The 43,236-nt window shown below is 65.2% G+C and carries 45 protein-coding genes and 1 tRNA gene; 23 read left to right on the top strand and 23 right to left on the bottom strand.

Annotated features, from left to right (window positions below):
* The 3 genes from OJJ21_RS17715 to OJJ21_RS17705 all read left to right on the top strand — a co-directional run.
* Positions 1 to 192: hypothetical protein (locus tag OJJ21_RS17715; RefSeq protein ID WP_297688270.1), on the top strand; the 192-nt coding region annotated here is incomplete at its 5' end.
* Complete coding sequence (locus tag OJJ21_RS17710; protein ID WP_297688268.1) at positions 189 to 1,604, top strand: hypothetical protein; 1,416 nt, start codon at positions 189 to 191, stop codon at positions 1,602 to 1,604. The genes OJJ21_RS17715 and OJJ21_RS17710, both read left to right, overlap by 4 nt.
* 44 nt (positions 1,605 to 1,648) lie before the next feature.
* Positions 1,649 to 2,944 (top strand): pentapeptide repeat-containing protein, encoded by a 1,296-nt coding sequence (locus OJJ21_RS17705; protein WP_297688265.1) that lies wholly within the window; start codon positions 1,649 to 1,651, stop codon positions 2,942 to 2,944.
* On the opposite strand, the gene OJJ21_RS17700 is transcribed toward OJJ21_RS17705, so the two are convergent.
* The 5 genes from OJJ21_RS17700 to OJJ21_RS17680 form a co-directional block, all read right to left on the bottom strand.
* Positions 2,941 to 4,077 carry a hypothetical protein gene (locus OJJ21_RS17700; protein WP_297688263.1) on the bottom strand — a complete coding sequence of 379 codons (1,137 nt, stop codon included), beginning with the start codon at positions 4,075 to 4,077 and terminating at the stop codon, positions 2,941 to 2,943. The genes OJJ21_RS17705 and OJJ21_RS17700 overlap by 4 nt on opposite strands.
* Positions 4,078 to 4,134: 57 nt before the next feature.
* On the bottom strand, positions 4,135 to 5,790 hold the full coding sequence (gene pgi / locus OJJ21_RS17695) for a glucose-6-phosphate isomerase (protein WP_297688261.1): 1,656 nt from the start codon (positions 5,788 to 5,790) through the stop codon (positions 4,135 to 4,137).
* Between the two features lie 23 nt (positions 5,791 to 5,813).
* A complete protein-coding gene (locus OJJ21_RS17690) occupies positions 5,814 to 7,499 on the bottom strand; it encodes an alpha-D-glucose phosphate-specific phosphoglucomutase (RefSeq protein WP_297688259.1) in 1,686 nt (561 codons plus the stop codon).
* Between the two features lie 15 nt (positions 7,500 to 7,514).
* A complete protein-coding gene (gene glpX / locus OJJ21_RS17685) occupies positions 7,515 to 8,477 on the bottom strand; it encodes a class II fructose-bisphosphatase (RefSeq protein WP_297688257.1) in 963 nt (320 codons plus the stop codon).
* A gap of 154 nt (positions 8,478 to 8,631) precedes the next feature.
* A complete protein-coding gene (locus tag OJJ21_RS17680; RefSeq protein WP_297688255.1) occupies positions 8,632 to 9,522 on the bottom strand; it encodes a DUF1194 domain-containing protein in 891 nt (296 codons plus the stop codon).
* Between the two features lie 133 nt (positions 9,523 to 9,655).
* Between OJJ21_RS17680 and OJJ21_RS17675 the strand changes: the two genes are divergently transcribed.
* From OJJ21_RS17675 to OJJ21_RS17665, 3 genes are all read left to right on the top strand, one after another.
* Complete coding sequence (locus OJJ21_RS17675) at positions 9,656 to 10,918, top strand: UbiH/UbiF/VisC/COQ6 family ubiquinone biosynthesis hydroxylase (RefSeq protein ID WP_297688253.1); 1,263 nt, start codon at positions 9,656 to 9,658, stop codon at positions 10,916 to 10,918.
* Between the two features lie 97 nt (positions 10,919 to 11,015).
* Positions 11,016 to 12,185: a PepSY domain-containing protein gene (locus OJJ21_RS17670; RefSeq protein ID WP_297688251.1), complete on the top strand. Its 1,170-nt coding sequence runs from the start codon at positions 11,016 to 11,018 to the stop codon at positions 12,183 to 12,185.
* Positions 12,185 to 12,328, top strand: coding sequence for a hypothetical protein (locus tag OJJ21_RS17665; protein WP_297688249.1), 144 nt, complete (start codon positions 12,185 to 12,187; stop codon positions 12,326 to 12,328). The genes OJJ21_RS17670 and OJJ21_RS17665 overlap by 1 nt, the downstream gene beginning before the upstream one ends.
* A 28-nt stretch (positions 12,329 to 12,356) precedes the next feature.
* Here OJJ21_RS17665 and OJJ21_RS17660 read toward each other — a convergent pair whose 3' ends face one another.
* Genes OJJ21_RS17660 through OJJ21_RS17645 form a run of 4 tightly spaced genes read right to left on the bottom strand, consistent with a single transcriptional unit; the run spans position 12,357 to position 14,707 of the window.
* On the bottom strand, positions 12,357 to 12,752 hold the full coding sequence (locus OJJ21_RS17660; RefSeq protein WP_297688247.1) for a DUF971 domain-containing protein: 396 nt from the start codon (positions 12,750 to 12,752) through the stop codon (positions 12,357 to 12,359).
* Between the two features lie 28 nt (positions 12,753 to 12,780).
* Positions 12,781 to 13,011, bottom strand: a complete 231-nt coding sequence (locus OJJ21_RS17655; protein ID WP_297688245.1) for a Trm112 family protein — start codon at positions 13,009 to 13,011, stop codon at positions 12,781 to 12,783.
* Between the two features lie 13 nt (positions 13,012 to 13,024).
* Positions 13,025 to 13,708, bottom strand: coding sequence for an LON peptidase substrate-binding domain-containing protein (locus tag OJJ21_RS17650; RefSeq protein WP_297688243.1), 684 nt, complete (start codon positions 13,706 to 13,708; stop codon positions 13,025 to 13,027).
* 18 nt (positions 13,709 to 13,726) lie between these two features.
* Entirely contained in the window at positions 13,727 to 14,707 is a 981-nt protein-coding gene (locus tag OJJ21_RS17645; RefSeq protein ID WP_297688241.1) for a co-chaperone YbbN, read from the bottom strand.
* A 206-nt stretch (positions 14,708 to 14,913) separates the two neighbouring features.
* Here OJJ21_RS17645 and amt point away from each other — a divergent pair, with 206 nt between their 5' ends.
* Positions 14,914 to 17,052 (top strand): ammonium transporter, encoded by a 2,139-nt coding sequence (gene amt, locus OJJ21_RS17640; protein ID WP_297688240.1) that lies wholly within the window; start codon positions 14,914 to 14,916, stop codon positions 17,050 to 17,052.
* A gap of 12 nt (positions 17,053 to 17,064) precedes the next feature.
* Here the strand turns inward: amt and OJJ21_RS17635 are convergent, their stop codons facing one another.
* Complete coding sequence (locus OJJ21_RS17635) at positions 17,065 to 17,454, bottom strand: nuclear transport factor 2 family protein (RefSeq protein ID WP_297688238.1); 390 nt, start codon at positions 17,452 to 17,454, stop codon at positions 17,065 to 17,067.
* A gap of 127 nt (positions 17,455 to 17,581) precedes the next feature.
* Here OJJ21_RS17635 and OJJ21_RS17630 point away from each other — a divergent pair, with 127 nt between their 5' ends.
* Positions 17,582 to 18,064, top strand: coding sequence for an Lrp/AsnC family transcriptional regulator (locus OJJ21_RS17630; RefSeq protein WP_297688237.1), 483 nt, complete (start codon positions 17,582 to 17,584; stop codon positions 18,062 to 18,064).
* An 11-nt stretch (positions 18,065 to 18,075) separates the two neighbouring features.
* Here OJJ21_RS17630 and OJJ21_RS17625 read toward each other — a convergent pair whose 3' ends face one another.
* Positions 18,076 to 19,017, bottom strand: a complete 942-nt coding sequence (locus tag OJJ21_RS17625) for a LysR family transcriptional regulator (protein WP_297688235.1) — start codon at positions 19,015 to 19,017, stop codon at positions 18,076 to 18,078.
* A gap of 83 nt (positions 19,018 to 19,100) precedes the next feature.
* Between OJJ21_RS17625 and OJJ21_RS17620 the strand changes: the two genes are divergently transcribed.
* Positions 19,101 to 19,556 carry a nuclear transport factor 2 family protein gene (locus OJJ21_RS17620; RefSeq protein WP_297688233.1) on the top strand — a complete coding sequence of 152 codons (456 nt, stop codon included), beginning with the start codon at positions 19,101 to 19,103 and terminating at the stop codon, positions 19,554 to 19,556.
* Here OJJ21_RS17620 and OJJ21_RS17615 read toward each other — a convergent pair.
* The 5 genes from OJJ21_RS17615 to OJJ21_RS17595 all read right to left on the bottom strand — a co-directional run bounded on the left by OJJ21_RS17615 (position 19,523) and on the right by OJJ21_RS17595 (position 23,522).
* Complete coding sequence (locus OJJ21_RS17615) at positions 19,523 to 20,014, bottom strand: hypothetical protein (RefSeq protein ID WP_297688231.1); 492 nt, start codon at positions 20,012 to 20,014, stop codon at positions 19,523 to 19,525. The two genes, OJJ21_RS17620 and OJJ21_RS17615, sit on opposite strands and share 34 nt — an antisense overlap.
* 79 nt (positions 20,015 to 20,093) lie before the next feature.
* Positions 20,094 to 20,603, bottom strand: a complete 510-nt coding sequence (locus OJJ21_RS17610) for a hypothetical protein (RefSeq protein WP_297688229.1) — start codon at positions 20,601 to 20,603, stop codon at positions 20,094 to 20,096.
* Positions 20,600 to 21,616, bottom strand: coding sequence for an NAD(P)-dependent alcohol dehydrogenase (locus OJJ21_RS17605; protein WP_297688227.1), 1,017 nt, complete (start codon positions 21,614 to 21,616; stop codon positions 20,600 to 20,602). Before OJJ21_RS17605 ends, OJJ21_RS17610 begins: the two co-directional genes overlap by 4 nt.
* Positions 21,617 to 21,627: 11 nt before the next feature.
* Positions 21,628 to 22,431 (bottom strand): fumarylacetoacetate hydrolase family protein, encoded by an 804-nt coding sequence (locus OJJ21_RS17600; protein WP_297688225.1) that lies wholly within the window; start codon positions 22,429 to 22,431, stop codon positions 21,628 to 21,630.
* Between the two features lie 2 nt (positions 22,432 to 22,433).
* The gene (locus tag OJJ21_RS17595) at positions 22,434 to 23,522 is read right to left on the bottom strand and encodes a malate/lactate/ureidoglycolate dehydrogenase (protein WP_297688223.1); all 1,089 of its coding nucleotides are present in this window, start codon (positions 23,520 to 23,522) and stop codon (positions 22,434 to 22,436) included.
* A 115-nt stretch (positions 23,523 to 23,637) separates the two neighbouring features.
* On the opposite strand from OJJ21_RS17595, the gene OJJ21_RS17590 reads away from it, so the two are divergent.
* Both OJJ21_RS17590 and OJJ21_RS17585 read left to right on the top strand, forming a co-directional pair.
* Positions 23,638 to 24,051 carry a hypothetical protein gene (locus OJJ21_RS17590; RefSeq protein WP_297688221.1) on the top strand — a complete coding sequence of 138 codons (414 nt, stop codon included), beginning with the start codon at positions 23,638 to 23,640 and terminating at the stop codon, positions 24,049 to 24,051.
* A 111-nt stretch (positions 24,052 to 24,162) separates the two neighbouring features.
* Positions 24,163 to 24,468: an NIPSNAP family protein gene (locus tag OJJ21_RS17585; protein ID WP_297688219.1), complete on the top strand. Its 306-nt coding sequence runs from the start codon at positions 24,163 to 24,165 to the stop codon at positions 24,466 to 24,468.
* 125 nt (positions 24,469 to 24,593) lie between these two features.
* Here OJJ21_RS17585 and polA read toward each other — a convergent pair whose 3' ends face one another.
* Positions 24,594 to 27,452 carry a DNA polymerase I gene (gene polA / locus OJJ21_RS17580; protein ID WP_297688217.1) on the bottom strand — a complete coding sequence of 953 codons (2,859 nt, stop codon included), beginning with the start codon at positions 27,450 to 27,452 and terminating at the stop codon, positions 24,594 to 24,596.
* 167 nt (positions 27,453 to 27,619) lie between these two features.
* Positions 27,620 to 27,817, bottom strand: a complete 198-nt coding sequence (locus OJJ21_RS17575; RefSeq protein ID WP_297688215.1) for a zinc-finger domain-containing protein — start codon at positions 27,815 to 27,817, stop codon at positions 27,620 to 27,622.
* A 119-nt stretch (positions 27,818 to 27,936) separates the two neighbouring features.
* Between OJJ21_RS17575 and OJJ21_RS17570 the strand changes: the two genes are divergently transcribed.
* Together OJJ21_RS17570 and OJJ21_RS17565 are read left to right on the top strand one after the other, a co-directional pair.
* Complete coding sequence (locus OJJ21_RS17570) at positions 27,937 to 28,914, top strand: ABC transporter ATP-binding protein (RefSeq protein ID WP_297688214.1); 978 nt, start codon at positions 27,937 to 27,939, stop codon at positions 28,912 to 28,914.
* Between the two features lie 154 nt (positions 28,915 to 29,068).
* Positions 29,069 to 29,956, top strand: coding sequence for a hypothetical protein (locus tag OJJ21_RS17565; protein WP_297688212.1), 888 nt, complete (start codon positions 29,069 to 29,071; stop codon positions 29,954 to 29,956).
* Between the two features lie 23 nt (positions 29,957 to 29,979).
* Here OJJ21_RS17565 and OJJ21_RS17560 read toward each other — a convergent pair whose 3' ends face one another.
* From OJJ21_RS17560 to OJJ21_RS17550, 3 genes are all read right to left on the bottom strand, one after another.
* Complete coding sequence (locus OJJ21_RS17560; RefSeq protein WP_297688211.1) at positions 29,980 to 30,381, bottom strand: response regulator; 402 nt, start codon at positions 30,379 to 30,381, stop codon at positions 29,980 to 29,982.
* A gap of 71 nt (positions 30,382 to 30,452) precedes the next feature.
* Positions 30,453 to 31,631, bottom strand: a complete 1,179-nt coding sequence (locus tag OJJ21_RS17555; RefSeq protein ID WP_297688209.1) for a histidine kinase dimerization/phosphoacceptor domain -containing protein — start codon at positions 31,629 to 31,631, stop codon at positions 30,453 to 30,455.
* Between the two features lie 204 nt (positions 31,632 to 31,835).
* On the bottom strand, positions 31,836 to 32,255 hold the full coding sequence (locus OJJ21_RS17550) for a helix-turn-helix domain-containing protein (RefSeq protein ID WP_297688207.1): 420 nt from the start codon (positions 32,253 to 32,255) through the stop codon (positions 31,836 to 31,838).
* A 159-nt stretch (positions 32,256 to 32,414) separates the two neighbouring features.
* Between OJJ21_RS17550 and OJJ21_RS17545 the strand changes: the two genes are divergently transcribed.
* From OJJ21_RS17545 to OJJ21_RS17500, 10 genes are all read left to right on the top strand, one after another.
* A complete protein-coding gene (locus OJJ21_RS17545; RefSeq protein WP_297688205.1) occupies positions 32,415 to 33,029 on the top strand; it encodes an NAD(P)-dependent oxidoreductase in 615 nt (204 codons plus the stop codon).
* Positions 33,030 to 33,340: 311 nt separating this feature from the next.
* The gene (locus OJJ21_RS17540) at positions 33,341 to 33,940 is read left to right on the top strand and encodes a peptidoglycan-binding domain-containing protein (protein ID WP_297688203.1); all 600 of its coding nucleotides are present in this window, start codon (positions 33,341 to 33,343) and stop codon (positions 33,938 to 33,940) included.
* Positions 33,937 to 34,572 (top strand): hypothetical protein, encoded by a 636-nt coding sequence (locus tag OJJ21_RS17535; RefSeq protein WP_297688201.1) that lies wholly within the window; start codon positions 33,937 to 33,939, stop codon positions 34,570 to 34,572. The genes OJJ21_RS17540 and OJJ21_RS17535 overlap by 4 nt, the downstream gene beginning before the upstream one ends.
* Positions 34,566 to 35,303 (top strand): AAA family ATPase, encoded by a 738-nt coding sequence (locus OJJ21_RS17530; protein WP_297688199.1) that lies wholly within the window; start codon positions 34,566 to 34,568, stop codon positions 35,301 to 35,303. Before OJJ21_RS17535 ends, OJJ21_RS17530 begins: the two co-directional genes overlap by 7 nt.
* A complete protein-coding gene (locus OJJ21_RS17525) occupies positions 35,300 to 35,896 on the top strand; it encodes a hypothetical protein (protein ID WP_297688197.1) in 597 nt (198 codons plus the stop codon). The genes OJJ21_RS17530 and OJJ21_RS17525 overlap by 4 nt, the downstream gene beginning before the upstream one ends.
* A gap of 277 nt (positions 35,897 to 36,173) precedes the next feature.
* Positions 36,174 to 36,250: transfer RNA gene (locus OJJ21_RS17520), tRNA-Arg, on the top strand.
* A gap of 59 nt (positions 36,251 to 36,309) precedes the next feature.
* Positions 36,310 to 36,837 carry an HXXEE domain-containing protein gene (locus OJJ21_RS17515; protein WP_297688195.1) on the top strand — a complete coding sequence of 176 codons (528 nt, stop codon included), beginning with the start codon at positions 36,310 to 36,312 and terminating at the stop codon, positions 36,835 to 36,837.
* A 73-nt stretch (positions 36,838 to 36,910) separates the two neighbouring features.
* The gene (locus OJJ21_RS17510; protein WP_297688193.1) at positions 36,911 to 37,996 is read left to right on the top strand and encodes a glycosyltransferase; all 1,086 of its coding nucleotides are present in this window, start codon (positions 36,911 to 36,913) and stop codon (positions 37,994 to 37,996) included.
* Positions 37,993 to 39,081 carry a glycosyltransferase gene (locus tag OJJ21_RS17505; RefSeq protein ID WP_297688191.1) on the top strand — a complete coding sequence of 363 codons (1,089 nt, stop codon included), beginning with the start codon at positions 37,993 to 37,995 and terminating at the stop codon, positions 39,079 to 39,081. The genes OJJ21_RS17510 and OJJ21_RS17505 overlap by 4 nt, the downstream gene beginning before the upstream one ends.
* Before the next feature lie 67 nt (positions 39,082 to 39,148).
* The gene (locus OJJ21_RS17500) at positions 39,149 to 39,811 is read left to right on the top strand and encodes an acetyltransferase (RefSeq protein WP_297688189.1); all 663 of its coding nucleotides are present in this window, start codon (positions 39,149 to 39,151) and stop codon (positions 39,809 to 39,811) included.
* Here the strand turns inward: OJJ21_RS17500 and OJJ21_RS17495 are convergent.
* A complete protein-coding gene (locus OJJ21_RS17495; RefSeq protein WP_297688187.1) occupies positions 39,808 to 40,932 on the bottom strand; it encodes an aminotransferase class I/II-fold pyridoxal phosphate-dependent enzyme in 1,125 nt (374 codons plus the stop codon). The genes OJJ21_RS17500 and OJJ21_RS17495 overlap by 4 nt on opposite strands.
* A 60-nt stretch (positions 40,933 to 40,992) precedes the next feature.
* On the bottom strand, positions 40,993 to 43,029 hold the full coding sequence (locus OJJ21_RS17490) for a glycosyltransferase (RefSeq protein WP_297688185.1): 2,037 nt from the start codon (positions 43,027 to 43,029) through the stop codon (positions 40,993 to 40,995).
* Positions 43,030 to 43,236: the final 207 nt, after the last annotated feature.

Below are 43,236 nucleotides of genomic sequence, written 5' to 3'. Positions count from 1 at the left end.
CGGGCGGCGGTAACGGAAATTTATCGAGTTCTTCCCATCATCCCGGAGAAGGAAGCCGCCAACCGGCCCAATCTGGCGGCGATGCAGGAGAACACGCGCATGCAGGTGCGCGCTCTCGAGGGGTGGAATTCGGGCTCGCTCGATATCGAGATGGTCCGGCGCGTAGAGAACGTGAAGCGGAAACGGATATGACCGATCTTGCATCCGAGCTGCGCGATATCGAGCGCAAGCTGTTCGAGATTCCCGACGAGAAGGTGGCGCAGCTCACTCTTCTGATCGAGCGTTCGCGCGCGGTCGTGCTCTCGGCGGCGCTGGCCGATGCCGCGCTCGGCACCCTGCGCCCGCGCCTGGCCAAGACCCGGCCGCCGCGGCATCTGACGCTGCAGCGTATCTTCTGCCATCCCTTCGAGGATCTGCTGATCCTGCCCGAGGATGGCGACAAGCAGTTCGGCCGTATCTCGCGCGCCTCACTGGCCCCCTGTTGGGAACTCGTTGTGCAGTCGCTCGACCAGGCCGGCGTCAAGGAGCTGGAAGCCAGCCTGCGTGCCTCGACGGCACCGGCGATCGGCGCAAATGCCGATCCGCGCATTCCAAAACTGGGCGCCACCCTGTGGGGCATCGCCGCCCGGCGCCTGCGCGAGGATATCAGCCAGGCCGATTCCGATCCTGCGCATCGCGCCAGTCTGGTCGCCAGATTGGGCAGCGAGACTGCCTATCTCGACCTGGTCGACATGATGTGCGTGCTGGAGATTTCCGGGGCGCTGGAAAAGCTGCGCGAAGAGATGTCGCCCAAGCCGGTCGGCCGGCTGCTCGACATGCAGGTCGAGGCGATCAGGGAAGGCTATGCGGCGCTCTGCGCCAGCGGTGCCGGCCTGCCGGGCTACATGATCGCCTTCGTGGTGGCGCGCCTGAGCGATCCGTTCCAGGCGCTGCCGATTTTCGACGGCATGGGCGATATGCCGACCGGCATCGCCGACCTCAGGCCGGGGCAGTATGCCCGCCGCATGATTGCCGGCGACAGCAAACGCTTCTTCAAGTCGATCGGCCGCGCCGATGCCGGCAAGATGGAAGCCGGCAACATTGCCGGCATGGTGGATGATTTCGTGGTGATGATCGGCCGGCTCAAGGCCGATGGCATGGCCGAAGGCCCGCAACCGGAGATGGATGCAGCCGGCGGCAAGCTGCGCGACATGGTGAAGACCGGCGTGCTGGCCGGCGCCGACACCAAGATCCTCGATGCCCTGGCAACGCCGACGACCATCGAGCCGGGGCAGGAAGCCGCGGTCAAGGAAGCCATCTTTGCTGCCAAGCTGCAGGCCGAGGATCGCGTCTATGCAATCCAGAAAGTGGCACGCGTGGCGGGCGAAATCGGTGCCGGCAAGGATGTCGACGGCACGCTGAAGCAACTGGGCGGCCAGATCGAGCAGGGTGGCAGTACACTGATTGCCGACATCAAGGCGGGCAAGCTGAATGCGCTGGGCAAGGACGCGGCCAGGCAGCAACTTTACGGTGCGGTACGCATGCTCGAACTTGTCAGCGGTGGTACCGCCGCCGGCAAGCTGATGAAGGACGGCCTCGCCGCCATTGAAAAGATGCCGGGCTGATATCATCTTTCTTCCAGCGGGCTTGAGGCGCGCTGAGGAAACGAATGACTGCAAGCCAGAACGATCCGGGCAAAAGTAGTCAGGCTACGTCCGGTTCCGCGGAAACCGGAACGGCTCGCAAGAAGCTGAGCCAGGCCGACGTCAATAAAGCCATTAAGCTGCATCAGGACTATCGCAACGGCGTCTTCGGCGGCCGGCGGGCGATCTTTTCCTTCCACGATCTCGAAGGCATGCTGTTCGCCGGCGCCGATCTCAGCGACGCCGATTTCACCGGCGCCGCCCTGCACGGAGCGAGCCTTGGCGGCTGTAACCTCGACCGCGCCGTGCTGTTCGGCGCCGATCTGCGCATGGTCAACCTGGCCGGGGCCAGCCTGGTGCGCGCCGATCTGCGCGGTGCCCTGCTGCAGGGCGCCAACCTGACCCAGGCCAATCTGTTCGACGCCGATCTGCGTGACGGCATGATCGCCGAGCGCGACAACCGCACGCGTGATATTCGCGCCATGCAGTACAAGACCGGCGCCGCCGACATGCAGGGCGCCGCCATGCAGGGCGCCAACCTGTCCAAGGCACGCATGGGCGGCGTGGTGGCGCAACATACCGATTTCACCGATGCCATCATGGTGGGTTGCAACCTGGTGCGGGCCAATCTGTCGCATGCCAATCTCACCAATGCGGATCTGTCCGGTGCCGACCTGTCGGGCGCCAGCCTGAAAGGCGCCACGCTGACCAATGCGGTGCTGACTGAAGCCAAACTGCAGATGGCCGACATGACCGGCGCCAACACCACGGGCATGCTGGGCGACAAGCCGGCGGGCAAGCCGCTGGAGGATCTCGGCATGCCGCCGGAAGAAGCGTTGCGCCAGCACGGGCTCTGGGTCACTACCGGCGGCGTCGATGGCAGGCTGGTCGATTTCAGCGGCTTCGACCTGCGCAAGATCGGCAGCCTCTACAAGGCACAGCTGACCGGACTGGTGGCGGCCAATGCCGTCTTCTTCGGCCTCAATATGGAGGGCGCGGCGATCCAGGGCGCGCGTCTGCCCGGTGCGGATCTGCGTAACTGTCGTCTGAGCGGGGCGGATCTGCGCGGCGCCAACCTGAAGGGCGCCAACCTGGCTCATGCCGATCTGCGCAAGGCCGATCTGCGGCCGCTGGTGGTGGCTGCCGCCCGCAGTTTTCCCAGCCATCTCGACAATGCCAACCTGCGCCATGCCGACCTGCGTGGCGCGCGGCTGCAGCAGGCCGTATTGCGCGAAGCCGACCTGCAGGAAGCCAGTCTCGAGGGTGCCGAAACCGAAGGCGCCGATTTCACCGATGCCAGCGGGCTAAAACCGCCGGCCTAGCGCTCCGTCGGGCGTTTCAGCGCGGCTTTCATGTCATAGGGTGCCGGCTCGGCGCCGAAGCCTGCCAGGTCGGCGCTGCCGCAACCCAGCATCAGCGGGTCGCAATTCTCACGATCGACCGTCACCCGTGTATTGAAGGCCTGGTGGGTATAGCCGTGCTTGTCGCCGATCCGATAGACCGTCAGGCCTGATTTGTCGCCCGGGCTGGTCGTCCGGCTGCGCAGGCCGAGCAGGGTGGCGTGACCCACTTCCAGGCCCGACAGGCTGGCCGCGATCTGCTCGGCGCGGGCCAGGAAGCCCAGCGTCTCGATAGCGCCGGCACTGCCACCCAGCTCGCGCTGGAACTGGCCGATCAGGATCTGGCCGGGCAGGGCCTTGGCGATGATGCGCGCCAGCGCGATGGTGACCTCGCCGACGATATATTCGAAACCGCGTGGCGTGGTGCCTTCCACTTGGTGGTAGGAGAAATGGCTGCCGATGGTGAAGGCGGCCCGTAGCGTCGGTACCAGCTTCTGATTGCCCTTCTGCCGTGCCAGCGCATTGTCGGCCAGGATCAGCAGCAGGGCCAGCCAGCTGCGCAGGTCGGCATCGGGACCTTCGCCGCGGTTCCAAACATAGAAGCCGTCGCCGACGGTGGAGCGTGCCAGCTCGGTGCGCAGGCCGGCCTGGTTCAGCCGCTTGGCGGCCGAATTGATCGAGTATTCCAGCGACGAAAGTTGCGCCACCTGCTCCAGCGGCGTGTGTTTCGAGAAACTGACGATATCGAACAGGATGACTGCCCGGCTTTCGGTGGCGCTGATGGTATAGCGCTTGACTAGGTTCTCGATCAGCAGCGGGCTGACCTCGCCCTTGGCGGTGCCGACGTTGAAGGGCAGGTCCATGGTCAGCGGGCGGGCACGAAGCAGCTTGCAGGTCTCGGTGAAGCTGGCGGCGTCCATCAGGCGGCGGCCGCGGACCAGGCGCGGCAGTTCCTCGGCGCTGCCGAGCACCGTGTATGGTTCGGAAAAGCAGAAGCTGGCCCGGCTGCCCTCATGGGTCCAGCCGGCAACGATGGTCTTCCCCAGACGCCAGGACGAATGCAGGACGAAATCGATTTCCCGCATACCCTGGCGCACGGCATCGGCTTCGCTCATGGCGGCCGCGCGTCTCGTTATAGTAGTGGTTTCGACTGAATCGGTTGTACTGGTCTGCTACGAGCGCTGACTGCGGGCGAAGGCGATCAGGCCGCTCGTTGCGCCGTCATGATGATGCTGTGTGGCGGCATCGGTCAACTCTTCCAGGATCGGCTTGGCGAGCTGCTTGCCCAGTTCGACGCCCCACTGGTCGAAGGAATTCACGCCCCAGACCGCGCCCTGCACGAAAATCTTGTGTTCGTACAGCGCGATCAGCATGCCCAGATGATAGGGGTCAACCTGCGGCAGCAGGATGGTGGTGCTCGGCCAGTTGCCGGGGAACACCTTGTGCGGCGCCAGCCTTGCGATGGTCGCCTCGTCGGCGCCCTCGGCGCGCAGCTGTTCCTCGGCTTCCAGCCGTGTGCGGCCGCACATCAGGGCTTCCGCCTGGGCGAACACATTGGCCAGCAGCATGTCGTGATGACGCCCGATCGGATAGCGGCTGCGCAGCGGCGCAATGAAGTCGCAAGCGATCACTTCCGGACCCTGATGCAGCAACTGGTAGAAGGCATGCTGGCCATTGGTGCCCGGCTCGCCGAACACGATGGGGCCGGTGGCAAAACCTAGCGGCCGGCCCCAGCGGTCGACGCCCTTGCCATTGCTCTCCATATCCGCCTGCTGCAGATAGGGCGCCAGCTTCGACAGGCCCTGGTCGTAGGGCAGCACGGCGAGCGCCGGCGAATTGAGGAAATTGACGTTCCAGATGCCGGCCAGCGCCATCAGCACCGGCAGGTTCTCCTGCAGCGGTGCGGTGGCGAAATGCCGATCCATCGCATGGGCGCCGTCCAGCAGCTCGCGGAACTTGTCCATGCCAATACCGAGCGCGATCGGGAAGCCGATCGCCGACCACAGCGAATAGCGGCCGCCGACCCAGTCCCAGAACTGCAGCACCTGCTCAGGCCGGATGCCGAACTTGCCGGGCACCGTGGTATTGGCCGACAGGCCCATGAAATGCCGCGGCCAGTCGATGATGCCGGGGCCGAGCTTTTCCTGCAGCCAGGCCCGCGCCGTCTCGGCATTGGCCATGGTTTCCTGGGTGGTGAAGGTTTTCGAGGCCACCACGAACAGCGTGGTTTCCGCCTCGCATTTCTCCAGCGTACGCGCGATGTCGGTGCCGTCCACGTTGCTGACGAAGTAAATGTCGATGCCAGGCAGCTTGTCGGCGGCCAGGGCCTCCAGCGCCATGCGCGGGCCGAGATCGGAGCCGCCGATCCCCATGGCGACCAGGCTCCTGAACGGCTTTTCGGTAGTGCCGCGCCAGCTGCCGTCGCGGAGCGCGGCGATGATCTCGCCCATGCGCTGCAATTCGCCATGCACCAGGGCGGCAATGTCGGCGCCGTCCACCGTCAGGCTGGCACCGGCGGGCAGGCGCAGCGCGGTATGCAGAGCCGCGCGATTCTCGGTGGTATTGATCTTCTCGCCGCGCAGCATGCGGTCGCGCCAGTCTTCGACTCCGGCGGTGCGTGCCAGATCGAGCAGCAGCTCCAACGTTTCGCCGTCGATGCGCTGGCGCGACAGATCGACCAGCAGATTGCCGCAGCGGAAGGAGAGTTTGTCGAACCGTTCGGGGTCGTTGGCGAACAGGTCGCGCAGATGCCGGGTCCGCGTGGCAGAGGCATGGGCGGCAAGGGCGCGCCAGGCAGGCGTCTGGTCGATCGGCGGCGGCAGCGACATAAACCCTCCGGTGCAGTACGGCTTCAGGTGATCACATCGGGCGCGGTACGGCCAGTGATCTCGCGAAGGCCGGTCCGGACTTCGGCGAAGTCGATCAGCGGCTGCAGCCTGGACTGCACATCGTCATTCTGCCGTGCCGGATCCGATTCGAACAACTCGAAATACAAACGAACGGTGGCGCCTTCAGTGCCCGTGCCTGAGAGCCGCGCGATCACCCGGGCCTGCTCGCCGCAGATCACACGCAGGCCCTGGCCCCTGCTTTCGCTACCATCCACCGGGTCGCGATAGGCGAAATCGTCGGCCGCTGTAATGGCCAGCGCGCCGATCTTTTCGCCGGGCAGGCCGGGCAGGGCGGCGCGCAGGCGATCCAGCGCCGCTGCCGCCTGTTTGGCATCCACGGCTTCGTAATCGTGCCGGCTGTAATAATGCCGGCCGAAGCGGCGCCAGTGCGCCTGCAGGATCGACAGCACGGTCTCGCCGGGCTTTGCCGCCAGCAGGTTGAGCCAGAACAGCACGGCCCAGAGACCGTCCTTCTCGCGCACATGGTCCGAGCTGGTGCCGTAGCTTTCCTCGCCGCACAGGGTGATGCGGCCGGCATCCAGCAGGGTGCCGAAGAATTTCCAGCCCGTCGGCGTCTCGAAACTTTCCACCTTCAGTGCAGCAGCCACGGCATCGGAGGCGCGGCTGGTCGGCATCGAGCGTGCCACGCCGCTGATGCCCCTGGCATAGCCCGGCACCAGCGTTGCATTGGCAGCCAGCACGGCCAGGCTGTCGCTGGGCGACACTGCGATGCCCTTGCCGAGGATCATGTTGCGGTCGCCATCGCCATCGGAAGCGGCGGCGAAATCCAGTGTGCCGTCCACCACCACGGCCTGATACAGCTCCGGCGCATGAGCCGGATTGGGGTCGGGATGGCCGCCGCCGAAATCCTCCTTCGGTTCGGCGTTGATCACGCTGGTCGCCGGCGCACCCAGCATGTCGACCAGCAGGCGGCGCGCATAGGGTCCGGTCACCGCATGCATGGCGTCGAAGCGGAATCTGAAACCGGGCCGTGCGATCAGGCGGCGGATCGCGTCGAAGTCGAACAGCGCGCCCACCACGGCGGCATAATCCTCGACCGGGTCGATCACCTGCACGGTCATGCCGCCCAGTCTGTATTCGCCGACCTGGTCGATCCATTGATCCAGCATCCGCTCGCTGACCGAGGAGGGCATGGTCACGCCCTTGACGTCCATCGCGTCCAGGATGCGATAGCGGCCGATGGTCTGTGTGCGCTTGAAGATCGCCTCGGTGACCGCCTCGGGTGCCGGGCCGCCATTGGCGATGTTGTACTTGATGCCGAAATCGCCGTCCGGACCGCCGGGATTGTGGCTGGCCGACAACACCAGGCCGCCGCGGGCCCGATGGCGCCGGATCACCGCACTGGCGGCCGGGGTGGACAGGATGCCGCGCTGGCCGACCAGCACGCGGTCGATGCCGTTGGCCGCCGCCAGGCGCAGGATGGTGGCGATGGCCTCGCGATTAAAAAAGCGTCCGTCGCCGCCCAGTACCAGCGTACCGCCCTGGAGTTCCGGGGCAGTGTCGAACACCGCCTGCACGAAGGCCTCCAGATAGCCGGGTTGCTGGAACACCGTCACCTTTTTGCGCAGGCCGGACGTGCCGGGCTTCTGCCCCTCGAAGGGCGCAATCGCGACTTCACGCAGACTCATGCGGAGAACTCTCGGTCAGGCGATGGGGAAGCGGCTGGAGATATCGTAGCGCGCACCGTTTTTCGCCATCAGGATCACGCTGTGGGTATAGGCGGTGTTTTTCTCGATGGCGATGCCGCGGCAGACCGGACCGGAATTGATGCCGGTGGCGACGAAGACAGCGTCATCGCTCTTTACCAGCTCTGTGCCGCTCATCCATTTGCCGCTGTCGAGGCCGAAGGCCTTCACCTTCTGGGCTTCCTCGTCGCCCTGCGGGTCGACGCGGCCGAAGAATTCGCCGCCCATGGCACGCACGAAGATCGCGGTGATGATGCCCTCGGGTGAACCGCCGGTGCCGAACAGGGCGTCGACGGTGCTGCCCTTCTGCACGGCCATGAAGGCGCCGGCGACATCGCCGTTTTCCTGCAGCACGGTGCGCGCACCGGCCGCATGGATTTCCGCGATCATCGCATGGTGCCGCTTGCGGTTCAAAACGAAGATGCGCAGTTCCGCAACCGGCTTGTTCAGCGCGGCGGCCAGCGCCTCCAGTTTCTTCTTCACAGGCCAGGCCGGATCGATCTTGCCCTTCGCCGGCGGCGGCAGCACCAGCTTGTCCATGTAGAAACTTGGACCGAGATCGAACATCGCGCCACGCGGCGCCAGCGCCATCACCGCCATCGAATTGTCGACGCCGTTGGCCATGTTGGTGGTGCCTTCGATCGGGTCGACGGCGATCTCGATCTCGGGTTCACCCTGGCCGATGCGTTCGCCGCGATACAGCAGCGGGGCATGGTCCTTCTCGCCTTCGCCGATCATCACCACGGCATTGATGTTGATCTCGCTCAGCGCCTTGCGCATCGCCTCTACGGCGGCGCCGTCGCCATCTTCCTTCCGGCTGCGGCCGACCCAGCGATGGGCGGCGACGGCGGCGGCCTCGGTGACAAGGCGGAGGGCGAACGGGAAATCGGCGCGGTCGAACGGACCGGGACGCGTGGTCATGGAGGATACTCCGAGGAATAGGGTCTGATCGGGTCGGGCCGGTGATTTTGATCCGGTCGGTTTATTGCTTGGAAATACGGCAAAAACCGGGCGAGGCCAAGGCGTGGCCGGGTGACTTCGGCGGGTTTTCGGCCGGTCCGGTGCGGTTTGCCGGTTACTGGTCAATGCGGCGGCGCCAGAATTCCTGGCTTTGACGTCCGCCGATATCGCAGCCCTTGGAATAGCGGTAGCCGGACTGGGCCTTGTGGAACACCGGCGGGCCGAGTCTTTGCCAGGCCGGCGGCACCGCCGGGGCCGTGGCGATCTCCAGGATCAGTTTGCGCCGCACCGCCTCATGGAAGGTGTCGAAGCCCTCGGCCACCACCACGAAAGAGCCCGGCCCGCCGATCACGCAGCCTTCGAAATAACGGTCGAGGTCCTCCAGTACCGGGAAGCCCCAGGTATTCACCTTGCCGTTCATGATCGGCAGGCCGTTGATTACGATGCCGGCAGCCAGGGCCTTGTCGCGCGCGAGATCGATCGGTCCGCCGTCGTTGTTCGGTCCGTCGCCGGAAATATCCAGTACCTTGCGCACGCCCTTGAAAGGGCCGGTGCCGAAGCGCGGGATGGCATGGTTGATGGCGCCGGAAATGCTGGTGCGGCGCGCCGTGCGGGTCTGCTGATCGATCAGGCGCTGCGACACCGCGCGCGCGCTGGCTTCGTCATGGATCAGGGTCCAGTCGAGAATCTCGTTCTGCACGTAGGAATCCGACCAGTCGAAATAGGCGATGGCGACCTTGCCATGGATACCGCCCTTGATCGCCTTGATCACATCCTTGTCGATCAGGGCGCGGGCATAGCCTTCGCGCTGCAGCCGGGCCTCATCGGCGTCGATACTGCCGGAAATATCGATGGCCAGAAGCAGTTCGAGATCGACCGGCATCTGCTCGGCAGCCTGCGCCGACGACAGCAGGGCCGATGACAGCAGGGCCGATGATGGCAGGGCTGCCATCGGCAGGCCCGCCAGCCAGGCCAGAACCAGAGCGGTCAGCGGCTTGAGCGGCATGGACCAAGGCTAGTACGGGCCGGCGGCCGCGTCCAAGCAAATTGCGGCAAAATGCCCCGCCAGCCCGGCGACTCCGGTCTCGTATGGGCACCGGGGCTGGACAAGCAGGGGGCGGCTGCCGAGGATGCCGGCCATGACATCAGCCGCCCAGCCAGCCCCTGCCGACCAGTTCGACGTTGCCGTGATCGGTGGCGGCCTGAACGGTCTGACCCAGGCCATCGCTTTGGCCCGGCACGGGATTTCGGTGGCGGTGATCGACCGCGAAGACCCCGCCAGGGCCACCGCCGCCGGCTTCGATGGCCGCGTTTCCGCCATCGCGCTCGCCTCGCAACGCATGCTGGACGCCATCGGCCTGTGGCGCCATGTCAGCGCGGCGCAGCCGATGTGGGATATCCGGGTATCGGATGGCGACTCGCTGCTCTTCGTGCATTACGACCATACCGACATCGGCAGCGACCCTTTCGGCTATCTCGTGGAAAACCGTGTGACCCGGCTGGCGCAGCAGGCGGCGCTGGCCGATTGCCCCAATCTGGAACTGATCGCGCCGATGACGGCACGACACATCGACTATGGCGCGGCTGGTTCCGGCGCGCCGGCTGTGCTCGACCTCGACAATGGCCGGCGGATCGGCGCGCGTCTGGTGATCGGTGCCGACGGGCGCCAGTCGGCGGTGCGCCGCGAGGCCGGCATCCGCACCATCGACTGGTCCTATAACCAGACCGGCATCGTCTGCACCGTGCAGCACGAGCTGCCGCATGAGGGCGTGGCGCAGGAGCGTTTCCTGCCGGCCGGGCCGTTTGCCATCCTGCCGATGACCGACGATGAAGCCGGCAGGCATCGTTCCTCGCTGGTCTGGACCGAACCGACCGAGCGGGCCGCCGCCATCATGGCGCTGGACGACGCCGGCTTCGTCGCCGAGATGCGCCAGCGCTTCGGCACCGGCTATGGCGACTGCGCCGTGGTTGGTCCGCGCTGGTCCTATCCGCTGAGCTTCATGCTGGCGACGCGCTATGCCGGCCATCGCATGGCGCTGATCGGCGATGCCGCCCATGGCATCCATCCGATCGCCGGGCAGGGACTCAATCTCGGCCTGCGCGATATCGCGGCGCTGACCGAAGCCGTGGTCGAGGCACGCCGTCTTGGCCTCGATATCGGCCGCAGCGACGTGCTGGATCGCTACGAACGCTGGCGCCGGGTCGATAATGTCGTGCTGGGCGCGGTCACCGACGGCCTGACCCGGCTGTTCTCCAACGATATCGCCCCGCTCCGGATCGCCCGCGACCTCGGTCTGGGCGTGGTCAACCGTATCGGGCCGCTGAAGAAGCTGTTCATGCGGCATGCCATGGGCGATATCGGCCGGCTGCCGCGCCTGCTGAAGGGCGAATCGCTGGTCTGAGCGCGGTTTTCCGCGGTCCGCACAAAATCCGTTCCGGTTTCCGGGTCCTGAGGCGTCTAACCAAGGGGCAGTATACTTGTCGCCGTCCGGAGACCGCATGACCGTCAAAACCTTCAAGACCTGGTACCTCGTGCATAAATGGACCAGCCTGATCTGCACGGCCTTCCTGCTGATGCTGTGCATCACCGGCCTGCCGCTGATCTTCCATCACGAGATCGAGCATCTGCTGGGCGACACGCCCGAAGTCGCCGAGATGCCGGCCGGCACGCCCATTGTGCCGCTCGACCGGCTGGTGGCCGCCGCGCAGCAGCAGCGGCCCGGCGAGCAGGTGATGTTCATGTCCTGGGACGACGAGGAGCCGGAGCTGGCCTGGATCACCACGGGGCCGGACATGAAGGCGAATGAGAACCTGCATTTTCTCGCCTTCGACAACCGCACCGGCGAAGTTCTGAAGCTGATATCGCAGAACGAACTCAGCTTCATGCGCATCATGTTCCAGCTGCATGTCGACCTGTTCGCCGGCCTGCCGGGCAAGCTGTTCCTCGGCTTCATGGGCCTGCTGTTCGTCGTCGCCATCGTCACCGGTATCGCCGTCTACGGCCCGCTGATGCGCAAGCTCGATTTCGGCACCGTGCGCAAGCAGCGCAGTGCCCGCGTCAAATGGCTCGATCTGCATAACATGCTCGGTATCGTCACCGTGGTCTGGGCGCTGGTGGTCGGCGGCACCGGCGTGATCAACACCTGGGCCGACCTGATCATCAAATACTGGCAGTTTGACCAGCTGGCATCGATGACCGCGCCCTATGTCGGCCAGCCGATGCCGGCGACGCTGGGCTCGCTGGAGGCGGCCATGGCGACGGCACGCAAGGCGGCGCCGGACATGGACCCGGCCTTCGTCGCCTTCCCGGGCGGCAATTTCAGCAGCCCGCATCATTATGCTTTCTTCATGCGCGGCGACGCCCCGCTGACGGCGCGGCTGCTCAAACCGGTGCTGGTGGATGCGCAGACCGCCGCCCTGACCGATACCCGCGACATGCCCTGGTACGTCACCGCGCTGCTGGTCTCGCAGCCGCTGCATTTCGGCGATTACGGCGGCATGCCGCTCAAGGTGATCTGGGCGTTGTTCGACATCGTCACCATCGTGGTGCTGGGCAGCGGCCTGTATCTGTGGCTCAAGCGGCGGCGCAACCCGATCGAGCAGCGTATCCGCGAACTCGAACAGGATGCCGGCGCGCCGCTCGGCCTCGCCGCCCGGAGCAGCCTGTGATGAACATGAAACTGTGGGGCATGCCGATCCTGCTCGGCCTGCTCAGCGGCATCGGCCTGATCGCGGCCCTGCTGGATGATGGCCTGTGGGCGGGGCTGGCGTGGCTGGCGCTCGGCTTTCCGACTGTGTTTTTGGCTGGTTAGGGGGGGCGGCCGGCGCGGCTTTAGGTCTCTATTTTGCCCTGGGATCGCGGCTTAAGCCGCGCGCCTCCAGGCGCTTGAGGTAGTCCTGCCACAGGGCATCCTGATCGTGGCCGTGGTCGTAGAACCATTCCCAGCTGTACAGCCCGGTATCGTGCAGGTCGTCGAATTTGAGCCGCAGGGCATAGGTACCCACCGGCTCGATGCCCATGATGCCGACATGGCGGCGGCCCGGCACCAGGGTCTTCTGCCCGGCGCCGTGGCCCTGCACTTCGGCCGAAGGGCTTTCGATCCGCAGGAATTCCGCTGTGAAGGAAAATGCCTTGCCGTCGGCATAAGCCACTTCCAGCCGCTTCTCGGCGGTGATGTAGCGCACATCGGTGCAGGCCGGACGGCCGGCCTGCTGGTAGAGGGAATGCGGGTTCATCCCGCTCGACACCGATGCCATCGGTTGATCAGAGCAGCGTGTCGTCGATCTGGCGCGCTTCATCCACCAGCATGATCGGGATGCCGTCGCGGATCGGAAAGGCCAGGCCGGCTTTTTCGCTCACCAGCTCGTTGCGGGCGCGGTCATAGGTCAGCGGGCCCTTGGTGACCGGGCAGACCAGCAGTTCAAGCAGCTTCGGATCGACAGGAGCGCCAGTCCGGGAGGGCGGGCTCTGTGGTGCGGCGGTCGGTTCGTTCATCGCTTTGTCTCTCTCAGTTCGGTTTGGCGCCGCGCGGCAGGGTGCTGCCGTCCAGCAGTGCCATTTCCAGCAGGCTGATCAGCATGGCGGCGCGGGACTTGAAGTCGGGTGCTTCCAGCAGCGCCTGTTTCTCGCCAGCGCTGAATGGGCAGATCATCGCCAGCGAATGCACCAGCATGTCGTCATTCACCGCGGTGATCGAATCCCAGTCGGCTGGCAGATTGTGGCGCGCGCAATAGCCGCGCAGTGCATAGATCAGCCGGTCGCGGTCGCACAACCCGTCAGGCACCACCGTCATGTCGCCGGCATAGTCCGAATAGTTTGCTTCGACCTGGCGATAAGGCGTTCCGGCCTCGACCTCGCGCCCGACCTGGAAGCGGCACAGGCCCTTCAGCGTCAGCAGGATGCGGCCGTCATCGGTCTCGGTTGCCGAGACGATCTTGCCCACACAGCCGACCGTATAGACGCCGGCGCCGGTCTTGGGCGACTGGCCGTCGCGGCCATAGGGTTCGGTCGGCTGCACCATGCCGATCAGCTTCGATCCGTCCAGTGCCGCGCGCGTCATCGCCAGATAGCGCGGCTCGAAGATATTGAGCGGCAGCAGGCCGCGCGGCAGCAGCAGCACGCCAGTCAGCGGGAAGATCGGGATGGTGCTGCTCAGTTCTTCGATGCTGCCGGGACACTGGGACTCATGCATCGCTGCTGCCTGCCTGGTTCAGGCAAACAGGATCGACGACAGCCGGCGGCGCGCATCGACCACCACCGGATCCATCGGACCCATTGCCTCGAAGATTTTCACCAGCTGCTTGCGCGCGGCCTCCTCGTTCCATTTGCGGTCGCGCTTGACGATATCCAGCAGCTGGTCGATGGCGGCTTCGGCCTGGCCGGCGCCGTGCAGCGCCACGGCATAATCCAGCCGGGCCTGGTGGTCGTTCGGATTGGCCGCCACGGCGGCTTCCAGCGGCTTCAGGTTGCCGGCCGCCTGGCTGCCGGCTTCCAGCAGCTCCAGCGCCGAGCGCGCGGCCACCACATCGGCATGCTCGGCCTTCTCCGGCGGAATGTCGGCCAGAATTTCCTTGGCGCCCTCGATCTCGCCCATGCCGATCAGGGCACGCGCCAGACCGCCCAGCGCCGAGATGTTCTCCGGCTCGGTGCCCAGCGCGGTGGAGAAGGCGGTCGCGGCATCTTCCCAGGCCTGGTTGCCCAGCGCGGCCTTGCCGGCCTCGATGGCTTCCGCGGCGGTGTCCTCGATGGCGCCGGCACCCGGCAGGCCCTCGACGAATTTCTTCAGCTGGCTTTCCGGCAGCGCGCCGACGAAGCCGTCCACCGGCTGGCCCTGCGAGAAGGCGTAGACGGCCGGGATCGACTGGATGCGCAGCTGCTGCGCCAGCGGCTGGTTTTTCGGATCGTCGACGTTGATCTTGACCAGGCGCAGCTTGCCGTTGGCCGCCTTGACCAGTTTCTCCAGCGCCGGGGTCAGCTGCTTGCAGGGGCCGCACCACGGCGCCCAGAAGTCGACCAGCACCGGCTGTTTCATCGAGGCCTGCACCACGTCTTCCATGAAGGTGGTGATGTCGGCGTCCCTGATCAGGTCTGCAGCCGCAGCGGGTGCTGCACCGGGAGCTGTCCCGGCGGCTGCGGTCAGGCCGGTCAGGCTGCCGGGAAGGCTGGCTGGGGATTTGGGCGAAAGGTCCATGGCGGTTATCGTCGCTTGCAAAAAAGGGTTTGCCGTTGGCATCACAGATAAGGGCGTAACGGGCAAAAGCCAACTGCCCGCGCCGCAAATGCCGACAGTCATGCCGAAAATATAGGCATGCCCATGGCCGGGACAAGCCGGTTACATGCAGGAGAATCGGTGATTCACCATGGTACGGCTCTTGCTTCGTTGCAGACAGGCAAAGCATGACCCCCGACCGTATCGACATCACCTGGATCCTGATCGCCACCTGCATGATCTTCACCATGCAGGCGGGGTTCTGCTGTCTGGAAAGCGGCTTCGTGCGCGCCAAGAACAGCATCAACGTAGCGTTGAAAAATCTGGCCGATTTCTGCATCGCCGGCCTGCTGTTCTGGGCCTTCGGTTTCGCCTTCGCCTTCGGCGCCGGCAGCGGCTGGATCGGCGCCAGCCAGTGGCTGTTCGACGGCCGCGGGGCGCTTGCCACCGGCGCCTTTTTCCTGTTCCAGCTGATGTTCTGCGGCACCTCGGCCACCATCGTCTCGGGTGCGGTGGCCGAGCGGGTCAGCTTCGCCAGCTATATCGCCATCACCATCGTGATCTCCGGCCTGATCTATCCGGTCTATGCCCACTGGGCCTGGAATACCGGGCAGTTCGGCGGCGAGGCCGGCTGGCTTGCCGCGCTCGGTTTCGTCGATTTCGCCGGCTCCAGCGTGGTGCATTCGATCGGCGGCTGGGTCTCGCTGGCCGCCGTGCTGATCATCGGCCCGCGCAAGGGCCGTTTCCTGCCCGGCCAGCCCAGCATGCGCGGCCATGATCTGGTGATGTCGACGCTCGGCGTCATGCTGCTGTGGTTCGGCTGGTTCGGTTTCAACGGCGGCTCGACGCTGGCGCTGAACGAAACCGTGCCGTCGATCCTGATCAACACCACGCTGGGCGGCTGCGCCGGCGGCGTCGCCAACCTGATTCTGTCGCAGCTGCTCTACAACAAGATCCGCGTCGAGGATTTCCTCAACGGCACGCTGGCCGGCCTGGTGGCGATCACCGCCAACTGCCACAACACCTCGGGGCTGGGCGCCGTGATCATCGGCGCGGTCGGCGGCGCGGTGGCGCTGCTCGGCGCCGAACTGCTGGAGCGCTGGAAGATCGACGATGCGGTGGGTGCCGTGCCGGTGCATCTGCTCGCCGGCATCTGGGGCACGCTGGCGGTGGCGCTGTTCGGCGATCCGGCCGGCTGGCCCATTCCAGCGGATGGTGTTCCTCACGATCGTTTCACCCAGTTCGGCATCCAGCTGCTCGGCTGCGTGGCGGCCGGCATCTACGGCTTCGGCATTTCCTATATCCTGCTGCGCCTGGTCAATCTGGCGGTGCCGCTGCGCGTCGCCGCTGCAGCCGAAGCCATCGGCCTCAACCAGGCCGAACACGGCGCCGGTTCGGCGATGCTCGATCTGGTTGGCGACATGGAGCGCCAGCGTCGCGAGGGCCGTTTCGACCAGCCGGTGCGCGTCGTGGTCGGCTCTGAAGTAGAACCCATTGCACTCCAGTACAATCGCGTGATCGCGCGGGTGAACCGCGATGCCGATGCGCTGCGCCGCGCCATCGAGGACCTCAAACGCGCCAAGCAGGCCGCCGAAGAGGCCAGCAATGCCAAATCGGCCTTCCTCGCCAATATGAGCCACGAGCTGCGCACGCCGCTCAATGCCGTGATCGGCTTTTCCGAAATTCTCACCAACGAGCTGTTCGGCCAGTTGGGCGATGCGCGCTACAAGGATTACGCCAGCGACATCCTGGCCAGCGGCCGCCATCTGCTCAGCCTGGTCAACGACCTGCTCGACCATACCCGCATCGAGGCCGGCCGCGTCGAACTCAGCGAGGCCGAACTGGATGTGCAGGAGCAGGCCGAGGCGGCGTTGCGCCTGATGCGCGAACGCGCCGCCGCCGCCAAGGTCGCGCTGCTGGCCAGCTTCCCGGATGTGTTGCCCTACCTGATGGCCGACGAGCGCGCCTTCCGCCAGATGCTGCTCAACCTGCTCGGCAACGCGGTGAAATTCACCCCGGCCGGCGGCAGCGTCACGCTGGCGGCACGCCTGGAAGGCGACGGGCGGCTGGCCATCTCGGTCAGCGATACCGGTATCGGCATGAAGCGCGAGGAGGTGCCGCGCGCGCTCGAACCCTTCGTGCAGCTGCACCACCATATGAACAAGGCCTATGGCGGCACCGGGCTCGGCCTGCCGCTGGTGCAGGCGCTGATGCGGTTGCATGGCGGCTCGATCACCATCGACAGCAGCGAAGGCGCCGGTACCACGGTGACCATCCGCTTTCCGCGCCAGCGCGCGCGCCAGCTGCCCATGGTGGCGGCGGACTAGGGCGGCCGCGGACTAGAGGCGCGCCTCGACGTGGAACGACTTGGCGGTGATCAGCCAGCGCTGGTCGATGCAGTGGTAGCAAAGATAATCGAGGTAGAGGATCGCGTTGATCCTGACCCGCACCTTGGCCAGGGCCTGATCGGCGGCGGCGATGTCGAGCAGCAGGATTTCCTGTTGCCGGGGCGCACCCTGCGACCGGGGCGACGGTGTGCCGCTCAGCATGTCCCGATAGGCGGCGGCTGGAATCGCCGTGATGAGCCCGCCTGCCCTGAAGCCATGCAACTGCGCGCTGGTGTGAAAGACGGCGTCGAAATCTGCGACATCGCCGTCATACATGAGATCGAAATACCGCTGCACCGCCTGTGTCAGCGCTGCCATGTCTGTCGTCATCTCTGTCGTCATCGCGGCCTCCCTGCTTGCCGAGGCGGAACGGTGGCATAATCGGCGGGGGCGAATCCTTGCGATTCAATCTGTTTAAATGCTGCTCTTTGGCACATTATGCCTTTCTGGATAGGTGGAAGGGCTGGATATGCCAAAAAATGATCTCGATGCCATCGACTGCCGGATCATTGCCGCGCTGCAGGCAGATGGGCGGCTGAGCAATATCGAGCTGGCCGACCGGGTCGGCCTGTCGCCATCGCCTTGCCTGCGCCGGGTGAAGCGGCTTGAGGCGGAGGGATATATCGAAGCCTACCGGGCCGTGCTGCGGCGTCAGCGCGTCGGGCTCGGCTTCTCGGTCTTTGTCGGCGTCAAGATTGGCGAACATGCCAACGCGCATGCCGATGCTTTCGATACCGCGGTGCTGGCCATGCCGGAAGTGATCGCCTGCCATATCGTGTCGGGGCCGGCCGATTACATGCTGGAGGTCGTCGTTCCCGATCTCGAGCATTATCAGCGCTTCCTGCTCGGCAAGTTGCTCAACCTGCCGATCGTGCGCGAAGTGCAGAGCAATATCGCCATCCAGACACTCAAGGCCGGCGTGCCATTGCCGCTGGATCACCTCGCACCCTGAAGTCTGGCGGACTAAGCCGCCTTGCGCTTCTGCCCGTCGAGGACGTGGCCGACGGCGATGATATGGCGGCGCAGCCACAGCGAACCGGGATCGTTCTGGTGCCGCACCGGCCAGAACAGGTATTCCTCGTCGGCCTCGGGCTGCAGCGGCGGTGCCACCGTCACCAGATTGAGCTGTTTGCTGAGGCTGGCGACCAGCCGGCCCGGCACGAAGGCGACCAGATCGCTCTGCGCCACGGTGTGTAATGCCTGTAGGTAGCTCGGCACTGACAGTGCAATGCGGCGCTGGATGCCCTGGCCTTGCAGCCAGGTGTCGATCAGGTCTTCGCTCTGGCCGCGGCCGATCACCGCCACATGGCGTGCGGCCAGGAACTGCGCCATGCGACCCAGCTTCGCGCCCACCGGATGGCCATGCCGCACCGCGAGGCGATCCACGTCGCCGAACAGGCGCTGGCGATGAAAGCCGGGCAAAGCACCCGGCCGGCAGTTGAATGCAAAATCGATGCTGCGGGCGATCTCCGCCGCAATCGCGCCGCTGGCCTGCAACGGCGCACCGCGCCAGGGCGTGATGTCCAGCCGCACGCCGGGCGCTTCATCGGCAATGCGGCTCACCAGCGGCGGCAGCACGAAATTGATGATGTAGTCGGGGATCATCAGCGCAAAGCGCCGCGTGCTGGTGGCCGGATCGAAACCGTCGGCCACGAACAGCCCGCGCACCTGTTCCAGCGTCTGTTTCAGGGGGCTGCGCAAACCCTGCGCCCGCGGCGTCAGTTCCATGCCGGGACCGACGCGCACCAGCAGCGGGTCGCCCAGCAGCTCGCGCAGGCGGCGCAGCGCATGGCTCATCGCCGGCTGCGACAGGCCGACGCGCAAGGCCGCGCGGCCGACATGCGCCTCGGTCACCAGCGCATCCAGCGCCACCAGCAGGTTGAGGTCGAGGGCCGATAAATTCATACCGCGAATATAGATCATACAGACTATTGATTGGAAGAATGATTCCGCTCACGGCATTCTCCCTGTCAGCAGGAGGACCGACGATGACCGCACCGCAGAAACATACCAGCCCGAAGCAGGCGGCGGCCAACAAGGCACTGCTGCAATGGGTGTTCGCCGATCTGGCCTCCGGCAACGGCCGGCCGTTCCTCGACCTGCTGGCCGAAGAGGTCGTCTGGCATGTCGAGGGTAGCACCGCCTGGTCGCGAAGCTATCGCGGCAAAGCGGCCGTGAAGGCCGATCTGCTCAAACCGTTATTCGAGGTGCTGGCCGGGCCGAACCCGTTGTCGGTGTTGCGGATGATCGCGGAAGACGACTGCGTCGCGGTGCAGGCGCGCGGCAATGCCGTGACCCGTGCCGGCGCACCTTACTGCAACAGCTATTGCATGATCTTCCGGCTGCAGGACGGCCGCGTGGTGGAAATCACCGAATATGCCGATACCGCGCTGATCGAGCGCGTGCTGCCCTATCCGGCCGGCGTCGCGTCGGTGGCGGGCTGAAAGCGCCGCACCGCCAGCAGACCGATCAGGGCAAAGACCACGAAGGTCACCGCCTGCGTGATCGCAAATGGCGGTTCGCTCAGCGTGGGGGCGGCGGCCTGCAAAGCCGGAATCCTGGTGAAGACCTGCGCGATCAGCACGAAGACCAGGAAATACAGGCTGGCCACCGCGCCGCCGGCATAGATCGCGCGCCACCTGCCGCGCAGGCGAAAGCCGTATTGCGCCGGCAGGGTGGCCGCCAGCACCAGCAGGGCGGCGATGCCCACGCCATGCGAGGGCAGGAACTGCGTGAAGGGAAACAGGAAGCCGGTACCGCTGGTCAGTCCGGCGGTGACGAGGAACAGATGCGTCTGCCCGGCGCGCTGCCGTCCGCCCAGCAGGTCGGCGACGACGGAGGCGCCGACGATAATGGCGATCAGGCTGAGCGCGGTATGGGCGATGAGGAGGGTGAGGAACATGGGGTTCTCGGGAGCTTGGGGCCAGTCTGATTCTTACTATGCACCGGCCGGGCGACGATAGACGATATTATACAGAAGTTTAGGGGGTGGTCAGGCGAGCTTTTTTTAAGCAATCAAGATCAGTCTGATGCTTGGAGATGTCATTTTCCAGATCATGGATATCTTTCTGTATCCGGGAGATAGCTATCTGTTTTAGTGTTATTAAATCCATAAGAGATACTATTGGTATGACCTTGTCATTTACTCGAACAAGATGGCTACGAGTTTTGATGTCGGCGTAATTAATTTCCTCTGGTGGAGTTATAATATCGGCGTAATGAGTGCCCTTAAGTTGGATTTTTTTGTTGGGCTTAGAGAGTTCCACTGCACTGTATGGAACGTTCATGCCAAGAGACGTTAAGGCGTGAAGAAGTTTGATTGCATTTCCCGCTTCGTTATCAGTCATTAAATCCAAATCATCAACCTCGGTTCGGCACCCATAATGCTGTACCGCTAATCCACCAATCAAAATAAAGTCGACTTTATATTCAGTGAGCCTTTGTATCAGCTCACCATTTGGTCCGAAGCTGTATAGATTCTCCAACGTCACTCAATCCCGATCACGATCTTCCCGAAATGGCTGCCGCTGCCCATGTGGTTGAAAGCGGCGCGCACGCCGGCCTCTGAAAACTCGAACCGCTCGTCCAGCACCGGCTTCAGCTTGGCCAGCGTCATGGCGCGCAGCATGGCATCCAGTCCGTCCTTCGATCCCACCGTCACGCCCTGCAGCCGCACCTGCTGCATCACCACCAGCGGAATCTGCAGATCGTTGCTGGCGCCCGACAGCACGCCGATCATGGCGATGAAACCGCCCGGCCGGATGGCGCGGATCGACTGCATCAGCGTGCCGGCACCGCCCAGTTCCACGATATGGTCGAGCCCGGCCCCGTTGGTCAGCGCGCGCGCCGTGCGGCCCCATTGCGGATCGGCTTTGTAGTTGATGACATGGTCGGCGCCCATGGCTTTCACACGCGCCAGTTTTTCATCCGACGACGAGGTCATGATCACCTCGGCGCCGGCCAGCTTGGCGAATTGCAGCGCAAACAGCGCCACGCCGCCGGTGCCCTGGATCAGCACGCGCATCCCCGGCTGCACGCGGCCGAGCGTGACGATGGCGCTCCAGGCGGTCAGCGCCGCGCAGGGCAGGGCGGCAGCCTCTTCGAAGCTCAGATGTGCCGGAACATGCGCCAGCGCGTATGCCGGGAACGTGCGCTGCTCGCAGAGCCAGCCGTCGAAAGGTCCGCCCTGGCTGACGGCGAATTTCTCCACGCTGGGTTCGCCGCTTTGCCATGCAGGAAAGAAATGACCGAGGACACGGTCGCCGGGCCTGAATCCCGTCACACCGTCGCCCACCGCGATCACCTCGCCGGCGCCATCCGATACCGGGATCAGCGGCAGTTTCTGTTTCGGGTTATACGTGCCCTGCGCCATCAGCCAGTCGCGGAAATTCAGCGAGCAGGCCTTCACCCGCACCCGCACCTCGCCGGGCTTCGGCTTCGGGTCCGGCCGCTCGGTCATGCGTAAGCTGTCGACCGAAAAGCTCTGCAGTTCGATCGCGCGCATGGCTGCTGTCCTCAGGCCTCAAAACTGACGGCGCAGCGGCCCAGGCCCTCGGCCTCGATCTCGAACACGTCGCCGGGCGCCGCCGCCTGCATGGCAAAATACGTCCCGGTCATGATCACATCGCCGGCGCGCAGCGGCATTTCGTCGGTCACCATGCGCGCCGCCAGCCAGGCCAGCGCATGCAGCGGGCTGCCATACACCGCCTCGCCGTTGCCGCTGATCGCCGCATTGCCGTTTTTGGTCATGCTCATGGCCATGCGGCGCAGGTCGAGGCCGTCGAGCCTGCGCGCCGGTGCGCCGAGCACGAAGGCGCCGCCATTGGCATTGTCGGCCACCAGGTCGACCGGCTTGGCATCCAGGTTGGCGATACGCCCGCCCACCACCTCGATGGCCGGCAGGCAGTAACCCACGGCGCGGATCACATCGGCGAGCGTCGGCTGTTCCATCGCCAGGTCGCGCTCCAGCACGATAGCCACTTCGCCCTCGACGCGCGGCTGCATCACGCGGCCCCGGGCCACCATGTCGCCGTCGCCCATCAGCATGTCGGCATAGAGGATGCCGTAGGCCGGTTCGGTCAGGCCCATCGCCTTCTGCGCCGCGCGGTTGGACAGCGCGATCTTGCGGCCGATGCTGCGCCGCCCGGATTTCAGCCAGTGGTCGCGGTTGACGCCCTGCACGGCATAGGCGGCGGCCATGTCGCCGGCCAGCAGCTCGCGTACCGGTGCGCAGGCGATGCCGGTCTCGCCGGCCTGGCGCAGGCGGTCGGCGGCTTCGGCCAGAACAGATTGCGATACGGCGGGGGTGATCTGGATCATGATCAGACCAGCCCTGCCGCGGCATTGGTCTGGGCGGCACCGACGCCGACCGACTCGCCAGCGGCGACGATCTCGCCCCAGGTGGTGGCATCCACCGGAATGCCCTCGTGGTTGCGCTTGGCGCGATATCGGCGTTCCGGTTCGCCGGCCACCTGCACGCCGGTGCTGTCTGGCGCTTTCGGCGAGGCCTTGACGAAATCGACGAAGGCGGCGACTTCCCGGCGCCAGCTCTGCGCGCCGCCCAGTTTCGAAGGATCGACGATCACCGAGAACATGTTGTTGGTGATGGTGTTCTTCGCCCAGCTGCCGTCATGCATGGTGATGCCGCCGGTGAAGGCGCCGGCCAGCAGCTCGGCGATCACCGCCAGGCCATAGCCCTTGTGTTCGCCGAAGGCGAGGATGGCGCCGGTCGGCGGATCGAACATCGTTCTGGGATCGTTGGTCGCATTGCCGGCTGAATCGATCAGCGTGCCGGGCGCCACCTGCTCGCCCTTGTTCATCGCCACGCGCACCTTGCCCATGGCGATCTTGGAAGTCGCCATGTCGAGCACGATCGGCTCGCCGCCGGGCTCAGTGGCGGGAATGGCGCAGCAATAGGGATTGGTGGCGAAACGCGCATCGGCGCCGCCGAAAGGGGCCACCAGCGGCGGCCGGCCGACCACGTTGACATAATGCGTCGAGATCATGCCGGCGGCGGCGCATTGCTCGCCCCAGTGGCCGATGCGGCCGATATGGTGGCTGTCGCGCAGGGCCACGATGCAGGCGCCGGCCTCTCTGGCGCGACGGATGCCCAGTTCCATCGCCTCGTGGCCGATCACCTGGCCATAGCCCATGCCACCGTCGAGATTGAGGATGGCGCCGAAATCGCCGGCCACCCGCACCGACCGGTTCACGCTCAGCCGCTTTTCGACCACGGCCAGGATATATTGCGGCAGCATGCCGACGCCGTGGCTGTCATGGCCGCTGAGATTGGCCAGCACCAGGTTGTCGGCGACCAGGGTGGCTTCGCGCTCGTTGCTGCCGCCGGCCAGGCAGATATGGCGCACGGCGGTGCGCAGCTTGTCCGGCGCGACGGTGACGGTTCCACCCATGGTTCTGTATCCCTTTCTCGGTCGGTCTCTGGTTTATCGGAAAGCCGGCAGGTCGACAATATCGTAAGGCTACGGAGGGTTTGACCGGGGCAGGGCGTTGCGGCAGATTGGCGCCATGCAAAAACGCCTCGTCCTGCCCGCCGTCCTTGCCCTTGCCGCCCTGCTGGCGGGTTGCGCCTCGCCGCTCGACCGGGTGGCCGAACGGGCGAAGACCGAGATGCTCGGCCTGACCGAGGCGCAGCTCAAGGCCTGCGCCGGCGCGCCGACCGCCGTCAACCGCGAGGGTGCCACCGATATCTGGAGCTATTTCCGCGAAACCAGCCGTTCGGCGACCGCGATTTCCGATGTCGGCTACACGCCGACCAATCGCGGCGAGACCACCTACGACTATTTCCGCTATTGCGAAGCCACTTTCATGCTGCAGGGCGGCCGGGTGCAGGCGGTGGAGTTCCGCGGCCGCACCGCCACGGGCCGTGAGATCATGGAACCCTGCGGCGCCATAGTCGAACGCTGCGTGAAGGCGCAGTAACCGGCGATAGTTTTTAAACCGTCACCCTCGGGCTTGACCCGAGGGTCCCATTTTTAAATGGGATGCCCGGATCAAGTCCGGGCATGACGAAAAAAGAAGGCTCGCTTCACCATGATCACCTGCTTCCTGCGCTACGAAGTCGATCCGGATAAACTGAAGGACTTCGAAGACTACGGGCGCATGTGGATCCGGCTGGTGAACAAGCTGGGCGGCACCCATCACGGCTATCTGATGCCGAGCGAGGGCGCCAGCGATGTGGCGCTGGCCAGCTTCAGTTTCCCCTCGATGGCAGCCTACGAGGCCTATCGCAAGGCGGCGGCGACCGATGCCGAATGCCAGGCGGCGATGGCGTTCTACGAGCGCACCCGCTGCTTCCGCCGCTACGAGCGCAGCTTCTTCCGCCCGGTATTCGAGTAATCGCCTCTCGCCGTTACAAGAAAGACCGTCACCCTAGGGCTTGTCCCTAGGGTCCATCCCGACCATCCGCGCATCGGAACGCACAGATGGACCCTCGGAATAAATCCGAGGGTGACGACTATATGCTAATGCGCCGCTTCCCAGTTGGCGCCGATGCCGGCATCCACCACCAGCGGCACATCCAGTGTGGCGGCCGACTGCATCACTGTCTTGGCGACGGCGATCAGCGCATCCACCTCGGCCTCCGGCGCCTCGAACACCAGTTCGTCATGCACCTGCAGCAGCATGCGGGTCTTCAGGCCCTCTTTCGCCAGCGCCGCCGGCAGCTTCGCCATGGCGCGCTTGATGATATCGGCGGCCGAGCCCTGGATCGGCGCGTTGATCGCGGCGCGTTCGAGGAAATTGCGTTCGGCCGGGTTCTTCGAATTGATATTGGGGAAATGCACGCGGCGACCGTAGAGCGTGGTGACGAAACCCTGTTCCTTCACCTGCTTTTTCGTGTTGTCCATATAGGCGCGGATGCCGGGATAGCGCTGGAAATAGGCCTCGATATAGCTCTGCGCCTCGCGCTGCGGGATGCCGAGCTGGGCGGCCAGGCCAAAGGCGCTCATGCCGTAGATGATGCCGAAGTTGATCGCCTTGGCGGCGCGGCGCACCATCGGGTCCATGCCTTCGACGGGCGTGTTGAACACCTGGCTGGCGGTCAGCGCATGGATGTCGATGCCGTCGCGGAAGGCCTGCTTCAGTGTGCCGATATCGGCGATATGGGCGAGGATGCGCAGTTCGATCTGCGAATAGTCGGCCGAGACGATCTTGTGGCCGGCTTCGGCGACGAAGGCCTTGCGGATCTTGCGGCCTTCCTCGGTGCGCACCGGAATGTTCTGCAGGTTGGGGTCGGACGACGCGAAGCGCCCGGTGTTGGTGGCCGACAGCGCAAACGAGGTGTGCACGCGCCCGGTGCGCGGGTTGATCGAGGCGACCAGCGCATCGGCATAGGTGGATTTCAGCTTGGCGAGCTGGCGCCAGTCCAGCACCACGCGCGGCAGCTCATGGCCTTCGGCGGCCAGTTCCTCCAGCACCTCGGCGCCGGTCGAGTAAGCCCCGGTCTTGCCCTTCTTGCCGCCGGGCAGTTTCATCTTGTCGAACAGGATCTCGCCGAGCTGCTTGGGCGAGCCGATGTTGAAGCTCTCTTCCGCCAGTTCATGCGCCTTCTTCTCGAAGGTCTCCATGCGCTGGGCAAAGTCGGCCGATAGGCGATTGAGTTCGGCGGGATCGACGCGGATACCGGCGCATTCCATGGCGCAGACCACGGCCGGCAGCGGCCTTTCGATGGTCTCGTACAGCGCCACCTGCTTCTCGGCCAGCAGGCGCGGCTTCAGCACGTGATACAGCCGCAGCGTCACATCGGCGTCTTCGGCGGCATAGTCGCGGGCTTTTTCCAGCGGCACTTCGGCAAACGGCAGCCGCGCCTTGCCGGTGCCGGTCACCTCGTCGTAGCTGATCGGCGTATGGCCGAGATGGCGCTCGGAGAGTTCGTCCATGCCATGGCCGTGCTTGCCGGCATCCAGCGTGTAGGACATCAGCATGGTGTCGTCGTAGGACACGATCTGCACGCCGTGCTTCTCCAGCACCGCCATGTCGTATTTGATATTCTGGCCCACCTTCAGCACGCCGGGATCGGCCAGCAGCGGTTTCAGCGCGGCCAGCGCATCCTGCAGCGGAATCTGCTGCAAGGCACCGTCGCCGCCGAAATCCAGGCCGCCGCCGCCCTTCACATGGCCGAGCGGCACGTAGCAGGCCGCGCCCGGGGCGACGCTCAGGGAGAAGCCGACCAGCTCGGCCATGGTGGGCGAGAGATTGGTGGTCTCGGTGTCGAAGGCGACGATGCCGGCTTCGAAGGCGCGGGCAATCCACGTCTGCAACACCGCCAGGTCCTGCACCAGCTCGTAATGGTCGCGCGCCACCGGCGGCGTCTCCGGGCCGCCTTCGCCTGCAAAAGCAATCGGCGTGGTGGCCCTATGCGCAGAAGCAACAGGCGCGCTGTACATCGTCTCGGGCCGCGCGGTCACACCGGGCGCGCCGCCGCTCATATCGGTGCCGCGCGCCTTCAGCCGGTTTTCGATCCGGCTGGTCAGCGTGCGGAATTCCATCTCGTTCAGGAAAGCCGAGAGTTTCGGCCATTCCACCGGCCCCAGCTTGAGGTCGTCGAGGCCGAGTTCCAGCGGCACGTCGTCCTTCAGCTTCACCAGCTGATACGACACGCGCGCCTTGTCGGCGTTGTTCAGCAGCGTCTCGCGCCGCTTGGGCTGCTTGATCTCGGCGGCACGCGCCAGCAGGCTTTCCAGGTCGCCATAGATGTTGATCAGTTCGGCGGCGGTCTTGATGCCGATGCCGGGCACGCCGGGCACGTTGTCGGTGCTGTCGCCGGCCAGCGCCTGCACGTCGATCACCTTGTCCGGGCTGACGCCGAATTTCTCCAGCACTTCCGCCGGGCCGATATTGCGATCCTTCATCGGATCCATCATGCCGACGCCGTCTTTGACCAGCTGCATCAGGTCCTTGTCGGACGAGACGATGCAGACTTCCATGCCGGCCGCGTGGGCGATGCGGGCATAGGTCGCGATGATGTCGTCGGCCTCGAACCCGTCCTTCTCGATCGAGGGCAGGCCGAAGGCGCGGGTGGCCTCGCGGATCGGCGCGAATTGCGGGATCAGGTCTTCCGGCGTTTCGCTGCGGTTGGCCTTGTAGGCGGGGTAGATCGTGCTGCGGAAGGTTTCGCGGCCGGCATCGAAGATCACGGCCATATGGCTGACCGCCTGGTCGTGCTCGGCCTTGTCGCGCAGGCTCGACAGCATGTTGCAGAAGCCCGAGACGGCGCCGATCGGCATGCCGTCGGATTTGCGCGTCAGCGGCGGCAGCGCGTGGTAGGCCCGGAAGATGTAGCCCGAACCGTCGACCAGATAGAGGCGGTGTTTGGATGCCATACAGATACGCTCTCCGGTTTACCACCACGTCATCCTCGGGCTTGTCCCGAGGATCCATCCCGTCTTCCGGCGCATAGGACGGTGACGGCAGAGCATGATACTGGCGGCGGTTGGATCCTCGGCCAAGAAGCGTTTCTTGGGCCCGAGGATGACGATTGTGGGTGTGGTCAGTGCCCGTGGCCTGCGCCGTCCTTCAGCAGATACTGGCGGCCGCAATAGGGGCAGTCGATCTCATGCTTGTCGCCCATGTTGAGATAGACGCGCGGATGGCCCAGCGCGCCGCCGCCGCCGTCGCAGGCCACGACCGGGCTGTCGACGATGATGGTCTCGGGGGCCAAAGAAGATTTGGTCTGGGCGGCCTGCATGGTCGTCTCCGAAGTCTGGTCAGGGGCGGGTAAATTGACCCGTCCGCTCCAAGGTGATACCTAGCGCAGCACCGTCCGTCACGCCAGCCTTTCACGGCCAAAACACCATAAGCGCAACCATGCCTGCTGCCGATTCTTTGCCGGATTCCCGGGCTGCCCGGGCTGCTGTCGCGCCCGCCATCGCCGTGCGCGACCTGGTCAAGGTCTATGGCAGCGGCAAGAGCGCCAAGACCGCCCTGCATGGTGTCACGCTGGATATCCCGCGCGGCAGTTTCTTCGGCCTGCTCGGGCCGAACGGCGCCGGCAAGTCCACGCTGATCAACATCCTGGCCGGGCTGGTGCGCAAGACTTCGGGCAGCGCCGCGGTCTGGGGCCACGACATCGATACCGACACGCGCCGGGCGCGCGCCGCCATCGGCGTGGTGCCGCAGGAACTCAACCTCGATCCGTTTTTCACCCCACGCGAGGCGCTCGAATTCCAGGCCGGCCTCTACGGCGTGCCGAAGGCGGAACGGCGCAGCGACGAAATCCTCGCCGCCCTCGGCCTGACCGACAAGGCCGATGCCTATGCGCGCACGCTGTCGGGCGGCATGCGGCGGCGCCTGCTGGTGGCCAAGGCGCTGGTGCATACCCCGCCGGTGCTGGTGCTGGACGAACCGACCGCCGGCGTCGATATCGAACTGCGCCAGCAGCTCTGGGCCTATGTGCGGCAGCTGAATGCCGCCGGCACCACCGTGGTGCTGACCACGCATTACCTGGAAGAGGCCGAGGCGCTGTGCGACCATATCGCCATCGTCAATCACGGCCGCATCGTGGCGCATGACGCGACGCCGAAGCTGCTGGCGCGCATGGACCGCAAGGATGTGATCGTCACGCTGGACGCCGACCTGGCGGCCGTGCCGCCGGCGCTGGACGGCCTGGGCGCCGAATTGCTCGGGCCGCGCCGGCTGCGCCTGCACTACCGCCCGAGCCAGATGCCGTTCAGCAGCCTGCTGACACAGCTGCAGCAGGCCGGCCTCGCCATCCATGATCTGACCACCCAGGATGCCGACCTGGAAGACCTGTTCCTGGAACTGACCCGCAGCCGGGCGGCCTAGGCCGTCTACCCGGCTTCCAGGCCCGGATTTCAAAAATCGGTTGCCGTACCCGGCCCGGCTCTGGCATCACCTATCGGAGGTGGCAGGCGCAACAGGTTATGCGATCCGGCAGCGCCTTGCCCGTCAGGGCTTCCCGCCAGAAGGGTGAGGGCAGATGTTCATCGTTGAAAACGGGCAGACGGTCATTCCGCCGACCGGCCGCAAGGTCGCCATCGTCACGATCACGATCGGCCTGCGCTATATCGCGACCTGGCACCGGCTCTGCAGCGGCTCCTGGCAGGCCTATGCGGCGCTCTGCGATTTCGACCTCATCGTCGTGAGCGGCCCGCTCGATACCGGCAGCCGGGCGGCGGCGCGGTCGCCGGCCTGGCAGAAGCTGCTGATCCTGAGCCAGCCCTGGGCGCAGCAGTATGACCGCATCATCTGGCTGGATTCCGACATCATCATCGCCGGCCATGCCCCGCAGATCATGCAGCATGCCGGCCCGCCCGATAAGATCAGCCTCAGCATCGCCGGCGACCGCATTTCCGATGCCGAGCGGATGATCTTTCTCGAACGCCTGTTCAGGATCCAGGTCACCCCGAATTCCGAGCGCGATATCTGGATCTGGGAGATGCAGAAGAACTACCGCGACCATAAGGTCGAGGAGCATGACTACATGTTCAATACCGGCGTGATGGTGCTGTCGCCGCAGCATCACAACGGCCTGTTCCTGAAATGCTATGAGGGCGAGCAGGCCGACCGTCTGTATGAACAGCCGCTGCTGTCGCATGAAATCATCGTCGGCGACCTGGCGCACCGCATTTCCAGCCGCTTCAACTGGGGTATCCAGGAAACGCTCTTCCTGTATCTGCCCGAGATTCTCGATGCCAGGCATATGGACCCGGAGGCCAAGGCCGCGGTTCAGCAGCAGGCGCATGTCCTGGTGCGGCGCGAACTGGCGAATGCCTATTTCCTGCATTTCTACGGATCGATGGGGCTGATGTCGAACATGTCCCACGCGGATGTGTTCGGCGCCGACGCCACCGCCGCGACGCCCTAGCCGGGGACAGTCAGGCCGGCGGCTTATCGCTGGCCGAGCGCCGCCTGGATGCGGGCATGCACGGCATCGAGGTCGTAGGGTTTGGCCACCATCAGGCCGGCGGCATAGCGGGCCAGTTCGGAGGCGACGCCGGAGGTGACCAGCACCGGCACGGCCGGGTGGTTGGCGCGCACCCATTCGGCGAGCGCGATGCCATCCATGGCGCCCGGCATCTGCACATCGGTGAACATCAGGTCGATGGCCTGCCGTCCGAACCAGGCCATGGCCCTGGCGGCGTTTTCCGCTTCCAGCACCAGGTAGCCGCAGCTTTCCAGGAAATCGACCGTCATCAGGCGCACCATGTCGTCGTCTTCCACGACCAGCACGACGGCAGGCTTCGGGGCCTGCGGCGCGGGGGCCATCAACATGATCTGCGGGTGGGTCAAGGACGGTACTCCAGGTGCCGGGGCGGGCCGGCACATATGAGAGGAACAGTATCGAGGGTGATTGGTTCCGGTCAGGGCATGTGCGGCAACGCGATCTCTCGGGGAAAGGCGATGGTGATACGGGTGCCGGTGCCGTCGTCCTGGCGGCCGATGCTGAGCGCGCCGCGCAGCTGCTGCACCAGCGAGGTGATCACCTTCATGCCGAAGCCGCGGGCGGGTTTGAGTATCTCGTCAGGCGGCGGGCCGTCGCCTTCGTCGGAAACCGACAGGGTATAGCCGGTTTCGGTATCGGCGAAGCGAACCGTCACCTTGCCTTCGCCGTATTTGATCGCATTGGTCACCAGCTCGTTGATGATCAGGCCGATGGCGACGATCCGCGCGGTCGGCAGTTTCACCTCGGCGCCGCTGACCGCGATGCTGCCGCGATTGCCGGCTTCCAGCATGACCGACAGGTCGTCGCAGACGCGCTGCAGATACTGGCCCACATCGGCATGTTCGATGCCTTCGCTCAGGTAGATATGCTGGTGTACCCGGGCGATGGCCGAAACGCGGCCGGCCGCCTGCTTCAGCTGCGTCGGCACGTCGTCGTCGCTCGGCATGCGGCTTTGCATCGACAGCAGGCCGGCCACCAGCTGCAGGCTGTTCATCACCCGGTGGTCGATCTCGTTGGCCATCATATGGGCCAGGCGCAGGGCCTTGTCCTTGTCGGCGGCGGCCTGGGCCAGCGCCGCATCGGCCTGCCGTGCTGTCTTGTGCAGGTCCAGCAGCGTCATCGCGAGGGCGGCCAGGCTGTGCATGCCGGCCATCTGGCGCCGGGTGACGCTGCGCGGTTTGCGGTCCATCACGCAGAGCGTGCCCAGGTTGCTGCCGTCCGGGGCGCTGAGCGGAATGCCGAGATAGAAGCGCAGGCCGAAATCCCCGGTCACCAGCGGATGCGCCTGGGCGCGCGGATCGCCGGCCGCATCGGCCAGCAGCCAGGGCTGTTTCTGCAGGATGGCCGAGGCGCACAGCCCGGCATCGCGGCCGATCTGTTCCAGCGGCATGCCATGGCGCGATTTGAACCAGACGCGGTCCTCGTCGACGATGCTGATCAGGGCGATCGGCGTGCCGAACAGGTCGGCGGCGAGGCTGGTGATATGGTCGAAGGCCGTGTCGGGCGGCGTGTCCAGCACGGCATAGCCGCGCACAGCCGCCATCCGGGCCTCTTCCGCTTGCGGGCCGGAAAAAAGCCGGGTCAGGGACGACATCATGCGAAGCGTCTCATGGCGGTCCGGATTGTCTGCGAGTGTCGTGTCCGGGCAGGGTAGGCTTATTTGGGGCCAAGTCCACGACCAAATGCTCGAACCCGTCGCATGCAAAGCGGTATTCACAACCGCGCCGGGCGGCATGACGGAATCGGGCGCAGGTATTATGGCGGGCTTCCGGCGTTTATGCCGCCGCGCCTGCTGCGGTGGTTACGCGGCCCGGCTGGTTTTTGTGTCGCTGGCGGCCTGTGCCGCATCGTGGCGCCGCTGCGCCGCCATCACCTGGCCGAGGTTGCGTTCGGCCCACAGCCGCATCTGGTCCACCAGCGCGGCCAGGGTCAGGCCCAGCGGCGTGATCGAATATTCCACCGTCACCGGCACGGTGGCGATCGCCTTGCGATGCACCAGGCCGTCGCGCTCCATGCTTTTCAGGGTCTGCGACAGCATCTTCTGCGACACGCCGCCGATGCGCCGGCGCAGTTCGTTGAACCGCACCGGCCCGTCGACCAGCAGGATCAGCACCAGCACGGACCATTTGTCGCCGATGCGGTCCAGCACCTGCCGGGTCGGGCAGCTGGCGTCGTAGCTGTTGCCGGTAACGGTGCCGGTGACGGTTTTGCGGGCGGCCATGATGCTGTCTCCTTGCGGGCCGGACTGCCGGGCGGGCCGGGCAGGCGGTTACCTTGATCTCACCTGACCGGGAAAAAGTGCCTTCTTTACACCTGATAGCCGATCCGCCATCTGGTTACCAGCAGAAACCACCCGCTGCTCCAGAGGAGAATGACGACCATGAAAATCGCCCTGATCGGCGCCACCGGCAATATCGGCAGCCGCGTGCTGAACGAAGCGCTCACGCGCGGCCACAGCGTCACCGCCATCGCCCGCAAGACTGCTGCGCTCGATGCCAGGCCGGGCCTGAACGTCCAGGCGGCCGACCTGCACCAGCCGGCCGCGCTGGCGCCGGTGCTGGCCGGCCATGATGCGGTGGTCAGCGCCGTGCATTTCCTGGCGTCCGACTTCGGCAAGCTGCTCGCCGCCGTGCGCCAGTCGGGCGTGAAACGCTGGCTGATGGTGGGCGGCGCCGGCAGCCTCGAAGTCGCGCCGGGGCTGAAACTGATCGATGCGCCGGGTTTCCCCGAGGCCTACCGGGCCGAGGCGGCGAAGGGCGGCGAATTCCTCGCGGCGCTCAAAGCTGAGGCGACCGACCTCGACTGGAGCTTCCTGTCGCCCTCGGCGATGATCGTGCCCGGCGAACGCACGGGCAAGTTCCGCCTCGGCAGGGATACGCTGCTGACCGATGCCAAGGGCGACAGCCGCATCTCGATGGAGGATTACGCCGTCGCGCTGGTCGACGAGCTGGAACAGCCGAAGCATATCCGCCAGCGGTTTACCGTCGGGTATTGAGCGGCGCGGGCAAAACCCGAAGCCGGCGAGGGGCGGTCCCAACGGGCCGCCCTTTCGTTTATGGGGTACTGCATATTCCAGTATTCAGCGGTAAACCGCAAAATTTACTTGCAAATGTTCCTGTTTTGTATTAGATGGAATGACGAATGCCCGCCGGGCCCCGGCTTGAGGCCGGGAGAACCCATCGACGGATAACGCTCCTGCGTAACGAGAGGATTTTTCCCGCTCTGGCATGCCGCCAGCGCGACCGGCGATCTGCATCCGCAGGGCCGGCTAATCGGAGACTCACGATGTGCAATGGAGCGAACTGCATGCACAACACGGCCTTGAAACTGCGTACCGCGATCAGCCCCGACCATGTGGTCGAACCGGCCGATATCCTCGACACCAAAAAGGCGCTGATGACGCTCGGCTATTACGAGCCGCTCGATGGCGCCGAACCCGGCGCCTGGGTCGACAGTGACCTGTTCGCCGGCATCAAACAGTTTCAGCGCGACAACGGCCTGAAGGCCGATGCGCTGATCCGGCCGGGTGGTCCGACGGAGAAAGCGCTCAATGAGGCGCTCGACGACGTGCCGCCACCGCCAGCAAACGACGACCAGCCGCCGGCGAATGATGATGAGACGCCTTGGGATGAAGCGGCCAAGGGCAGGTATGGTCTGCCGTGGAAAGGGCCACCCAAAAAGGGTCCGACGCAGGACGAACAGGACGACCACAAACCAGCCACCCCAGGCGGACGCCCTGCTTCCGAATGTGATCGCACCTATGAAGAAGAGATGGCTGAATGTCATTCCCGGTATGCAAACAATAAGGTGAGGCGGGCCATGTGCCAGCAAGCTGCGCATGCTCGGTATGTTGCATGTCTCGCAAACAAAACTGATAGACCTCAACTGCCGGGACGCCGTAGGTGATCGCTTTTTCACTTAATGCCATGCTCACCGATGGTACCGGCGCCCCGCTGCGACCTCTCAATGTTTCCGCAGAAGCACCCGAGCAGCTCGCCGACGGACGATATCGGTGTCGGCTGATCTGCTCGGAGCCGGAGATGTGTTGCACCATCCTCTCGGATTTCTCCGAGCAGGCCTATCACGACGCACTCCGTCACGCGCGGCAATGGCTGATACAAAGCGGCCACGGCGTTGCCGACAAGCACGGCCGAGCGTTGTGGCTTGATCCGCCGCTGTATTATCGGACCCGACATGGCGGCTTCACTGGACCCGTGCGCGGGTGCAGGCGCCCAAGCATGCCTGCGGTTTCATTTGTCGGCAAACTTGCGGGGCCGAACGGTCCCCGTGAGTTTGCCATTCGTATAGGCCGTCCACGGTTCACGGGGCCCTATTGGCGGCCACGTTTTTCGGTCAGTCTGTTTTATTCAGATAATCCGGTGAAGTTCCGGATGTTCGGCGACTGGCCCGAGGAGGCCTATTGCTATGCGTTTCGCATGGCGCGAATGGAGATCGGCTTCTGGGGTGAGTTTGTCGACATGCGGGGGGCGCCGATCAAAGTGACCGCCCCATTGCCGGCGGTTCAGGCGGCATGCTGACCGCCCCATTTCTCAAGCGCATCACTCTCGATCCGTCAAAAACGGATCGAGAGGCATTCCCTTTCGGTGCGCTGGCGTATCTCACGGATGATTTCGAACTGAATTTCGAAACCGCGATCACGGTCATCGTCGGCGAGAATGGTTCGGGAAAATCGACCCTGATCGAAGCCATCGCGCAGGCGGCCGGCTTCTCGCCGCAGGGCGGCAGCCAGGATCACCAGACCGGCGCGGCGGAAACCGCCAATGCGCTGACCAGGGCGCTGCGTTTGTCCTGGTTGCCCAAGGTCAGCCGCGGGTTTTTCTTCCGCGCCGAAAGCTTTTTCAATTTCCAGACCTATATCGACACGGCATATGTCGAGTCCGGTTTTCCGGCGCCGGGCATGCATCGGCGCAGCCACGGCGAGGCTTTCCTGCAGGCTTTCGAAGACCGCCTGCACGCACACCAGCGCGCCATCTATATCCTCGATGAACCGGAAGTGGCGCTGTCGCCGCAGCGCCAGCTCGCCTTCCTGCGCATCCTGCGGCAGTGGCAGGTCAGCGGCCAGGTGCAGGCGATCATCGCCACGCATTCGCCGATCCTGATGAACCTGCCAGAGGTGACGCTGCTCTCGCTCGATGGTGGCGCGATCCGGCCGATTGCACCGGCGGAGACCGAGCATGTCCGCATCATGCGCGGTTTCCTCGCCGATCCGGATGGCTACATGCGCGACCTGTTCGAGGATATCGGGTGAAAGCCTTCGCCGTCTCGCTCTTCGTCCGCTACCCGGATGGCGCCATACGGCCGCTGACCGGCGAGATTGGCGCGCCGGTGGCGGCAAGCGATGGCACGGACGAGTATCTCTGCAGTTTTAACTGCCCCTTGGCTGGAGGCGGCGGGCAAACTCGCTCGCTATATCCGGAATGGACCTATGCGAAGGCCGCGTCCTTTTTGCGGTTCAGTATCGAACTGACAGGGCTGACGCTCTGCGATGAAGCGGGGAACGACGCCGATATCGCTGTGCCGGTGACGGATGAGTTCGGCATACCCTGTTTCGCGCCGGCGCGTTTCCGGGGCCATGTCGTGCGCGATGGCCAGTTCACGGATTTCACGGCCGAGGTACGCCCGCCCGAGCCCGCGGCCAATGGATGCTGGGGCTGTAAAATCGAGTCCTCGGACTTCGATCTGTTCGGACCGATCTTGTCCTCATGGCCCGAGCATGCCTATGAGATGGCCTTCAGATTTATCCGCCAGATGCTCGCTTATCGCGGCGAGGGCGGGCCGGTCGATAGCAACGGCGCGCCGCTGCTGATCCGCGCCCCGGTGCGCCCGCCCCGCAGCCGCTGACGTCACCACACATTCCGCGCGAGTAGCACCACAGGATGGACAGGGAGAAGGCGAATAAATCCGGATAAGCCGAAATAAGCCTGCGATAAGCCGGTATAAGCCTCCGATAAGCCCGCATAAGCCGGTTTAGAGCGCCGATAAGCCGGCCTAAGCCCCGGATAAGCCGGTATAAGCCCGGACTGCGCCGCGCCGGCTTCCGCCTTGCTTCCCCGGGGCCTGCTCGGGTAAGGTCCGGCCCGTTCGCGACCCGGCGGCGGTTTCCGCCGGTTTGCCGCCGGCACCCGTAGCTCAGCTGGATAGAGCGCTGCCCTCCGAAGGCAGAGGTCACAAGTTCGAATCTTGTCGGGTGCACCAATCTTTTCAGTATGTTAGCCGAAATGGCGGTTGTCCTCAGGCCGCGATCTGGAGAAACCATGGGTTCCATGACCCCCGCCGCGTCGGTTGCTGCGCGCCATCCGAACCTCATGACCTTCGAGCGATTCCTCTGGGCCCTGCCGCTCGCCTATGCAGTGCATATCCCCGAGGAATTCCTCGCCGGCTTCCCCGGCTGGATGACCCGGCACATGCATGCCGAGATGGACAACCAGGGCTTCTGGCTCAACAACGGCCTGTTCATGGCCATCCTGCTGTCGCTGTCGCTCTGGGCCAGCCGCAGCCGCTCGTCGCTGTCGGCCTTCGTCTTCCTCAGCTGGGCGAGCGGCAATCTGTTCTGGAACTTCATCTTCCATGTCGTCACCACGGTCTATGCCGACAGCTATTCGCCCGGCCTGGTCTCGGCGGCGCTGCTCTACTATCCGGTCGCGATCTGGGCGGGCGTGCTCGCGCTGCGCGGCGGGCGGCTGGGCGGCGGCGGCGTGCTCGGCGCCTTCGCCATCGGCGCCGGCCTGATGCTGTTCGTGATCTGGAGCGGCCTGTGGAATTTCCGGCTGCCCTTCGCCTGAGCGCCCCGCCTCGCCGGCCGGGGCAAAGCCGCTATACTCGCTAACCTGCCGAATCGAAGGTCTTCACCCCGCCATGCGCGTCGTCTTTGCGGTCAATGCCGTGCCCCATGCCCCGCAGGCCCAGATGACGCATCTGGCCAGCGCGCGCTATCGCGGCTTCATTCCGGCCGGGCAGATGCAGAAGGACGGCCAGCGCGCCGAGGTCACCACGGTGATCGACCTGTTCCGGCCCGATTTCGACACCAGGCTCGACCTGCTGGTGCTGCACCAGCCCAAGCACGACATCCTGCTGCTGGCCAATGTGATCTCGGTGCTGCTCGACAAGCTGGACAAGATCCGCAGCGAGGGCGGCCGCGTCGTCATCGATGTCTCCGATTTCAAGTTCACGGCGGAATTCCAGGAGGCGATGGCGAAGGCGCTGGGGCCCGACAAGGCGCAGGCCTATCGCGTGATCCTGGACGCGATCTTCGCGCGCTGCGACGCCGTCACCGCGCCGACCGGAGCGCTGGCCGAACTGCTGCGCACGGCTTTGCGCAATGCCCGCCCGGTCTTCGTGATCGAGGATGTGGTGGAAGTGGCGCGCCAGCCGGCGAAATTCGCGCCCGGCCCCGAACTCAGGCTGCTGTGGTTCGGCTTCCTGTCGGCGCATATCGCCGCGCTGAAGCAGCTGGTGCATGACGACCTGCCGAAAATCCGCGCCACCACGCCCTGCCAGCTGCATCTGGTCTGCGAGAAACTGCCTACTGCCGAAAGCCGCCAGGTCTTCGGCGAGGCCGATCCGGCCACGTTCGGCGTCACGCATGCGGCCTGGTCGGTGCCGGTGCTGGAAGCCGCACTCGCCGCCTGCGACCTGGTCGCGCTGCCCTTCGATGCCGGTTCGATGATGTCGAAGGGCAAGAGCAACAACCGCGCGCTGCAGGCGCTCGCCGCCGGGCGCTATGTCGTGGCGCATCCGCTCGAAAGCTATCGCACGCTGGGCGATTTCATCGGCCTCGATGCCTCGATCGCTACGGCCGTCGCCACCGCGCTGGCCGATCCGGCCGCGACATTGCAGCGCATTCAGGCCGGCCAGGACTTCGTCGAGGCCCGCTACAGCCCGGCGGCGATCGCCGCGCGCTGGCTCGATGTGGCGCGCGAGCTGCAGGCGGCCAGAAGATGAGCGGGCCGGTCAGCATTCTGGCCCTGGCCGCCAGCGCATCGCCGACCCTGGCGATCCATCTGCTGCGTCCGCTGCATGGCCTGCCCGGTTTCGATATCCAGATGCTGACCCAGGACGGGCTGGCGCAGATCGTCAAAGGCGCGCCGTCCGGCATCGATGCCGCCACGCTCGCCGGCCTGATCCTCGACAGGGTGCAGCCGGCGCTGGTGTTCTCCAGCCGCTACAACGGCCTGATGGCCGAGGAATTCATGCAGGTCAGCCGCCAGCGCGGCCTGCCTTACGTCTTCCACCTCGACGACAACCTGATGGAAGTCTCGCCCGATCAGGGCGCCGACAAGGTCGCCTATTACAATCACCCCAAACGGCTGCAGGCCCTGCGGGTGCAGATGGAGCAGGCGAGCGTCGCCTATTTCAGCACGGCGGCCCTGCGCGACCGCATGCTCGAGCTCGGCATCAACGTGGCCCATCCGCATGTCGGTCCGATCTGCGCCGCCGTCGACCTGCTGCCGCTGCCGACCATGACGCCGGACGGGCCGCTTGTCTTTGGATACGCCGCCAGCGGCGGCCATAACGAGGATCTGAAACTGGCGCTGCCCGGCATCGTCGCGGCGCTGGAGCGGTTTCCGCAGGCGCGGTTCGAACTGATCGGCTCGCTGGAGCATCTGCCGGCCGAGCTGCAGCGCTTCGGGGCCCGCGTGCAGCATGAGCGCCGCTTCATCCCCTATGACGACTACCTGCGCGACCTGCAGCGGCGCAACTGGTCGCTCGGCCTGACGCCGCTGTGCGACAACCCGTTCACGCGGATGAAGACCTATACCAAATGGGTCGAATACACCGCCGCCGGCCTGCCCGTCATCGCCTCCGACCATCCGATCTATCGCGACTGCTGTGCCGGTGACGCCGCAAGGCTGGTGGCGGACGGCGACTGGGCCGCTGCTCTGCCCGACCTGCTCGCCGATGCGCCGGCGCGGCAGGCGATCCTGGCCAGGGCGCGCGACCGCGTCGGCCGCGACTATTCGGTGGCACGCCTGCGCCGGCAGCTGTTCGAGGTGTTTGCCAGGGCGGGGCTTACGCTGCCGGCCTGAGCGCGTGGATGGAAGCGGCGACCCGGGCATAGTAGGCTGGGATGCCGCGCAATGGAGCGGGGGAGCGATGCCAAAGCGGATATTCGGCCTATACGGCGCCGGCGGATTCGCCAGGGAAGTGATGCCCTTCGTGCGCGACAGCCTGCGCCGCGCTTTCGGCGAGGGTGACCTGCCAACGATCTGTTTTCTCGAAACCCGGCCGGACGCAGCCACGGTCAACGGCATTCCGGTGCTGTCCGAGGATGCCTTCTTCGCGCTCGACTGCGAGGAACGCTATTTCAATGTCGCGATCGGCAGCCCGAAGGACCGCCAGCGGCTGGCCGAAACCTGTCTGCAGCGCGGCGCCCGCCCGCTCACCCTGCAGGCCGGCAACACCACGATCTACGAGGCCAACGAGATCGCCGCAGGCGCGATCCTGTGCGCCAATTCGATGGTGACCTCGAATGCCAGGATCGGAAAATACTTTCACTCCAACATCTATTCCTACGTCGCGCATGACTGCGTGATCGGCGACTACGTCACCTTCGCGCCGCGCGTGAACTGCAATGGCAAAATCCATATCGGCGACTATGCCTATATCGGCACCGGCGCGGTGATCCGGGAAGGCGCCAGCGGCAAGCCGCTGGTGATCGGCGAGGGCGCCGTCGTCGGGATGGGCGCCGTCGTCACCAGGGATGTGGCGCCCTATACGACGGTGGTGGGCAATCCGGCGCGGCCGCTGGCCAGCTAGGCTGCCGATGCCAGCAGGCCGATGATGCGGTCGATGTCTTCCTGCGGCAGGGCGTTCCACTGTGGCAGGCAGAGCGAGCGCGGCGCCATGGCCTCGGTCTGCGTCAGGTCGCCATGCGGGCAGTCGCGGAAAGCCGGCTGCTGGTGGCAGGTCGGATTGAAATAGGCACGCGTCTGGATGCCATGCGCCTCCAGATGCTGCAGCACGCCGCTGGCCGGCCGGTCCGGCGGCGTCAGGATCGGGAAAAAGGGACGCAGCACGTCACCGCGCAGGCGCTGGGTCTGCCAGCCCCGCCGGGCGAAGTCCGGGCCGCCGAAAGCCGCGATGTAGCGCTCGGCGGCGGCGCGGCTTTTCATCGCGCCGGCGTCGAAGGCCTGCAGCGTGGCGATGCCGACGGCCGCCAGCAGTTCCGGCAGCTTGCCGTTCAGCCCCATCTCGGCCGAGACGCGGTTCTGGTCGAAGCCGAAATTCAGCATGCCGCGCAGCCGGGCGATCAGGTCGGTGCGTGCGCTGTAGATCACGCCGCCTTCGCCGACCGGGAAGGATTTCGTCGCATGCAGGCTGTAGACCACCAGGCCCGGGAAGCCGGTGCCGAAATTGGCATTGCCGTCGAAACAGCCGAGGCTGGCCGCGGCATCCACCACGACCGGTATGCCCTGTCGTTCGAGATCGGCATAGAAGGCGAGATCGATATTGTTACCGAAGGTGGCGTAGGGCATCACGGCGGCTACATCGCCATCGAGCGCCTGCAGCGCCGCCGTCACCTTGTCATGGTCCAGCGCCCAGTCGTCCGGCGCGACATCGACGAAATAGGGCGTGAAGCCGGCCCACATCGCCGCCAGCGGCGTGGCCACGAAGGTGTAGCTCGGCATGATCACATGCCGCCGGCCGGTCAGGCCGTGCAGCCTGAGCGCCACCATAAGGCCGATGGTGGCGTTGTTGACGGTGGACAATGCGCCGGCGCCGGTGAAGAACCGGCCGAGCAGTTCGGTTTCGAAGCGGGTGTTGAGCGGTCCGAAATTGGAATAGATATGCGACTGCTCGATGCTGCGGATCAGCGGCTCGTAGGCCGGCAGTTCCACCAGATGCGGCTTCAGGAACGGAATGCGGGGATTATCCATGCCGCCATGCTCCCCCAAGCCGGTTAAAGATTCGGTAATTGGCCGTGCGGGCGGAGCCGGTCAGCTGGCTTCGAAGATCAGCTCGCCATGGAACGGCCGGCATTCCAGCTGACTGAGCTGCGGATACTTGCTCTCGCGATAGCCGACCCGCTGCACGTTGCCGAAGCCCGCGGCCCTGAGCTGCATCGACAGTTCTTCCTCGTCGTAGACGAACTGGTGCCCCCACAGGCGCATGCCGCCATTGACCATCTGGCATGGCGTTTTCGGCAGCCAGTTCACATTGGCCCATTCGGTCATGTTGCGCTTGAGATACTGCTGGATCAGAAACAGAAGATCGGGTGTCGACACGCGGAATATGCCGGTCGGCTTGAGGACGCGTCGCACCTCGCGCATCAGGCGCAGGCCCTGCTCGAAGCCGATATGCTCGATGAAATGCTCGCTGTAGACGAAGTCCGCGCTGCCGCTGGGAAAGGGAAGCGGTCTGGTCAGATCGTGCTGGGTGACGCCGGGGCGCGCTTCGATGTCGAGGTTGACCCAGTCGGGCATCACATTGCCGCCGCAACCGAGATGCAGGCGCAGCTCGCCAGCTGTGGCGGGCTGCGGTGTCGGGATGCCGGAACTGGCTTGCATGGACGGGGTCCTTTCTGGCGTGGCTGCGACGCCCGGGAGCGGCGAGTGCGGCGGCGGCGGCGAGGCCGGTTTTGCCTGTTTCAGGGCATCATGCAGGGCGGTGGCGGCCGGGCCGCCGAGCGCCCTGACATTGCCCCGGATCAGGATGCCGCGCGCGGTTTTCGCCGCATCGGGCGGCAGGGCCGCGGCAATCGTGGGACTGGCAATGCCGAAGAAATACGGTCCAGCCGGGCTATTTCCGCTCAGCGTTGCGTTGCTTGAGAATTTCAGCGCGGCGATGGGCTGACGGTCGGCGCCGGCCAGGGCAAAGGTGGCCAGTTCAAGCACGGCATTCGGATTGGCGAACTGCAGGATGCAGTTTGCATTCGCCTGGGCCGTATCGCCGGCGAAGGGCAGGAAGAATTCGAAGGCGCCGTCGCGAACGATCAGTTGATCCTGCACCGTCGGCTTGCCGGCGGAATCGATGACGGCGCCGATCAGGATCGCATCGCTGTGCAATCCGTAGATATTCAATCTGCCGGTAATCTCGTGCAGGTCGCGCCAGCGGAAACCGTAGGCCTTCTCCAGCAGGGCGGCCTGCTGCGGATCGCTCATCAGGCGGAACAGGGTCTCGATCGCGAAATCGGCATGCTGGTTGCTGGGCACGGCCAGGGCGGCATGCGCCAGCAGGAATTCATGCGTGCCGTCCGCCGGTTTGGGAAAGCGCTCGCGCAGGGCCGGAAAGACCTGCAGCAGGTCCGGGATGCCGGTGATGTCGCGATACCGCTCCAGGATGAAGCGCTGCTCAAGCGCGGTGCGAAACGCGCTTGCCGGTGTCTTGCGCGAGGTGTTGCCGCCGTGATCGCGGAACAGCAGCGTGGGTTCCGGCATGATGTGGATTTCGCCATGCTGCGCCACCCTGATCCACATATCCTGGTCGGGCAGCTGGCGCAGCCGCTCGTCGAACGTCCCGGCCTTGCGCAGCACGCTGGTGCGCAGCATGACGCTGGGGTGACAAAGGAAATTCTGATGGAAAAGCCGATGGAGGAATTCGAAACGCGAGCCGCCAACCGGTTTGAAGGCGCTGGCCACGCGGCTGTCGGCAACATCGCGGCCTGCTTCATCGATGACGCGGCAGGTGGAGAAGCAGGCGGCGTGACCCGGATGGCTTTCCATGAAATCGAGCTGCGCCTGCAGCTTGTGCGGCAGGTAGATGTCATCCGAGCTGAGCAGGCAGTAATAGTCGCCGGTCATCTGCTCAAGCAGCATGTTGACGGCGGTACAGGCGCCAAGGTTGCGGTCGAGCGCGGTGAAGCGGATGCGGCTGTCCTGCACCCCGCGTACTATGTCGGGGGTGCCGTCCGTCGAGCCATCGTCGATGATCAGGAGTTCGAAATCGCCAAAGCTCTGGTCAAGCGCACTGCGGATCGCCTGCTCGACGAAGCGGGCATGATTGTAACTCGGCATTAGAACGCTGATCTTCGGCACGGTCGACCCCGCAGATACCCATGTTCAAGCAATATCGCCCAGGCTTTAACGTGTCGTTAATGACTTGACGGCTTGCAAGAGATATTCGGTATTTCTTAAGCAAGTGCTTTATAAAAGACACTATTGTGGCGCGCCCCGGCTACGGGGCGGTTCTCGTGGCGGAAGGCAGTTCATGAAAGGCATCATCCTGGCAGGCGGCGCCGGCAC

Origin of the sequence: Ferrovibrio sp., from assembly GCF_025869515.1 — a bacterium.
Lineage (GTDB): Bacteria > Pseudomonadota > Alphaproteobacteria > Ferrovibrionales > Ferrovibrionaceae > Ferrovibrio.
The sequence above is the reverse complement of the archived record's forward strand: the minus strand, read 5'-3'. Positions and strand labels throughout refer to the sequence as shown.

Excerpts from the sequence above, each read along its gene's own strand:
- OJJ21_RS17590 (WP_297688221.1), top strand. The coding sequence starts at position 23,638 with ATGCAAAAACGCCTCGTCCTGCCCGCCGTCCTTGCCCTTGCCGCCCTG.
- OJJ21_RS17530 (WP_297688199.1), top strand. The coding sequence starts at position 34,566 with ATGCTGACCGCCCCATTTCTCAAGCGCATCACTCTCGATCCGTCAAAA.
- OJJ21_RS17700 (WP_297688263.1), bottom strand. The coding sequence starts at position 4,077 with ATGAGCGAAGCCGATGCCGTGCGCCAGGGTATGCGGGAAATCGATTTC.
- OJJ21_RS17660 (WP_297688247.1), bottom strand. The coding sequence starts at position 12,752 with ATGAACCCGCATTCCCTCTACCAGCAGGCCGGCCGTCCGGCCTGCACC.
- OJJ21_RS17690 (WP_297688259.1), bottom strand. The coding sequence starts at position 7,499 with ATGAGTCTGCGTGAAGTCGCGATTGCGCCCTTCGAGGGGCAGAAGCCC.
- OJJ21_RS17605 (WP_297688227.1), bottom strand. The coding sequence starts at position 21,616 with ATGCGCGCGATCGAACTGCAGAGCTTTTCGGTCGACAGCTTACGCATG.
- OJJ21_RS17575 (WP_297688215.1), bottom strand. The coding sequence starts at position 27,817 with ATGCAGGCCGCCCAGACCAAATCTTCTTTGGCCCCCGAGACCATCATC.
- OJJ21_RS17495 (WP_297688187.1), bottom strand. The coding sequence starts at position 40,932 with ATGGATAATCCCCGCATTCCGTTCCTGAAGCCGCATCTGGTGGAACTG.
- OJJ21_RS17515 (WP_297688195.1), top strand. The coding sequence starts at position 36,310 with ATGGGTTCCATGACCCCCGCCGCGTCGGTTGCTGCGCGCCATCCGAAC.
- OJJ21_RS17620 (WP_297688233.1), top strand. The coding sequence starts at position 19,101 with ATGACCGCACCGCAGAAACATACCAGCCCGAAGCAGGCGGCGGCCAAC.
- OJJ21_RS17595 (WP_297688223.1), bottom strand. The coding sequence starts at position 23,522 with ATGGGTGGAACCGTCACCGTCGCGCCGGACAAGCTGCGCACCGCCGTG.
- OJJ21_RS17655 (WP_297688245.1), bottom strand. The coding sequence starts at position 13,011 with ATGAACGAACCGACCGCCGCACCACAGAGCCCGCCCTCCCGGACTGGC.
- OJJ21_RS17625 (WP_297688235.1), bottom strand. The coding sequence starts at position 19,017 with ATGAATTTATCGGCCCTCGACCTCAACCTGCTGGTGGCGCTGGATGCG.
- OJJ21_RS17500 (WP_297688189.1), top strand. The coding sequence starts at position 39,149 with ATGCCAAAGCGGATATTCGGCCTATACGGCGCCGGCGGATTCGCCAGG.
- OJJ21_RS17635 (WP_297688238.1), bottom strand. The coding sequence starts at position 17,454 with ATGACGACAGAGATGACGACAGACATGGCAGCGCTGACACAGGCGGTG.
- OJJ21_RS17545 (WP_297688205.1), top strand. The coding sequence starts at position 32,415 with ATGAAAATCGCCCTGATCGGCGCCACCGGCAATATCGGCAGCCGCGTG.
- OJJ21_RS17650 (WP_297688243.1), bottom strand. The coding sequence starts at position 13,708 with ATGCATGAGTCCCAGTGTCCCGGCAGCATCGAAGAACTGAGCAGCACC.
- OJJ21_RS17600 (WP_297688225.1), bottom strand. The coding sequence starts at position 22,431 with ATGATCCAGATCACCCCCGCCGTATCGCAATCTGTTCTGGCCGAAGCC.
- OJJ21_RS17680 (WP_297688255.1), bottom strand. The coding sequence starts at position 9,522 with ATGCCGCTCAAGCCGCTGACCGCTCTGGTTCTGGCCTGGCTGGCGGGC.
- OJJ21_RS17615 (WP_297688231.1), bottom strand. The coding sequence starts at position 20,014 with ATGTTCCTCACCCTCCTCATCGCCCATACCGCGCTCAGCCTGATCGCC.
- OJJ21_RS17550 (WP_297688207.1), bottom strand. The coding sequence starts at position 32,255 with ATGGCCGCCCGCAAAACCGTCACCGGCACCGTTACCGGCAACAGCTAC.
- OJJ21_RS17540 (WP_297688203.1), top strand. The coding sequence starts at position 33,341 with ATGCACAACACGGCCTTGAAACTGCGTACCGCGATCAGCCCCGACCAT.
- OJJ21_RS17570 (WP_297688214.1), top strand. The coding sequence starts at position 27,937 with ATGCCTGCTGCCGATTCTTTGCCGGATTCCCGGGCTGCCCGGGCTGCT.
- polA (WP_297688217.1), bottom strand. The coding sequence starts at position 27,452 with ATGGCATCCAAACACCGCCTCTATCTGGTCGACGGTTCGGGCTACATC.
- OJJ21_RS17670 (WP_297688251.1), top strand. The coding sequence starts at position 11,016 with ATGACCGTCAAAACCTTCAAGACCTGGTACCTCGTGCATAAATGGACC.
- OJJ21_RS17665 (WP_297688249.1), top strand. The coding sequence starts at position 12,185 with ATGAACATGAAACTGTGGGGCATGCCGATCCTGCTCGGCCTGCTCAGC.
- amt (WP_297688240.1), top strand. The coding sequence starts at position 14,914 with ATGACCCCCGACCGTATCGACATCACCTGGATCCTGATCGCCACCTGC.
- OJJ21_RS17510 (WP_297688193.1), top strand. The coding sequence starts at position 36,911 with ATGCGCGTCGTCTTTGCGGTCAATGCCGTGCCCCATGCCCCGCAGGCC.
- pgi (WP_297688261.1), bottom strand. The coding sequence starts at position 5,790 with ATGTCGCTGCCGCCGCCGATCGACCAGACGCCTGCCTGGCGCGCCCTT.
- OJJ21_RS17710 (WP_297688268.1), top strand. The coding sequence starts at position 189 with ATGACCGATCTTGCATCCGAGCTGCGCGATATCGAGCGCAAGCTGTTC.
- glpX (WP_297688257.1), bottom strand. The coding sequence starts at position 8,477 with ATGACCACGCGTCCCGGTCCGTTCGACCGCGCCGATTTCCCGTTCGCC.
- OJJ21_RS17555 (WP_297688209.1), bottom strand. The coding sequence starts at position 31,631 with ATGATGTCGTCCCTGACCCGGCTTTTTTCCGGCCCGCAAGCGGAAGAG.
- OJJ21_RS17585 (WP_297688219.1), top strand. The coding sequence starts at position 24,163 with ATGATCACCTGCTTCCTGCGCTACGAAGTCGATCCGGATAAACTGAAG.
- OJJ21_RS17630 (WP_297688237.1), top strand. The coding sequence starts at position 17,582 with ATGCCAAAAAATGATCTCGATGCCATCGACTGCCGGATCATTGCCGCG.
- OJJ21_RS17675 (WP_297688253.1), top strand. The coding sequence starts at position 9,656 with ATGACATCAGCCGCCCAGCCAGCCCCTGCCGACCAGTTCGACGTTGCC.
- OJJ21_RS17565 (WP_297688212.1), top strand. The coding sequence starts at position 29,069 with ATGTTCATCGTTGAAAACGGGCAGACGGTCATTCCGCCGACCGGCCGC.
- OJJ21_RS17505 (WP_297688191.1), top strand. The coding sequence starts at position 37,993 with ATGAGCGGGCCGGTCAGCATTCTGGCCCTGGCCGCCAGCGCATCGCCG.
- OJJ21_RS17705 (WP_297688265.1), top strand. The coding sequence starts at position 1,649 with ATGACTGCAAGCCAGAACGATCCGGGCAAAAGTAGTCAGGCTACGTCC.
- OJJ21_RS17645 (WP_297688241.1), bottom strand. The coding sequence starts at position 14,707 with ATGGACCTTTCGCCCAAATCCCCAGCCAGCCTTCCCGGCAGCCTGACC.